Here is a 57,671-nt window from a genome sequence, read left to right as displayed (position 1 = left end):
GGCGTATACCGCACAGGTTCTGTCAAATGGGAACTGGAGTACCACGATCTCGGATACCGATATGGCGCTGCTGGTTAATGGCAGCCAGACCATTACCGTTAGCGTGAGTGATGCCTCCGGCAATACCGCCACTTCCAGCAGTACCGTCACAATTAATACGAATGCGAGCGGGCTGTCTATTGCGCCAATCACCGGGGATAACCAGCTGAATGTGCAGGAAGCGACAAACGGCATTACGATTAGCGGCGGTGCCGTCAACGTAGCACCAGGTACCGATGTCAACGTCATATTGAACGGAAAAACCTATATTGCACAGGTGCAACCAGACGGTACCTGGAGTGCAGGTATTCCCTCCATCGACCTGAAAGCGTTGGGCGATGGTGTCATCACGGTGAATGTCACCGCTGTCGATCAGGCGGGTAATGCGCTCTCAGGTACTCAGCAGTTAGGTGTCAGTATCAATAACCCCCCAGTCGCATCGCTGAATATGCCATTTAGTAACGGCTACCTGAATCTGAGTGACGCGCAGGCAGGACAGACGCTTTCCGGCAGTACCGGTCTTCGCGGAACGGGCCAAACCGTCAGCATTACCGTTGGCAGCACGGTCTATTCCGGTACGGTTGACGGCAACGGTAACTGGAGCCTTCAACTGGCACCATCCATGCTGACGACGCAAGCAGACGGCATACTCAACATTTCCGTTACCGTTAGTGATGCGGCGGGCAATACCTCTACCGTTCAGGGCAGCGCATTCGTGGATTTGACGCCTCCGGTGTTGACCATCAACCCAATTGGCATCGACGATATCATCAACATCGCGGAAAGCCTGCTGCCGCTGCAAATCACGGGGACATCCCCCATCAACGACAGCGGTCGTCCCATCATTGTCAACGTGACCATCAATGGGCAGATCTACCAGGGGCTGGCACAGGCCGATGGCACCTGGAGTGTCACCGTGCCGGCAGGTGACCTGCAAAACATGCCGAACGGCATCACTGCTATCACCGCCACCTTGACCGATGCCGCAGGCAATACTGGCACCGTCAGCCATTCGATTACGCTGGATACCGATCCGGCCAAAGCGCCGACCCTGACGATAGCCACACTCTCGACCGATGACTACCTCAACCTGGCAGAATCAGGCCAGCCGTTAACCATCAGCGGCAGCAGCCAGAATGTCGAGCAGGGCCAGCAGGTCACTATCACCCTCAACAGTCAAACCTACCTCGCCACCGTGGGGGCAGATGGCAGTTGGAGCACCACGGTTCCCGCCACGGACGTCGGCAACGTGCCTGACGGCAAGCAAACCGTGGGCGCCAGCGTGACCGACGTAAGCGGCAACCCCGCTTCGACAACACATAACATCACCGTCATCACCGACCCTGCTAATCTGCCTGGTATCACCATTGCGACGCTATCTGGCGATGATGTCGTCAGCGCGCAGGATACCCAATCCGATCTGCTCATCTCTGGCTCAACGACGAATGTTCAGGTGGGACAGCGCGTCACCGTGACGTTGAATAACAAAACCTATCTGGCGACCGTTGGCGCTGACGGTAACTGGAGCACAACCGTTCCTGCCAGCGATGTGCAAAATCTGCCGCAGGGCAGTCAGAATGTGACGGCAACCGTCAGTGATATCGCACAGAACCCGGCCACGGCAACCCATCCGTTGACAGTCGATACCCTCCCACCGCTGCTGTCCATCGATATGCTGGTTGATACCAGCGATATCGGGCTGGCAGATGCGCTGGCAGGACTACCGCTGAGCGGCAAGGCCGAAGCCGGTCTTCAAGTCACCATAACAGTCGGTACTGCTACCTATAGCGCGGTTGCCGACAACAACGGTATCTGGCAAATCACCATTGCGGCAAACGACCTGCTGGCACTGGGCGACGGCGTGAAAACGCTGCAAGCCAGCGTGACCGACGGCGCAGGGAATGCCAGCACGACCAGCATTGATATCACGTTAAAAACACAGGCGCTGCCGACGCTGACGCTGGATTCGCTCTATGACAACAATGTCCTGACTAGTGCAGAACTGGCAACGGAAACCACCGTTGGCGGCAGTTATACCAACCTGCCCGTCGGGACAGCGATTCAGGTTACGATAGGGGCTTACACCGTAACAGGCGTGACCCTCGCGGGCGGCTTGTGGAGTGCCACCATTCCAGCCAATGCGCTTAACATTCTGGCGGATGGCAATGTGCAGGTCAGTGCAACGGTAACCGATAGCGCAGGCAATACCGGCAGCGCGGGCGGTACGTTGGATGTCGTCATCCACACCAATTTCAACATCAGCATCGCGACCCCGTTTGTTGATGGCGTACTCAATCAGGTAGAAAGCACGGCGGATCAGTTGCTAACCGGGACAACGGGGCTCCTCGATCCAGGCCAGAGCGTGTCTGTCTCGATCACCAACGGCACGCTAACCCACACCTACAGCGCGACCGTTGCCGCCAATGGTCAGTGGAATGTGACACTGCTGGCTGCCGATTTGGTTTCACTCGGCGACGGCACACACACCATCAACGTCACCGTTACGGATCATGCGGGCAACACGGGCGCAGGAAACGGAACCTTCACCAGCGTCATTGTGGGTGTTCCCGTCGCCTCGCTGGATACGCCGTTCGGCGATGGCAAACTGAGTCTGGCCGATGCGCAGCCGGGCGCTACGCTATCCGGGCAAACAGGGCTAACCAGCAATGTGGGGCAAACCGTGTCGGTCAGCATCAACGGCACAAGCCTCCCTGCCACCGTGAATGCCGATGGCAGTTGGTCGTTATCGTTGGATCGCCAGACGCTGATCGACCTGCCGGATGGCACGGTGAATTTCACCGTCACCGTGACCGACTCTGCGGGCAACACCAGCACCACCGCGGCTACGGCAAATGTTCTGACCACCACCATGCCGGTGGCAACGCTGGATCTGCCGTTTGGCGACGGAATCCTTAACACCACCGAAATTCAGGCCATCCAGACCTTAACCGGTAAAACCGGTATTACCAGCGCAGGCCAGGAAGTCACGATTACCGTGACCAACAAAACCACGCAGGTAGACACCACCTTTACGGCCACCGCAGACGGGCTAGGCGGATGGTCCAGAGAGTTGAGTCCTGCCGATTTGGCGATCTTCGCCGAAGGCAATTACAGCATTAGCGTCAAGGTCACCGACTGGGTGGGCAATACTCACACCAGTACGGCGCTCGATGTCAGTTCGGCGCAAACACTGCCCGCCCCGCTTGTCGATGTAAACCCATTTGGGGTCGACAATATCCTGAGCAGCGCCGAAGCCGCGTCCGCGCTGACCTTCTCTGGCCGCACCCAGATTGGCGGCAATGGGCAAAACGTGAAACTGGAGATCGACCTCAACGGGATTCGCTACACGGCGACGGTGGATAGCAACGGCAACTGGTCGGTTACGCTTCCTCCTAATGCATTGAACTCGCTGACCGATGGCCAACATACCATCACCGTCACCGCCATCGATGCCGCTGGCAACGTCGGTTCGACTCCCATCACCTTTATCAGCGATTTAACGCCACCGGCACTCACCTTAGATATCCCGTTTGAAGACGGCTACCTGAATATTGCGGAAGCGGGCACCCTGCTGGGCAGAACGCTTAGCGGTAACGCGGGGGATGCCGTGAGCGTGACCGTGAAGTTTGGTGAAGAATCACTCGTTACACAGCTTAGCGGAGGCGTCTGGACAGCTACGCTGACGCCAACGCAGCTCAGCCAGCTTGCTGACGGAACGCACAATATCGTTATCACCGCAACGGATGATGCAGGTAACACAGCCACGCTGAATTCTCAGGCGACTATCGCGCAAACCGCACCGACACTTACGATTAACGACTTTGGCGGAGCGGATAAAACTCTCGACTATGCGGAAAGCCGCACCACACAGATCGTCAGCGGCACCTCCACGGGCTTGGAAGTGGGTCAAAATGTGACCGTCAAGCTGAATAATGTCGAGTACACGGCAAAAATTCTCGCCGATGGTATCTGGAGCGTAAGCATCCCTCCCGCCGCGCTGCAAGATCTAACGAATCCGGCGTACACCATCACAGCCGATGCGATGGATAAAGCGGGTAATCCGGCCATACAAGCCGACAAAGTATTCACCGCCGACCTGACACCTCCCAGCACTATTATCGAAATTAATGCGATAGCCGACGATAACATCATCAATGCGGCTGAAGCTGAAGGAAGTATTACTATCTCTGGCCGTTCTATCGGTTTGTTTCCTATATCAGTACCTATCACACTTCAAATTGGTTTGATTCCCGTGCTTCCAAGCCCCATAACCGATCTAAATGGTGTCTGGAGTGTCACTATTCCTACACAATCCTCATTCTTTGCCTCTGAAGGCCCAGTTACTATCACGGCCTCATCTATACATGGCTCCACGACAACCACCGTGCTGGTCGATACCATCGCGCCGACATTAAATATCGAGACGTTTGCTGGTGATAACATACTGAACGGTAAGGAAGTCAGTACCGCACAGACGATTACGGGGACAGCCTCCACATCAGAGGCTGGGCAACTCGTCAGCGTGGTGCTGAATGGCAAAACCTACAGCGCTCAGGTTCAGTCCGACGGAAACTGGAATGTGAGTGTACCCGCCGCCGATCTGGCACAGTTGACCGATGGCTCCTACACCATTAGGGCAACGCTCGCGGACACAGCAGGAAATCCCGCCTGGGATACGCAGGTCGTTACCGTTGATACGGGTATTCCACTGCTCAGCGTGACGTTGTTCGATGACAATATTCTGACGCTGGCTGAGGCGCTGGCTGGCGGAGTGATTAAAGGGACAGGCGAAATAGGTGCCACCGTTACGCTAACCGCAGGGCCGTTAGTCGGCACGACCACCGTCGGCCCTGACGGAACCTGGACGATTCCGGTGTTGTCCGCCAATTTGCAGAACCTGTTCGACGGGCCGCAGGTCATCGGCGTGACGCTGACCGATACTTCCGACAATAGCACACACCTTGATGTCACGCTCGATGTCGCACTGAACAAGACGCTCGGCGCAGGTATTACCGATATCTTCGGTAATGATGGCATCCTCAATCTGGCCGAATCACTGATCACGCAGGTCATCAGCGGTAACGCAACGGGCAACTACCTGGGTGCGAAAGTACAGGTCACCGTGTTGGGCAATACGGTGGAAGGCACCGTGGGAGCCAACGGAGCCTGGAGCGTCGCCCTTGCCCCGAACCTGTTCACCGGCCTGAGCAATGGCGTGCTGGCGGTTAATGTCGACATCGTCGATTCACACGGCAACGTGAAGAATCAGTTGGTCAACATTGACGTGTTGAAAACCCTGCCGGTCATTGATTCCGTGGTAGCCTTCGCGGATGGCGCGCTAAATGCGGCGGATGTCGCGACCAGCCAGATTATCAGCGGCATCGTCAGCAATGTGAATATCGGCGCTGGCGCAACGGTTGCCGTGACGTTGGGCACCAAAGTTTACACCGGGATTACCGTCGGTGCAGGCGGTGCCTGGAGCCTGTCCGTTCCTGCGCTTGATTTACAAGCCTTGCAAGATGGAACGTTAGCGCTGGGCGTCGCGGTCACCGATCACGCAGGCAATACCGCCAGCCAGATCGTGAACGTTCCAACCGTCATCAAGAATCTGCCGAGTATTACGCTGAATCCGGTCTTTGGCGATAGCCTGCTGAATCTGGGCGACCTGCTGGTCAACCAAACGCTCAGCGGCACGGCCACCGGACTGGCTGGCAGAACCATTACGCTCAGTATTTCGGGTTCACAAATCGCCACGGCCACCGTCGGCTCAGATGGCAAGTGGAGCGCAGCCGTCACACCGAGCGTATTGGGTATTCTGCAAGGGCTGGGCAGCGGTGATTTCACGGTGAGCGCCACCGCGACAGACAGCGTAGGTAATAGCACCAGCGGCAGTGCTGGCATCAAGTTCGATTTTTCTCAGCCAGTGATTACGCTGAACCCGGTATTTGGCGGCGATGGCTTCCTCAATGCCGCAGAAGCCGTGGTAGCACAAATAATCGGCGGTACCGTCACTAATGCCGGTGTGGGATCGCAGGTTGCCGTTACCCTTGGCAGTAAAACATTCCTGTCGACCGTCGGCGCAGGTGGCGTGTTCAGCCTGACGCTGCAACCGTCCGATCTTAGCGCACTGGTAGATGGCAGCGCGACGCTTGGCGTCTCCGTCACCAATGCCTCCGGCAACATTGGCACGGTCAATAGTGCCATCAGCATCATTGCCAAAAACTTGCCAACGATCAGTCTTGGTTCGTTGTTTGGTGGCGATGGCTTCCTCAATGCCGCAGAGGCCGCGCTGACGCAGACGATTAGCGGTACCACCACCAATGCGATAGCAGGATCGTCGGTGGTGATACGCATCGGATCGCTGACGTTGAACGCCACCGTTGGTAATGACGGCACCTGGAGCACCAGCGTAACGCCGCTGCAACTGTCCGGTCTGACCAACGGCAATCTCACCGTCAGTGCGACGGTGACCGATCCAGCAGGCAACAGCAACGGCATCAGTACGGGACTCAATGTCTCCATATTGCCGCCAACCATCACCCTTAATCCGTTGTTCAACGGCGGCGTACTGGATCTCACCAGCCTGTTGAGCGCACAAACCATCAGTGGGACAACGGCCAATGTGGCAGCCGGTACAGCGATCAACGTCACGCTAGGCAGCAAAACCTACACCACGACGATTGGCGCGAACGGCAGTTGGAGCCTGCCGGTCCCTAGCCTCGACCTGAAAGCCCTCACAGATGGCGCAACTAACGTTAGCGTCCGCCTGGTGGATGCAGCGGGTAACGTGGGAGAAACCACCAGCGCCTTGAATGTCATTATCAATGCGTTGCCAACCATTGCGATTAACCCACTGTTTGGCGGTGACGGCCTGCTGAATGCGGTCGAAGCCGCTGCGGGTCAGATTATCAGCGGCACCAGTACCAACGCGATAGGTTCCACTATTCAGGTTTCTCTGGGTACGAAGACCTACTCTGCCGTGGTGCAAAGCAACGGAGCCTGGTCAGTCAGCCTGCCGTCACTCGATCTCAACAATCTGACTGACGGCACGTTATCCCTCAGTGCCTCTCTGACCAACTCCGCAGGCAAAACCACCAGCGCGGGAGCTTCGATCGGCGTAGGCGTTCACACGCTGCCAACGGTCAACCTCGGCTCCCTGTTTGGCGGGGATGGTTACCTGAATCTGGCCGAAGCGGGTATAAACCAGCTCATCAGCGGAACCACAACCAATGCGGCAGGCGGTAGCATCACGCTGACCGTAGGCGGGTTCTCGACCACGGTTGCCGTCGCCAACAACGGCACCTGGAGCGTCACTGTACCCAGTGCCAACCTAACCAGCATTCTTGACGGTAACTTGTCCGTCGGTGTCACCGTCACTGACCGCTATGGCAATACCAACAACACCAACAGTAACGTCATCGTGAAAACGCACCAGTTGCCGCAGTTGGGTATTGATGCAGTCGGGTCACTGATTGGTAACACCGTCGGCCTGCTGGCAAATGGCATCACCGTCAGCGGGACATCACGCTATGTGCAACAAGGTGCCAAGGTGACCGTCACCCTGCTCGGCCAAACGCTACAGGGTACTGTCGGTGCCGATGGCAAGTGGAACGCGCATTTCAGCAGTTCCCTGCTAGGCATCAACGTTTTCAACGTGGGTGCAATTTTAACTGCGCTGTTGGGAACGGCAGTAGAAGCTTCCGTTACCGATCAGGCAGGTAACTTCACCGGGGTATCCGCCGGATTAACTTCCGGTATCTCACTCGGCTTACCGCTGATGAGCATGATGGCGCTGGATACGGACGATAGCAGCCTTGCTCAGGTGTCCTCGCTGTCCAGTGAACAGCTTGATACTGGGGAAAGTACCGATGTGCAATCCCTCCATGTCAGCTCGAAAATGGCTGCGGCCACGCTCAGCGAGACACAAACCATCGACAATCACGCCAGCACTGACGTTGAGAACAGCGTGTATGCCATTGGCGGCGTTGTCATCAATCTGGCTGACGGTAGCGTACAGACGGGGGCAGAGATCACAGGCAGCGAGGGCGATGACCTTATCACTCTCTCAAATCTCGATTTCACACACATCGACGGCGGTGACGGCATCGATACCCTGCTTCTCGATGGCACCTCGCTCAATCTGGATCTCACCGCGCTGGGACTGAAAATCGACAACGTGGAGATCTTCGATTTAGGCAAAAACGGCACCAACAGCATCACACTGGATCTTGACCGCGCCCTGAATGTCACCGACCGACCAGAAGATGACCTGCTGATCGTCGGGGGAGAAGGCAGCAAGGTGAACCTGATCCCAGGTGACGGTGCCTGGAGCGCGGTAGGACAGCGTGACATTGACGGCCAACACTTCGATGTCTACCACCATTCATCGCTGGATAGCGCCAACAGCCTGGGGGACGTACTGGTGCAGCAAGGGCTGCTCGTCAATATGGTGTAACGGTGTTTTAAGTGCCAGCCCTACGAAGGACTGCTGCTTATACACAAATACGGGGATCAACGCGATTTTGTCGTTATCCGGCGTAAAAATTATGCTGAGGAGATAGCAGGCTTAGGATGAGCCGCATGGAAATATGACGAAGAGGGAGAGCGGAAGGGGTATTAACGCATTTTGCCAGCGCCCCTCTCCCTCCTTTAAAGGAACTAAAACAAAGAGTAATGAAAACAGGGGCAATTGATGCACAAACCATTGTTTATCAGCTTTTTTATCAGGGACATGTTTTTTCTACGCCAGCGCGCTTTTCAGGCTCACACACCGCGCTACATGCTGGCGCTCGGGCTCGTCTGCGGTAGCCTCGCAACCGTCTATAGCCCACCGACATTCGCTCAGGCCGTCGCGTTTGACTGGTCCGCTGCACCGACAGAACAACAGGTCAACAGTCTGGATCTCAAACAGGCCATTCTCCGTGCATTTGCCCGCAACCCGCAAATCGCCCAGGCCGCCGCGCAAATTCGCGTCGGCGATGCCGATCTGCGCGTGGCGCAAAGCGCCTGGTTCCCGCAAATCGGCCTAAGTGGCAATGTCGGCCAGTCAGATCAGAGTGATACCAGCGGCACAATGAGCAACAACTCCACCGCCGGCATCACCCTAAAACAGCTCCTGTATGATTTCGGTAAGACGGGCGGCAGCATTGATGAGCAGCACAGCCTGTCCGATGCCTATCGCTACCAGCTCTACGGCGTCATGACCACGGTCGGCCAGCAAACCCTGCTTACCTATCTGAAAGTCAAACGCTATCAGGAACTGAATCAGGCAGCAGAGCGCAACATCACGTCACTCAGCGCGGTAAAAGATATCGCAACGCTCCGCTCCGAAGCCGGTCTCAGTACACAATCCGACATCCTGCAAGCGGAAACCCGCATCGCAGGCATGAGGGCGACGCTGGAACAATATCGTGCGCTGGAGCGCTCCTCGCTGGCGCAGCTCAGCGTGTTGACCGGCGTTCTCCCCACCACCCTGCCCGATCTGCCACGGGCGCTGCTGCAACAAAAAATTACGCTCAAAGCGCTGCCCTACCAGCAGAGTAATGCGGTGCTGAGCGCCCAGTCCAAACAGGAAGCCTCGCGCCACCGCATTCGTCAGGCGGAAGCCCAGCACTGGCCGACTATTGCCGTGCAGGCAGGACGTACCCGCTATGAAACCGACCGACGTAATTACTGGGACGATCAGCTACAGCTGGTTGTGGAAGCCCCGTTGTATCAGGGTGGTGCCGTCAGCGCACGCGTTGATGCCGCATCAGGCACGCGTGAAGCTGCGCAGGCCGAAGTCGAAGCGGCAAAGCTGGATATGAATCAGAAAGCGGCAACGGCCTACGCCGATCTCATCGGTGCACAGCAGCGTGAAAAAGCCAGCCAGCAGCAAATCACCAGCGCGACCTACACCCGCAACGTTTATCAGGATGAATACAAGCTCAGCAAACGCAGCCTGAATGACCTGCTCAGCGTTGAACAAGACGTATTGCAGGCCGAAACCTCACGCATCGGTGCGTTATACGACGGCTGGGAGGCGGCGGTTAACTACGCCGCTGCCGTCGATAATCTGCTGGATATGCTGGGCATTGAACGTTATCAAGCCAGTGGCGAGACGCTACCGTCGCTGTAAGCCGGCTCGCCTGTCGGGTAAGAACATGCAGGAATATCAATGACACAAGTAACCAACACTGAGGTCTGGATTGCCGCCATGGCGCGTGCCGCTGCCCACTATGGACAGGTGGTCGATATCCCATCAGTACGCCAGCAGATGCGCTGGTACGAACAGCTTCCCATCGCCCGCCAGTTAGAGCAGATCAGCCATCTGATGGGATTAACCATCAGCCTGCGGCACACGGAGAAACTCCGCTGGCGCAACCAGATCTTACCGGTATTAGCGGAAACCGATGACGGCGGCGTCATCGTCATCGAATCATTGAATGGCGAGGGGCTCGCCACCTACTGGTTGAATGACGGCGGTGACCTTCAGCGTGAAGCCGAACTGGCGGAACTGATTAAACACAGCCAGGGCATTATCGTGCTGGTCGGCATCGCCGAGCGTGGCCGCGATACCCGCATTGATGATTTCGTCAAACCGTACCGCAAGCACTGGTTCTGGCAGCACTTTCGCGGCGCAAAACGGCAGATCGGGGAAATCTCTCTCGCGTCTATCGTGGGTAACGTTCTGGCGCTGGCGGGGATTTTGTTCTCCATGCAGGTGTATGACCGCGTCATTCCGGCACAGTCGATCCCCACGCTGTGGGTACTGTTTTTCGGCGTGCTGCTGGCTGCCGCATTAGAATATGCTATCCGCTTGTCACGCACCGTCGTCTCCGATTTGATGGGCAAGAGCATCGATCTGCACGTGTCGGGGATGCTATTTGCCCGCGCGCTGGCGATCAAAAATGAGGCCAGACCGAAATCCACCGGATCGTTTATTTCGCAGCTGCGGGAAATCGATCAGGTGCGTGAATTGCTGACCTCGACGACCGTCGGCGCAGCAGCCGACATGCCGTTCGTCTTTCTGTTTCTCGGCATCATGGCGATGATCGGCGGCCCACTGGTGCTGATCCCGATGCTAGCGATCCCGCTGATTGTGATCCCCGGTCTGATGCTGCAATGGCCGATGGCGAAGCTCGCCAAGGAGGGGATGCGCGAAAGTGCCTTGCGTAATGCGGTGCTGGTCGAGTCTATCGAAGGGATCGAAGATATCAAAGCGTTACAGGCTGAACCCTACTTCCAGCGCCAGTGGGAGCAGACGCACGACGTCAGCGCAGCTATCGGGATGAAGCAACGCGTCTGGGGCGCTCGGCTCAGCGGCTGGGCATCGACCGTCCAGCAGTTAACCTATGCCGGGATGCTGGTATTCGGAAGCTATCTGGTGCTCGCGGGCGATATCACCACTGGTACGCTCGTAGCCTGTAGCTTACTGTCTTCACGTACCATCGCCCCGCTCATGCAGCTCACGATGGTCTTTTCCCGCTGGCAGCACGCCAAAACCGCGATGACCGGGCTGGATGACATCCTGCAAAAACCGCTGGATCGGCCAGAAGACGGCAAAATGGCGCACTGCCCAATCCTTCAAGGGCATTTCCAGCTCCACAACGTGCAGTACAGCTACGATCCTGAACAGGGCGATACGGCCTTGCAGATCGGGAAGCTGGACATCAAGCCGGGTGAAAAAGTGGCGCTGCTGGGTAAGGTCGGTGCGGGTAAATCCACCCTGCTCAAGCTACTTGCTAGCCAGGCAACCGCGACGCGTGGCAAGGTCATCATTGATGGCGTCGACATCAGCCAGATCGATCCGGCAGACGTTCGCCGCCAGTTGGGTTTTCTGTCCCAGGACTCCCGCCTGTTCTTCGGCAGCCTGCGGCAAAATCTGATGCTCGGCAACCCACATGCCACCGAACAGGAGCTGTTGCAGGCGCTGCGCATTAGCGGCGCGCTTAGCCTGATCCAACACGACGCCGCCAGTCTGGATCGCATTATTCATGAAGGCGGGCGCGGTTTATCCGGTGGGCAGCGGCAGATGATCCTGCTCAGCCGGATGCTGCTGCGCAATCCTCAGATTGTGCTGCTCGATGAACCTACCGCGTCTATGGACGAACAGTTGGAAGGCCACGTTATTCACCAGTTAAGCAGTTGGCTCACGGGTCGCACGCTGGTGCTGGTGACGCACCGCCCGGCGTTGCTCAGGCTGGCTGACCGCGTAATCGTCATGGATGGCGGGCGCATCGTGGCAGACGGCCCGCGTGACCAAATTTTGAAGGCCATCAGCAAACCGGCAGAGAACGCACAGAGCGTGGCGTAAGGAGAAACACAATGAGCAGCATCACCCTCCATGATGACCTGAAACGCCAGGGTCGACGCGTTTCCGTCATTATCTGGCTCAGTCTGCTGGGGCTAGTCGTCTTTTTTGTCTGGGCCACCTTTGCCGTGTTGGATGAAGTGTCAGTCGGAACCGGCAAGGTGACGCCCTCGACTCGTGCCCAGGTGATTGAAAGTCTGGACGGCGGGATCATCGGTCAACTGTATGTACAACAGGGCAATGTTGTCGAAAAGGGGCAGGTGCTGGCGCAGTTGGACATCAACCGCTTTCAGTCTGTCTACGGCGAAGCCTTCTCCCGCGTACAGACGTTGCGGGCGTCCGCTGAACGTCTGCACGCCGAACTCAGCGGCGCACCGCTAAAGTTCAGCGCGGAAACCCTAAAGGAGCCCGCGCTGGCCGCACGCGAACGACAGCTTTATGAGTCACGCCTGCGCAATCGCGATGAAACCATCGCCAACCTGCAACAGTCGATGCGACTGGTGGAGCAGGAGCTACGTATGACGGAGCCGCTGGTGCAGCGCGGTGCCGCCAGCGCCGTCGAAGTGATCCGGTTACGCCGCCAGATTAGCGAAATCCGCGGCAAAATCGACGAAGCCAGCAACCAGTACGCGGTGCGGGCGCGGGAAGAACAGGTTAAAAACAACGCCGATCTGGAAGCACAAAGGGAAGTGGTCAGCGGAAAAGCCGACCAGCTCAAACGTGCTACCATCACATCACCGGTGCGCGGAATCGTGAAAGACATTCAGGTCACGACCGTCGGCGGCGTGCTGCAACCGGGCGGCAAGCTGATGGAGATCGTACCGCTGGAAGATCAGTTGCTGATCGAAACGCGCATCAACCCACGCGATATTGCCTATATCCGACCGGGCTTACCCGCCACGGTAAAAATCACCGCCTATGATTCGTCCATCTACGGCAACTTAACGGGCGAAGTCGAAAGCGTATCGCCGGATACCCTTCAGGACGAAGTCAGGCGCGACCAGTTTTATTATCGGGTCTATGTGCGTACCACGCAGGCGGAGTTGGCCAACAAAGCCGGGGAAAAATTCCCTATCGTTCCCGGTATGGTCGCCAGCGTGGAGATAAAAACGGGCCAGAAAAGCGTGCTGGACTATCTGATTAAACCGCTGAACAAGGTCAATGAAGCACTGCGAGAACGCTAAACTTGCGCACGGTGGAACGAGCGTAATGAAAAAACAAGCAGCGCCGACGGTTTCCCGAGCGGCGCTGTTATGACCAAACAACGTAAATCGAACTACTTCTTAACGTTGACGTTCTTGATTTGCCATGTGCTGTCGCTGGTCAGTTTGACATTCTTCATCGTCACTTCTATCGGCTTTTTGGCATTCTCACCGTTCAGTACCACGACTCCCTTGGTTTCAGACGTCACATCCTTAAACGTGATGTCGCTCCAGTCTGGGACATTACTGCCTTCCTTTTTCTCGTACACCGTATCAATCACGATCGGTTTCGCCACATTTTTCATCACGACATTGCTATACCGAACACCATTGACCACCCCGGCAGCCGATTTGTCGCTTTTGATACGTAAGCCGTTGGTCGTGCCGTTCATCTTCAAATCATCAACCGTGACGTTATAAACGCCCATGGTTTCACTGCCGATCGACATACCATGCCCAGTGCCAAAGTCGTTATGAAGGATGGAGATATTGCGTGTCTCCGCCCTACCTTTATAGGCTTTGATCGCGACGTTATCGTCACCCGTCGAAATATTACTGTAGGCAATAGTGATATTTTTTGACGACATCGGATCGATACCGTCGGTATTTCTGGCGGTAGATGGCGTTTTGATTGTGGTTTTCCACGCGGTGAAACCATCACCATCGCTGAACACCACATGGAAATTCGGGGAATTAATGAGAGAAATGTTATACAGCGTAAAATTCTTACTCTTATTAATCTGAATCAGACGAGGGGTATTCTGTTTTAACTTTTTCACTTTGGCATCGGCAGCCAGTTCCCACCAGCTCACCTTTTTGTCCTGAAGTTTCACGCCCCCTTGCCCATCAATGGTGCCCGGACCATAGATGCCGCTGTTTGTCGTACTGACTGCGGTAATAAAGGCATCACAGCCTTTACCGTTTTTATCCACCACGCCACAGGACGACGGCGCGTTCTCAAAAGACTTAGCGTTATTCACAGCCCGTAGGGTCACCCCTTTGTCGATGACTAAGCTGACGCCCGAAGGTAGGGAAAGTGGACCGCTGAGAAAGACGGAAGTACTTCCTGCGCTCAATCTTACCGCTTTTCCCTGTTCGCAGGTATTCAGTGCTTTTTGAATGACGCTAGTGGCCGTACTGCCGTCCGCTTTAAGCGCCGTGCATGAGGCTGGAACTTTCGGTTCATTTACCGTTCGGGAATCAGAAGCAAATGCTGATGCACTGAACAGACCGATAAGTCCTAGTGATAATGATAAAACGCGTTTTCCTGATTGATATTCCATGTCAAACCTTATAGATATCCGCAATTTTGTTGTCACCTAAAAAAATAATTCCATTCTCTTTTTATTAATAAGAAAAATAAAACGATTTTATAGAAACTAAAAATTGTCGCACATGAATATGTAGATTAATAAAAGTCCATTTACATAAAAAATTTCAATGCTTATTTAGCAAAGCATTCAATTTTACGCATGATTAAATTATCACCAGAAAAGTAAATGGCGCATCAACGAAACGTAGAAACAAACCGAATCCAGTCATGTCTAGCCGTGAGCGAGTGGTAAGATTTTTTCTCTCTTCACGACATTCATTTTTCTTATTCTTTAATAAGAACCTTCCTAATATCTATTAATTTATCGAAAATAATTAAATTAAATATAATAAACAAAGTATAAAAATAAATATAAAATAATAACAGACTAAATTAAATAAACTGACTAACCTCAACAATTTCGACGAATTATTATTCATTTCATATTCCCTGCTATATAATCCTCTCGATGCGCTAGGACTCCCTCTTTATTTATTCTAAATAAAGAGAAAAAATATCCGTTTAATTTACAAGGAAAAACACATGTTTAAGTATTTAACACCGATATTTTTATGTACGGCTGCTTTTTCTTTTCAGGCTCAGGCTGATGACACCATGCTGATGCTGCTGAAAAAAGACAATGCCACCTATTTAAGCTGGTCTACCGATGCAGGCAATGTGGTTCGCCAGGATGTGTATCGCAGCACCAGTAATAATCAGGCTGGCAGCGAAAAAATTGCAGAGCTTAATTCCACCGACAGAACGTTTACGGATTTAACGGCTAATCCGCAGTCGGACTATTGGTATTGGGTGGATACGGTTAGCGGCAACAATAGCATCCTGAAATCTAACGCTGCACAGACGGCTCCTGCACCATTGCGCGCCGCGTCACTGAAAGCAGCCAGTTCAGAATGTAAAGCCGGGGCGGTGATCAAAGATAAAACTGTCGACTGCGGCGGTATTACTTTGGGTCTGAGCTGTAGCGGCGACAGTGATAAACAGCCTCCTGTTATCACACTGGAAAATGCCACCATCAAGAACCTGCGCATCGCTGAAAAAGGCGGTTCTGACGGTATCCACTGTAAATCAGGCAACTGCCGTATTGAAAACGTGATCTGGGAAGACGTTTGTGAAGATGCAGCAACCAACAACGGCAAAACCATGACCATCGTCGGCGGTGTGGCACATAACACCACCAATGGCCCTGGCGGCAAGCCGGACAAAGTGCTGCAACAGAATGCCAAAAACAGCCACACGATCGTACAGGGCAACTTCACCCTGACGGGTCAACACGGCAAACTGTGGCGTTCTTGCGGTGACTGCACTAACAACGGTGGCCCGCGCAACCTCACCATCATCAGCGCTACCGTTAACGGCACCATCGACAGCATCGCGGGTGTAAACCGTAACTTTGGCGATGTCGCTGAAATTCGCGATCTGCGTATTAAAGGCTACAAAGCAGGTAAACCTAAAGTGTGTGAAGAGTTTACTGGCGTACAAAAAGGTCAGGGCGAATCACCTAAACACGGCGAACAGTGGGATACCAAGAACTGCAAAGTCAGCCGCTCAAACGTTAAAGCCCTGTAATTCTGCCAGCAGAATTCACAGCTAACGTAATATTCCCTTTGGGGTTCTGACGCATCTACCTCCAACAGACCGTGCACGATGCGCGGTCTGTTTCATTGCTTCAGCCTTGCTGCAATTCGGTAAAACGTGTGCGCTTCACGGCGCCGCACGTTGAGCGCCATGCTTGCCAAATAATTTCAGATATAGTGTTGTCGAACCGCCAGATCCCGTTCGCTATCAAGTTGATGTTGCCAGCAGGCAAGGAGAATAAATGACAATAAACGTATTCCAGTTCGTTTCGTTGCCAATCTGGAAACGGGTGATGGTAGGCTTATTCGCCCTCACGGGCGTGCTTTTCACCGTGGGATGCAACAGCAATCCACGTGATATTACGCCATTAGGACAACCGTCATTCGAGCGCTATCAGCAGGAAACAACACGCTGGGTAGAGCAGCATCGCGCCTTCCAAACCACCGATAAACAGCTGGAATTACGCTGGAATACGCCCAGTGAAACCCGTCCTGCGGGTCAACCACGTAAGGCGATTTTACTGGTGCACGGACTGGGAGATTCACCCGGTTCGTTCATTGACATCACGCCGAAATTGGTCGAACAGGGATTTCTCGTCAGAACCGTTTTGCTACCAGGGCACGGCACGCGCCCCTCCGATCTACTGCACGTCACCGTTGATGACTGGCGCAACGTCGTTGCCGAGCAGGCTGAAATCCTCAGCAAAGACGTTGATGAAGTCTATTTGGGCGGTTTTTCCACTGGCGGCAATTTGGTGCTGGAATACGCGTCACAACACCCTGAAATCAAAGGGCTGGTGCTGTTTTCACCCGCGATTAAATCCAACGAAAAATACGATTTCATGACGCCGCTGCTGTCCGTGTTTACCGACTGGCTGATGCCACCGCGTCCCGGCTACCCGGAGCAACTGGCGACCCGCTATATGCGCGTGCCAACCAACGGTTTCGCCCAATATTACTATTCCAGCAGCGGTGTTCGTTCACAGCTCGCCAAAAAACCTTATGACAAGCCAGTGTTAATCGTGCTGGCGGAGCATGATTCCGTCGTCGATACGACTTATATTGCCAACATGTTCGATACCCAGTTTACCCACCCGCGCAGTCGTCTAATCTGGTATGGCGATCGCCCTGCGGGTATCCATTCCTCACGCGTGTTAGTGCGTACTGGCTCCTTGCCTGAATGGCGTATCAGCCAACTCTCACATATGTCGCTCCTATTTTCACCAGAAAATACGGAATACGGCAAAACAGGCTCAATCATTATTTGCGCCAACGGACAAACCAATAACGACCTGACAGCCTGCGCGGATCGCAGCACGCTGTGGTATTCCGACTGGGGATACGTGGAAAACGGCAAAACCCACGTGCGCCTGACCTTCAACCCCTATTTTGACTGGCAAAACCAGATCATGCTCAACGTATTGGATACGCAATAAAGCGAGTGTCTCCCTAAATAATTCGAGTTGCAGGACAAAACGTTAACGCTTTGGATAACGCGAAGCGTTAGCCCGTCAGGGCGAGGCTCAGATATGAGTCGAGTATCGCCAACGCACCTGCGGCTTGAAGTATGACGGGAGCTGTCATCATTTGGTCATCAAGGGCAGGTATTTTGACGCAAAGATAAATCTGCCCAAAGATTAACCATGATCGCCATGCCCGTTCCTTGCGCCCGACCGCTCCTCCGGGGTACACCGGTGGCGCGAGATCTTTGTATTCCTCTGCCGGATGTTTCTCCTGACACCGACAATGCCACCGTATTGCAGTTGTTCAGTAAAAATAAAGAGTGGGTCAGTCTGCCTGTCGTCGAGGATGGACGTCCTTTTGGCTTAATCAACCGCCACATTTTTCTCTCGCAAATGTCCCGTCCTTTTTATCGCGAACTGTATGACAAAAAGAGCTGCATCGCGTTTATGGATAAAAACCCGCTGATTATCGATGCGCTGGCGTCGTTAAACGACGTCGCCGATCAAACGGTGATCACCGGTGACAAATCGCTGACGGACGGCTTTATGATCACCGAAAACGGACGTTATATCGGTATCGGACTCGGCATTGATCTGATCAAGGCCGTATCGGATATGCACCTACGCCAACATCAGCAAATTATGCAAAGCATCGAATATGCCAGCGTGATTCAGGCCGCAATGCTGACAACTTCAACACAGGCAATGTCTCGAACGCTTGCCGACTGGTGCTTAGCCTGGGAACCACGGGACTGTGTCGGTGGTGACTGTTATGCCTTTAAAACCTATCAAAACGGCTGGCTTGCCGCCGTGGCAGACTGTACCGGACACGGCGTACCCGGCGCATTTATGACCTTAATTTTCGCTTCTGCATTGGAACAGGCGCTGACCCAGCACGGTCCAATGCTGCCCGCGCAGCTATTGCAGGCGATCAATCGCCATATCAAAGACACGCTGGGACAACGTGACGAAGCTCGCCAGCTTTCTACCTCTAATGACGGCTGCGACGCGATGCTAGTGTTCTGCGACATGACGCGCAACACGCTGACATTTTCCGGCGCACGGATGCCTGCATTTATGCTGCAAAACCAGACCGGGCAACTGACGCCGCTCCAGTGCGATCGAATGGGTATCGGCTATACCGAAACCCCTTATGACTACCAGTGGTCAAGCTACGAACTGTCGCTGCATGACAATGATATGTTTTTCACCACCACGGATGGATTGACGGATCAAATTGGCGGAGAACGCAGGATTATGTTTGGGAAACGGCGGTTACAAGAGCATCTCCAGCACTATCAAAACCAGCCAATGCGTGAGCTGGCTAACCAGCTGCTATCAACACACAAGATCTACCAGGGCGATCAGACCCGACGAGATGATTTAACTTTTTGGGGCTTCCGACATTGTTCGACTTTTGTTTAATCAGGTAGGCAGAATGATGCCAGACATCAAATACACCGAGTTCTTTTCGCCCTCTCATCAGCATGACATCACGCTGTATTACGTGGGCTATTTTTCACAAAACATCATCAGTTCACTGGCTGAAACCATGAGGCTACAACTGGAGAAAAAGCAGCTTCCTGCCGGTATCCGTCGCCGACTATTCTCTACATTCGTGGAAATGGTACAAAACATCACTCGCTATTCCGCTGCACAGTTAACCGCGTTCGACCACCCCATTGAGGTACGTCATGGCTCCGTGTGCCTGGGTTACGAAAATGGGAAATACTTCCTGTTATGCGCCAACCCGGTAAGCCCCGACGATGTAGAGAAACTACGGGGGCGTCTTGAACCGCTGCGCGGTATGACGCTTGATGAAATCCGACTCGCCTACAAAGTCTCTCTGCGCGATGAAACCCCGTCATCAAGTAAAGGCGCGGATATGGGTCTGTTGACCGTAGCACGTGATGCCAGTGAGCCACTCCAGTTTACGTTTCGGGCCGACGCATCAACGGGGCTATCTACGTTTTATCTGAAGGCAATCATTTGACATGAAAAATATAACGACCCTAAGCAACCTCCATATTTCGGGGACATCCTGTACCCCGACTGTTGATTTTCATTTTGACACACACCGTCTTTATCTTTCCGGCGAATCTTATCCTGAGAATGCAGCGGCGTTTTATCGCCCGCTGCTCACTGAGATTCAGGCATATCTACACAGACTGACGGCCTATGCGGAAACCATGCCACCTGATGAAGTACTGCCGAGCATCGAAATACATGTCTCCCTGATTTACTTCAACAGCTCCAGCACCAAGATGCTGTTCAGTTTGTTCAACCTGCTGAATCAGGCAGCGGAACAAACATTATCGATTGCGCTGTATTGGTATTACGACAAAGACGACGATATTGCAGAAGAATTTGGTGAAGAACTCCACATCGATTTCCCTGCCCTGATCTTTCACAGCACGATTTTGAGTGATAACCATGAGCACAATTGACTTGTTTACACCGGAATACGACATTTTGCTCGCCGCACGCAACATCGCTAACCAGCAGGAGAGGCCTGCTGAAGTCTATCGCGATACGCTGCTGGCATTAACCGACCATTACCAGCGGCTGGTACGCGAGTCGCACCGCCTCATTTCACGCAGCGATAGGGCGGAGAAAGAGCTGAATCGCCTAAATGCACAGCTCAACAAGTTGGCGGTCGAGCTGGAATACAAAGCCAGCCACGATCCGCTGACCAGCGTGTATAACCGCGGTGCGATTATTGAACGCATCAACCACGCGCTGGAACGCAACCAGGCGGCGCTCATCGTGTTGGATATCGATCACTTCAAGCAGGTGAATGATACCTATGGCCATCCGACCGGCGATGCCGTGATTTGCGATCTGGTGTCACGTGTGCAACACGTCCTGAGTACCACAAACAGTATTGGTCGCGTGGGTGGCGAAGAGTTCACCATTCTACTGGAAGGGCATACGCTCATGCAGGCCGTCGCCCTCGCCAGCCAACTCCATCACGACCTCAACAGGATGCCGCTCAGCGTACTGCCACAACAGCGCGTCACTGCCAGTTTTGGCGTCAGTTGGGCACCGCAGAAGACCAGCTTCGATGCGCTATACGGCGCAGCGGACGCCGCGCTCTATCAGGCCAAAGAAAAAGGAAGAAACAGAGTGGAGTGTCAATAAGTCGCAGTCTGAGCGATTGCCGTCGCTCTGGCTCACGGCCATAATAGTGGGTATCGGCTCACCCGAGACAGACTCCCCCTATGCGATTCGATTTAACCGATCTCCGACTGTTTCTCAATATTCAGAAAGCAGGCAGCATTACCGGTGGCGCAGCGGCGTCCTGCCTGACCGTACAAGCGGCCAGCGAGCGAGTCCGGGGGATGGAAGAGGAACTGGGTGTAGCGCTATTGCTGCGATCAAAGGCAGGCGTTTCGCTCACCGACGCAGGGTTTTCGCTGGCGCACCATGCCCACATTATCCTGCGTCAGGTAGAACATATGCGCAGCGAACTACACCAATATGGCAAAGGGCTACGCGGCCATATACCGCTATTGTGCAATTCTGCGGCGCTGAATGAATATTTACCTACTCTGCTGGGCCGCTATCTGATGGTCTGTCCGCAAATATCCGTCGCGGTGGATGAAAAACTCAGCCGCGATATCGTCGATGCCATCCGCAACCGAACCGCCGATCTCGGCATTGTCGCCGATTCCGTGCCGCTCGACGGGCTAGAAACTCGATCATTTCGCAGGGACGAACTGGTCGTCGTCGTTCCCAAAAATAGCGCATGGACTGGGAAAAAACGACTAAACCTTTCTGACATCGCTGACGCCGAATTTATCGGGCTTAGCGAAGGCGCGGCCTTGCAGGAACACATCGATGAACATGCCAGAAAGCTGGGGAAACGCCTGAATTATCGCGTGCGTCTTGCCAGTTTCGATGCCGTCACGCAGGTGATTCACAGCGGTATTGGCATTGGCATTCTTCCACGACATGCCGCACAGCGCATGATGGAGCGGCTAGAGATTCGCACCATCCCGCTGTCAGACGACTGGGCGACACGCAATCTGGTCATTTGCGCCCGCCAGTTTTCCGCGCTGCCCGGCTATGTTCAGGATTTCGTGGCTTTTATTACAGAAGAGAATGCGGATTAAAGCAGCCCGCGCGCGGCCATATATCCACCTAGCGCCACCAGCCCGACGAAGAAACAGCGCCGGAAAATCGGCTCGCTAATCGCGTGGCGCAAACGTTGCCCTATCATCATGCCCAGCAGCGCGGGAATCAGCGCCAGCAAAGACTGCCAGAGATCGATGCCCTGTAGCCCGATGCCCTGAATCAGCTGTAGCGCCAGCCCCAACGTGGAAACGGTAAACGCCAGCCCCAACGCCTGCACCAGATCGTTTTTATTGAGCCTCAGGCATTGCAGATAAGGCACAGCGGGAATCACGAAGACGCCCGTTGCCGCCGTGATGGCACCCGTGAGGTAGCCCACCAGCGGTGACAGCCAGATTTCATGACGCCCCGGCTGCGGCAAGGTGGTCGCCAGAATCCCCCACAGACCGTAAACCACCAAAATGCCGCCGAGCGCCGCACTCGTCCATGACGATGACGAGGTGAGCGCTGGCAGACCATTCCAGAACGTCCCGATAATGATTCCGGCAAACAGCGTCCAAAACCGTTTAATCAGGCTGAGAAAAGCGGGGCCGCAGGCGAGCTGCCAGATGTTGGTTACCAGCGACGGAACAATCAACAACCCCGCCGCGCTGGCCGCAGGCATCACCAGCGTTAACAGACCCATCGCGATCGTCGGTAATCCCAGGCCAATCACGCCTTTCACCACACCGGCCAGCAGGAACACCACCATCATCGTCGTCATTCATCGCCTCGGTTTGCTGCACCATAGGAAAACCCCTATGCAGGAATAGTCCAATGAGGTCTCTGCTGGTGTCTATGCGGATTGTATTGAGGGTGATTCAGGGAAAATTGGAGGCAAAGGGAGGGTTGGGAAGAGTGAGATTTCGCATCGCATGCGATGCGGCGACTGCTAATGGGATTGTCGTTATCTGGCGTAAAAAATTATGCAGCGGTGGGCGTGACCGCCGAGTGAGCGACAGGACGTCGCGAAAGCCAGTGCCGCGTAGGGAACGCGTCACTGGCGGCTCGGTTAGCGGTCACGAATGCCGATGGCACCGCGCAGCGGCATAATTTATGCCAGAAGCCTGGGTTCGCAGGGCGGCGGCGACTGAGCGCCCTGCGTCGGGCGCGTATTCGGTATAGCATATGAATAGCAGCGTTATGGCGCACGAAACTGTCTCTGCGTCTGCATTGAAAATATGACGAAGAGACAGCCTGTAAAGGGAAGAGCTTAGTAACTCTGATTCTGTCGAGCGCGACCTACAGCCTCACCCAGTTGCCATACAGCCATCGCGTAGTGCGTGCTGTGGTTGTAGCGCGTGATGGCGTAGAAGTTTGGTAATCCATACCAGTATTGATATCCCGTGCCGATATCCAGCCGCAGCAGGCTCGCTTCACTGTATCCTGCCAGCGAATGCTGTGGCGTCAGACCCGCGGCCTGTAATTCAGTGAGCGAGTAACGGGTATTAAAACCGTTCGCAAGCAGCGGCGCCTGACCGTTTGCCTGCACCGCGACAGGCGCGCCCTTCACCCATCCGTGTGCTTTGAAATAATTGGCTACGCTGCCAATTGCGTCCACCGGGTCCCACAGATTGGTATGCCCGTTGCCATCAAAATCCACAGCGTAATTCTTGAAGGATGAAGGCATAAACTGCCCGTAGCCCATTGCGCCAGCATAAGAACCGCGCAGGCTGAGCGGATCGTTGCCTTCCTTACGCGCCATCAGCAGGAAGGTTTCCAGCTCGCCCGCAAAGTAATCAGCCCGTCGCGGGTAATCAAACGCCAACGTAGCCAATGCATCAATGATGCGCGTTTTCCCCATCACTCTGCCCCAGCGAGTTTCCACGCCAATAATGCCGACGATGATCTCAGGCGGAACGCCGTAAATGGTCTGGGCACGCTGTAGCGCATCCTGATACTGATTCCAGAACGCTACGCCGTTCTGCACGTTGTCTGGCGTAATAAACTGATTACGGTAGCGGTTCCAGGCACCGTTCGGCCCAGAAGGCGGGCGCAATGTCGGGGCTTGCTTATCCATCAGGCGGATCACCCAGTCCAGACTTTTCGCCTGAACCAGCACATCGTGCAGCTGCTGGCGATTAAAACCGTGCTCCAGCACCATTTTATCGACAAACCGTGCAGTAGCTGGATTGGTCGCGAAATCGCCACCTAGCGGATGCACATTGTGCGCAGGTTCAAGTAGAAAACCACCGCTGAAAGGATTACCCGAAGGTGCTTCTGCCGGAGGGGAGGACGGCTGACTGCTACAGGCCGAGAGCAAAACAAGCAGAGGGAGAAAACGAACCAGATGACGCATCAGATATCCGTATAGCCAGGTAAGAAATCAATACAGGCTATGGTAAAGGATTGTCTGATGTGAAAAAACCAGCCAGAGGTGAAAAAATGCCGCGCGCCAACCAGAGAGGAGACTGACGCGCGCGTCATCACGTCAGGATCAGTTTTTCTTCACAAACTCAGATTTCAGCTTCATCGGTCCAAACCCATCGATCTTACAATCAATATTGTGATCGCCTTCCACCAAGCGAATCCCTTTCACACGAGTGCCCATCTTCAACGGCGTCGAACTGCCTTTAACTTTCAGGTCTTTAATGACCGTGACCGTATCGCCGTCCGCCAGCAGGTTGCCGTTGGCATCTTTTACCACTAAAACGTCATCCTGCGCCGCTGCATCACCCGCCGCTGACCACTCATTTCCACATTCAGGGCAGTTAAGCATTTCGCCTTCTTGCCAGGTGTATTCAGAACTGCATTTTGGACAATGAGGTAACTGTTGCATGATAAACTCCTGAAAAATTCACAATAAAAAAGCAATAAATATCATTAGTTAACTACCCTATTCTCGATATTTTACCCTTTCATGCACATTTTTGGTAGTGAAGCAGCGTTTATCGTGACTTTACTGCCCGTCTGGCGCGGTTTCTCGCCTTGCCGCCAGAAACGCGATTAACGCCTCTTGCGTGAGCGCTTTGGAATACAGCCAGCCCTGCACATAGGCAACACCAAGGCTTTTCAGGTAGGCTTCCTGAATCGGGGTTTCGACGCCTTCGGCAACAATTTGTTGGTTAAGGCAATGTGCCATGCTGACAATGTGGGACAACACAATGTCAGTGGGTGAATGGTTATTAATATTCCAGACAAAAGACTTATCGATTTTGAGCGTATTGGCTTTGACGCGTTCAAGATACGACAGCCCGGCATAGCCAGTACCAAAATCATCAATAGCGACATCAATGCCTTTCTGTTGATACAGCTCCACCATCAGCCCAGCTTTTTGTGGTTCGATCATGGATGACTCGGTTAATTCGACATTAATATTTTTCCCTTCAAGATCGTGTGTAGCAATGCGCTCCACGAGATAATTGAAAATGGAAATATCCTCGAATTCTGCCGCCTCAAGATTAATGGAGACAAACATCTCAGGGTAAGTTTTCTTCAATACGCAGGCCGTTTGGATCGCCTCATCAATGACGTAGAGCGTCAGTGCTTTCATCAATCCCATCTGACGAAGCATCGGGATAAACGAGTCCGGCATAATTACGCGTCCGTCTGAATGATGCCAGCGAATCAGCGCTTCGCACCCCACAACCTGAGCGCTCTTCAATTCAATAATCGGCTGATAATGTAATTCAAACTCTTTTTGTTTCAGCGCCTGATTAAGCACATAGCGCGGGCTCTGAATAGTCAGCGTTCGTCGGGAGATCAACGCGGAAAGCAGCAGGGAAAGGAGAAGAAAGATAGGCAGCGCAGAGAAGAAAATCGTCAAATAGCGTGCGGTACTCACAGGTTTATCGGCACTCACCGCCAGAGCAAGATCGCTGTTTGATAACGGTTTCAGGACATAATATTTATTATCAATATAAAATCTATCGGTTCGATTTTCTCCCGTAATCAGGCGGGGGAAAATGACGTCATGGATCGAATCCGACAGGATAACCTGCCCATCCTGTTTTTTTCTCTCCAGCAATGCACACTGGATATTATGGCTGTAGGAGGGAACATCCAGAAATGAACGCGGATTTAACACCACAAGATGATGTGCTGCGCCAACATAAATCATTCGCTTATTGCGGTTCAGTGGGCTTTCAACGTTGTACCACACTGCATAGGCCGTTTTATAGAAAAAATCAGGGGCGGGAAGAAACATCGTATTAATGTCGTTCAGCATCGAAGAACAGCGGGGCCGATTCCCGTCGATATAGACCACGTCCTGAATATAATCATTGTCGTACGCGGCCTTGCGAAGTGCATTCAGGTGCGGATTATCACAATAAGGCAGGCTATATTCTTCTAACCTATCCAGCGCAGAGATCGCCTGTACCATTATTTCGTCAGCATGCTCAATCGTGACGTTAGAAAAACTCTCCACATCCCCTTCAAACTGTTTAAGCGTGAAAGCCGAATGAACCGTAAGCGCTAACGCAAAAAGCGATGCCAGAATAAAAAACAGGCCGGAAGATAATAAGAAAAAACCTTTCTTAAAATAGAGTGTTTGAAAATAGGCTAGCAGGCTTTTTTTCATAGGGCCGATGCATCATTATCACGAGAAACTCAACATAGCACACAACCCTTCCCTGCAATGGCTCAATATCCGAAATAATTCGGATTTTCAGACGCGGGTAGAGACGTGGATCAGTAACGCCCCAACGGTTCGAAAACGATATATTTATCTTCTTTAAAAACAGCCAGTTGCTTTCTGGTACGGTTATCGTGTCGGTATCGCTCTGTGATTCAATTGTAATGAGAACCATTATCATATTAACATAGCGTCTATTATTTACCGTCGATACACGTTTCTACTTCTGACCATGATGTCTGACCACGCCACCCCCTCTGCTGAACTGACGCTCGAATCGCTCTACGGTTCGCACCACGGCTGGCTGAAGCACTGGCTAACGGGCAAGCTCCAATCCTCTTTTGACGCCGATGATATTGCTCAGGACACCTTCCTGCGCGTGATGAACGGCGAGTCCCTCACCGCAATCCGCGATCCCAAATCCTTCCTGTGCACCGTTGCCAAGCGCGTGATGGTCGATCTCTTTCGCCGCAATGCGCTGGAAAAAGCTTATCTGGATAGGCTGGCACAGTTGCCGGAGGCGCTTGTACCCTCGCCGGAGATCCAGCAACAGCAGCTTGAGACGCTCCAGCAGGTAGATCTCATGCTCGATGGTCTGAGCCACAAAGCGCGACAGGCGTTTTTGCTTTCTCAGCTTGATGGCATGGCCTACGGTGAGATCGCCACGCGGCTGAAGGTCTCCGTCAGTTCAGTCAAAAAGTACGTGGCCAAGGCCACGGAGCATTGCCTGCTGTTTCGTCTGGAGCATGGGCTGTGAGCCTCCCGCTAACCGACTCACAGCGTCAAGCCCTGCGCTCCGCCTCGCATTGGTATGCGGTACTGAGCGACGAACGCGCTAGCCCGCAGCAAACCGAGAAATGGCAGCAGTGGTACGAGCAAAATCGGGATCACCAGTGGGCCTGGTCGCAGGTAGAAAACCTGCGCAGCCAGATGAACGTCGTGCCTAGCAACGTCGCCCACCGCGCCCTTCAGGATACCCAGCTTACCCGTCGCAGAGTGATGAAAGGTCTGTTACTGCTGTTAGGCGTGGGTGGCGGATGGCAGCTTTGGCGTTCTGACGCCGGAACAGGCCTGCGGGCGGACTATACTACGGCGAAAGGCGCGATCCGCCAGCAGCGTCTGGAAGACGGCACGTTGCTCTCGCTTAACACCGACAGCGCCGTTGACGTTCGCTTCGATCCACAGCAGCGGCGCATTCACCTCTGGTACGGCGAAATTGCGATTACCACCGGACAGGATGCCAGCAATCGCCCTTTCTACGTGCAAACACGACACGGGCAGTTGACCGCACTCGGCACTGAATTTACGGTACGTCAGGAAGCAGGCAGCACGGTGCTGAGCGTGCAACACCATGCGGTGAAAGTCGTACTGGCAGAAGACCCAACCCAAGAGCGCATCGTGCGTCAGGGCGAAAGCCTGCGTTTCAGCGCTCGAGAACTGGGTGAAACCCAATCCGCAGATGAGGAAGATAGCAACTGGGCGCAGGGCATTCTCAGTTTCAGCAATAAGCCGCTCGCCGAGGTGATGGAAACCCTGTCGCGCTATCGTCACGGCGTGCTGCGCTGTAGCCCGGAGGTCGCGACGCTGCGGTTAAGCGGCACCTTCCCGCTGAAAAATACCGACACAGTGTTGCAAGTCATCGAGAAAACGCTTCCCGTTAAGATTCAGTACATTACGCGCTACTGGGTCAACATCCTTCCCGCAAACTAAACGATAACGAAAAAAATTATCATTCTTGATTGTCCTTTTTCTCCCTCTCGTTCGACTTAGGTATACAACAAAAATGATGATGGAGATGTTATGACGCTCTTACGCGCTTTTCGTAAAGCAACCCCTTTAGCCATGGCGATACAGCTCAGCCTGCTCTCAACAGTCGGTATCACGACAGGGATGGCCTACGCAGCCATTACACCCGCCACTGCACGCTACGATATTGCGGCTGGCGAGTTAGACAAAGCACTCAACCACTATGCCGCCCGCAGCGGCATTACGCTGTCAGTAGATGCCAGCCTGACGCAGGGAAAACGCAGCAACGGCCTGCACGGCGACTACACCGTTGACGGCGGTTTGAAAGCCCTACTCGCAGGTAGCGGTCTGCAACTGAAAGCGCTGGGCGATAACGCCTGGACGCTGGAGCCGATCCCGACAGCAGCGGAAGAAACGCTGACGGTCGTCGGCGACTGGCTGGGTGAAGCGCGTGGAAATGACGTCTTTGAACATGCAGGCGCGCGTGATGTGATCCGCCGTGAGGATTTCGCCAAAACCGGCGCCACCACCATGCGCGATGTCTTAAATCGCATGCCGGGCGTGTATGCGCCAGAAAATAACGGGACGGGTAGTCACGATCTGGCGATGAATTTCGGTATTCGTGGCCTCAGCCCGCGTCTGGCCAGCCGCTCCACCGTTCTAATGGACGGTATTCCGGTGCCGTTTGCACCTTACGGCCAGCCGCAGCTTTCCCTCGCCCCCATCTCCCTGGGCAATATGGATGCCGTTGACGTGGTACGCGGTGGCGGTGCAGTGCGCTACGGGCCGCAGAGCGTCGGCGGCGTCGTGAACTTCGTCACCCGGGCGATCCCGAAAGAGTTTGGCATTCATGCTGGCGTAGAAGGCCAACACAGCCCGACCTCCTCACAGCACAACCCGAAAGAAACCCACAACCTGTTGGTTGGCGGCACGGCTGATAACGGTTTCGGTTCGGCGTTGCTTTATTCCGGCACTCGCGGCAGCGACTGGCGCGAACACAGCGCGACGCGCATTGACGACGTAATGCTGAAAAGCCGCTACGCGCCAAACGACGTGCACACCTTTAACAGCCTGCTGCAATATTATGATGGCAGCGCCGATATGCCAGGCGGCCTGTCCCGTGCCGATTATAATGCCGACCGCTGGCAGTCAACACGTCCGTACGATCGCTTCTGGGGGCGTCGTCAGCTTGCCAATTTAGGCTACCAATATCAGCCGGATCAGCAGCACAAATTCAATATTCAGGGGTTCTACACCCGCACACTGCGCAGCGGTTATCTGGAGCAGAATTCGATCCTTACCTTGTCTCCACGCGAATATTGGGTACGCGGCATCGAGCCCCGCTACAGCCAAAGTTTTACCCTCGGCTCCTCAGCGCATGAAGTCGGCGTAGGCTACCGCTATGTCAGTGAATCCACCCATGAGGTGCGCTACTTTACCAATACCGCCAGCAAGACGCTGCCAAGTACCAACAGCCCCATTGATCGCGAAACTCGGGCAGGTACAGAGGCGCACGCCTGGTACATTGACGATCGCGTAGATATTGGCAACTGGACGATTACGCCGGGAATGCGTTTCGAGCACATCAAATCTCATCAGGACAATACGCTGAAAGGCACAGGCGAAGCGGTCAGCTACAACGCGCCGCTGCCTGCCCTGAACGTGCTCTACCACGTTAACGAAAGCTGGAATCTTTATGCGAATACGGAAGGATCATTCGGCACCGTACAGTACAGCCGAATTGGCAAGGCGGCTCAAAGCGGCAAAGTGGAGCCAGAAAAAGCACGGACCTGGGAAGTGGGCACCCGCTACGACGATGGCGCGCTGACCGCAGAAATGGGCGTCTTTCTGGTTAACTTTAATAACCAGTATGACTCCAATCAGACCAACAACACCGTCACCACACGGGGAAAAACTCGCCATTCCGGGCTGGAAACACAGGCACGCTATAGTCTCGCCGAGCTGTCGCCCCGCTTAGAGGCGGTGTCGGTTTATGCGCGCTATGCCTACGTGAATGCTGAAATTCGCGAAGCAGGTGATACCTACGGTAATCAGGTGCCCTTCTCTTCAAAACATCGGGGTGGATTCGGTGTCGATTACCAACCGGGCAACTGGACGTTCAACCTGAACAGTGAGTTCCAGTCCAGCCAGTTCGCCAATAACGCTAACACCATTGCCGAAAGCGCCGATGGCAGCGCCGGGCGTATCCCTGGCTTTATGCTGTGGGGCGCGCGTGCGGCCTATGACTTTGGCCCACAGTTCTCCGATCTCAATCTGGCCTTTGGTGTGAAAAACCTGTTCGACCATGATTACTACACGCGCTCGAACAGCGATGACAACAACAAAGGGATTTATGCCGGCCAGCCCCGCACCTTCTACATGCAGGGCTCGCTGAAATTCTGACTGCCACGTTATCACTCGCCGGGCAGATGCCCGGCCTGACTAACAATCATGACCTCTAACGGAGTTACACTATGTTTGCTCTACTTCGCGTCGTACTGATTACCGCGCTTTGTCTGTTCGGACTAGGCCGCGCCAATGCCGTCACGGTGCAAGATGAACAGGGTTCCTTTACCCTCGACACGCCGCCTCAGCGTATTGTGGTGCTGGAACTTTCTTTTGCCGATGCGCTGGCTGCAATAGATGTCAGCCCAGTCGGTATCGCCGATGACAACGATCCTGACCGAATTCTGGCGGAAGTCCGTGAACACCTAAAACCCTGGCACTCCGTGGGAACGCGCGCACAGCCGAGTCTGGAAGCCATCAGCGCACTGAAGCCTGATTTGATTATCGCCGACAGCAGCCGCCATAGCGGTATTTACACAGCGCTGAAGGCGATTGCACCGGTACTGCTGCTGAAATCACGTAACGAAACCTATGAAGAGAACCTGCATTCGGCGGAGATCATCGGCAAGGTATTGGGGAAAGACAGCGCGATGCAGACCCGTCTCGCCCAGCATCGCGAGACAATGAAAGCCTACGCCGACCAGCTTCCCAAAGGAACGCGCGTCGCCTTTGGCACCTCGCGCGAGCAGCAGTTTAACCTGTATTCCAGCGAGGCCTACACCGGCAGCGTGCTGGCTGCCCTCGGTCTGAGCGTGCCGCCCCCCATCAATAATGCCCCGATGGCCTCCATCAATTTGGAACAACTGCTGGCGATTAACCCACAGTGGCTCATTGTGACGCACTATCGCGAAGAAAGTATTGTGAAACGCTGGCAGCAGGATGCGCTCTGGAACCTGCTGGAAGCCCAGCAAAAACAGCAAATTGCCGCCGTCGACAGCAATGCCTGGGCGCGGATGCGCGGCATTTTTGCCGCGGAACGCATCGGCAGCGATACGGTGAAAATATTTAAACATCAGCCTGTTAGCATCAGCAGCGAGCAATGAAGGAAAATTTCCATCCGCTCTGGCGTTGGGGATTGCCGATAGCGGCACTGCTGGGCGTGTTCTGGCTCAGCCTGTTCTGTTATTCCGCAATCCCCATTCCCGCACTCAGTGCCATCAAGGCGCTGATTACAGGATCGCCGTCTTCACTCCCAGAAGCGTTGGTGCTCAACCTGCGCCTGCCACGCAGTCTGGTTGCCATCTTGATCGGTGCCAGCCTGGCGCTGTCCGGTTCACTGCTTCAAACCCTGACCCATAATCCGCTAGCGTCTCCTTCCCTACTCGGCATCAACAGCGGCGCGGCACTGGCGATGGCGCTGACCAGCGCCTTCACGTCTTCGCTCTCCGGTTACCCTATCGCCTTTGTTGCCGCTATCGGCGGTGGGCTCTGCTGGCTAATGGTGATGGCGGCGGGCGGCGGCTGGCGACAAACGCTTGACCGCAATCGACTGATTCTGGCTGGCGTCGCGCTATCCGCGCTGTGCATGGCGTTAACCCGCATCACGTTGCTACTGGCGGAAGATCACGCCTATGGCATTTTTTACTGGCTGGCGGGCGGTGTCTCCCACGCGCGCTGGGTGGAGTTCTGGCAACTCTTCCCGTTTGTCATCATCGTCTGCCCCGTTGTACTGCTGATGGCAAACCAGCTTAACCTGCTGAACATCGGTGACGCGAGCGCCCATACGCTGGGCGTCAACTTAGGCCGTCTGCGCCTGCTCCTCAATCTGGCGGTGCTAATACTCGTGGGAGCCTGCGTGAGCGTAGCGGGCCCGGTAGCGTTTATCGGCCTGTTAATACCGCATCTGGCACGTTTCTGGATCGGCTACGATCAGAGAAAAATGCTCCCGATGAGCATATTGCTGGGTGCAGTATTTATGCTATTGGCCGATCTGCTTGCCCGCGCGCTCGCCTGGCCGGGTGAACTCCCTGCAGGGGCGGTGCTGGCGCTCATCGGTGCGCCCTGTTTTGTCTGGCTCGCAAGGAAACGAGGATAATGCGCCCCGTCATTGTGTTTATCTCGATTACGCTACTCTTACTGACGACCCTCATTCTGTCGCTGCGTATGGGGGCGATTCCGCTGCCGTGGTCGGCGTTGATGAGCGGCTGGCACAACGCCAATGAACATCATTATGTCCTGACGCAGTATCGCCTGCCCCGCGTACTGCTGGCGCTGTTCGTCGGCGCGGCGCTGGCGATTTCCGGCGTGCTGGTGCAAGGGATTGTGCGTAATCCACTGGCCTCACCGGATATTCTCGGCGTGAATCATGCCGCGAGTCTGGCGACTGTCGGCGCGCTAATGTTGGTGCCAGCTCTCCCAGTGCTCTGGCTGCCGCTTCTCGCGTTCATCGGCGGTATCGCCGGACTGCTGCTGCTTCGGTTTATCGCGGGAGCGTCATCCCCGATGCGGCTGGCGCTCATCGGCGTGGCGCTGTCCGCCGCCTGGGCAAGCGTCACTGATTATCTGATCCTCTCCAGACCGCAGGATATCAATAATGCGCTGCTGTGGTTGACGGGTAGCCTATGGGGACGTGACTGGTCATTCGTCATGGTCGCCCTGCCCGTCCTCTGTGTGCTGATTCCGCTCAGCCTGCGCTTTTGCCGCGATCTGGATTTATTGGCGCTGGGCGATGACCGCGCCAGCACGCTGGGTGTCAATATCAGGCGTATCCAATTCTGGGGACTGGCGCTCGCCGTGGCACTCGCCGCGACCAGCGTTGCCGTGTGCGGCCCCATCGGCTTTATCAGCCTCGTGGTGCCGCATCTGATCCGCCATCTGGTGGGAGGACGGCACCGCTGGCTGCTTCCTACTTCTGCCGTTGCTGGTGCGCTGGTGCTACTGCTTGCCGATCTGCTGGCACGCACGCTGAACCCGCCGATGGAATTACCCGCTGGGGTACTCACCGCAATTATTGGTGCACCTTGGTTTTTCTGGCTTCTTATGAGAATGCGCTAAATGGAACTGACAACACAAAACCTGACGGCGGGCTATGGCGACAAACGTATTCTTGATAGCCTGTCGTTATCGCTCCCCAGCGGAAAAGTCACCGCCCTGATCGGCCCTAACGGCTGCGGTAAGTCAACGCTGCTAAAGTGTTTCGCCAGGCTGCTTACCCCGAAGTCCGGCGCTATCCTGCTCGCTGGCAAACCGCTCTCTGCGTTCTCCGCCCGTCAGCTCTCGCGCCATCTGGCGCTGTTACCGCAGCATCACCTCACGCCAGAGGGGATCACCGTACGTGATATGGTGGCCTACGGGCGCAGCCCTTGGCTATCGCTGTGGGGACGGTTATCACCAGACGATCGTCAGCGCGTGCAGCTCGCGATGGAGAAAACGCACATTGTCGATCTGGCAGACAGACGGCTGACCGATTTGTCCGGCGGACAGCGTCAACGGGCGTTTCTGGCAATGCTGGTGGCGCAGGATACCCCCGTCGTCCTGCTCGATGAACCCACCACCTATCTCGACATCAATCATCAGGTCGAATTAATGAAACTACTGCGCGAACTGAATCAGGCCGACAAAACGGTCGTGACCGTCCTGCACGATTTGAATCAGGCCAGCCGCTACTGCGATCATTTGGTAATGCTGGCAGGCGGACGCGTAATAGCACAGGGGTCACCGCATGAGGTGATGAAACCGGAGCTACTGCAACAGGTGTTCAGCATCGATGCGGAGATCCACGCCGAGCCGGTATCAGGCCAACCGATGTGTGTGGTGCGGTAATCGCAGGTCATGTTCTTATCCACCAGAGCAGATACAACAGCCTTATAAAAATATTTATGCCCCTACAAAAATAGCCTTGTTAGCCGTGAATCATCGGAATCGCTACCCTACGTGTATTACCCGAAATCAATACACGTAGTAGCACAACATCATGGCGATTAGCTCAAATCATCAGAATTTAAGGAAGCGTAATATGGGATTAACATTACACCATCTTAATGATTCTCGGTCTGTTCGTATCCTCTGGTTACTTGAAGAAGCCGGGATACCTTATGAACTTGTCAGATATCAGCGGGATGAGAAAACGCACCTGGCACCAGCGTCATTGAAAGCGATACATCCCTTAGGTAAATCACCATTGATTGAAGAAGATGGCAAAGTCATCGCAGAATCCGGCGCGATTGTTGAATACCTGATCAATCGCCACGCAAAACACTTAGCCCCAGAGGCAAGCTCAGCCGAATATATTGATTATCTTCAGTGGGTACACTTTGCAGAAAGCTCCGCCATGTTGCCGGTTTTATTGAAGATCTTTGGCGAATTTGAAAAGAACACTGGCACCACACTGAATTTCCTTGAGCGTTACGCTGACAACGAATTCGATAAAGTCTTTTCATTTTTAGACGACACACTGTCCTCAAGAGAATTTATCGTGGGCGATACGCTAACCGGCGCGGATATTATGCTCGGTTTCGTTATCAATACCGTCGTGGAGCGGCTCGTTCCAGCCGATCGTTTCCCCAATATTCAACGCTATTCACAGCGGCTGAAAAATCTGCCTAGCTGGCGAAAAACCCAGGATATTGAAGCAAACGCAGAATAACGAATAAGCGCGAGGCATAACACCGATGTCGGGAAAACTTGCGAGCCGCCTCGCGCACTCCAACAATAGTAGAAAAATCAGATACGCATCCTTGTCTCAGTCTGGTAACGTCGCGTTGACGTCAAATAACGGCTATCAATGCTAAGATAGCGCACTCGCAGGTGATGTTTTTCATCTGCCAGCCAGTATACTTCTGGCATTCCATCTCGATGCTCAGGTGACGAGCCGTCAGTAAGGTTGACCATCCAACCCTGCGCTATCATCCGAACGAACAAAAGCGTTAAGACTGAGTAAAATCAATATGAATGAAGCCACAGAGAAGGACTTCACCGCCCCCCATGATGCAGCAGTATTGATTTTTATATATTACTCATTGATAAATATATAATAAATTTTTAATTACCGATTTTTAGTATACCTATGGTCTACATTTTCGATGTATGCCTCACTAAAAACAAACCCATGAATATATAATTTATACGATAATTATAATCAAAATAACCATTTTAAATCATACACATCGCACGATAACCGCTATTGACTCATTAACTAAAAAATGCAGAAATTACTCATCCCAAGGAAAAAGGATTTATGGGGCAGGATTATGGACAACGTTAAGGAATAAATAATGGCAAATTTGATCTATCTGAAACTCACCGGCATCAAACAAGGTCTGATCTCTGCGGGCTGTTCAAGTGCAGATTCCATAGGCAATAAATATCAGGCTTCCCATGAAGATGAAATTTTTGTTTATGAGTTAATGAACCAGATAACAAGACAAGATAACGTTTCACTCTCCCCTGTCGAAATCAGAAAACCAATAGATAAAACCACCCCGCTTCTGGCACAGGCATTGAATGGTAATGAAAAACTAACCTGTGAGTTCTTTTTTTACAGAACTTCTCAATCAGGTGGTAATGAACTCTATTTTAAACTGGTGTTAAGAGATGCGGTTATCAATGATATCCGTTTTTTCGCCCCAAACTCATTAACGCATAACGAATTACAGCCACAAGAGAACATTTCATTTAAGTTCGCATCGATTGAATGGGAGCATGTGGTCGCTCGGACAAGCTCTTATATCTTATGGAAAGATGTGGAGTATTAACATGAGTATTGATTCATCCCATCAATTTCACTTTTTAGAGGAAAGCAACCGCCTGAGGAGGGTTGCTCTGTTGGCTTCCTCTTTTTTCATTCAAGATAAAACATTAAGAATGCGTTATCTTCGTGAAATTGAGGATTTCATCAATGAAACAGAGATGAAACTCAGGTCATCAACAATTAGTTTTTTTGATAAAAATCATATCCTGCATGAATTGGTAACCGAGCGTGAAGAAACAGAAAGAGACTACCAAAAACTACGAACCGGTGATTATGTAAAATATATCGTTACGGATATATTTGAAGACCAGGGTGTTTTAAAATACACCAAAATTGCATCTGGTGTTGTTTCGGGTGGTTTTCAGGCATTTATGGGAGTTCAATTCTATCGATTGGGAAAATATCTCAGTGTAAAGCATTTTAAATCATTCGGGGTTTTATTAGTTTCTCATGGCGGCAATAACATCTATGAATCATTAAGTCCTATTATCCATGATGGGGAATATAGTTCGGGAACAGTCAGAGACATATACAGAGGCCTTGCATCTTTAGCCGGGTATAATAAAGATATCGGGGATGCTCTGTATAGTGTTGGTGATTTGTCACTCACCATTTACGCATCTTTAAGGACACCAGTCTTAGTAGACAGTCCTACCCGATTAGCTTCACGAGGTTTTATGGATAAACCAGGAACAACAAAACTATTCAAATATGCTCATGCCGACTTTAAACCAAAATATACTGCGGCAAGCAGCATAATGAAGGTTTATATGGTAGGGGGTTCTGCCTACAAAATATATGCTGAATTTACAGATGAAAATTACCGCTTAGGCGATAAATGATTCTTTAGCCTAAAGACATTAGGCTCATCACTTCTCTGTAGCAATGACAAATGTCATTGCTAACTCCACAAGTACAAAAATCACATATCATTTAAAACCTGACTAAATAATTAAATGAATTTAAAACCCGCAGAGGGATTAATTTAATCATCATAATCATTGTGATTTTGTAGTTTTCACTTTTAGCTTTCATAAAACTGACAAACGCAATTCCATAAATTAATAAAAATATTTTTATACTATTTATTGCAACACCATGCTCATAGTAACCATAAATAGCAAACCCCAGAGACATAAGAAAAAGCATCAGCATTTCATTCCAGCACAGATATGCAATGAAATAAATATAATCAGAAAAAGACTCAATGTCTTTTATTTTTATATTTTTCCCATAAGCCCTATTTTTTGTATCTACATAGTTATTTTTCAGGCGAAGTAATTCCCTGACACTCAATCCTGATTTCAAGATTAGCGCTCTTTTATTCATATGCACTCCCTCGCACAAACCATTTCCAATAACCAATCTCGAATTTGAATAAGGTTGAAATAAAATTAGTTAGTAAAAAAAATTACCATTCTAAATTTAATTAATTTTACAACCGTGATTATGCGGATATTATAAAAATCACTCTCAACCTTTAATACGCAAAAAACAATTACAGAAAAAAGAATTAAAAACACTGTTATACTTGCAACTACATTCCCATTTTTATAAAAATCATAAATAGAAAAAAATAGACTCATGAAGACAGGAAGATACATTGATTTCCAGCATAAACGAGTAACGATAAAAACATAGTCTGTAAAGGACTCGGCTTTCTTCGTTGGGGTATTAAATTTAAAATTATCGTTTGTGACATAGACGTAATTATTTTTCAGGCGAAGTAGCTCCCTGACTGTCAGCCCTGATTTTAAGAGTAGTGCTCTTTTATCCATCATCCATTCCCTTGATTGTTTGTTCTTTTACTACTGCAATCTTACCCTATGATTGACTGCGGCATTAGGCAAAAATGTCACCCATTATAAGCTCAACAACATTGATTGCTTCCCGGTTGTATTCATCTTCATTTTATTGACCTTATATACCCCAAATAATTCGAGTTGCAGGAAGGCGGCAAGAGAAGGAGTCCCGATGAGCTTACTCAGGTAAGTGATTCGGGTGAGTGAACGCAGCCAACGCACCTGCGGCTTGAAGTATTACGGGTATACCTCTTCAGAGCAAACTTGCGAGCCGCCTCGCGCACCCCAACAATAGTAGAAAAATCAGATACGCATCCTTGTCTCAGTCTGGTAACGTCGCGTTGACGTCAAATAACGGCTATCAATGCTAAGATAGCGCACTCGCAGGTGATGTTTTTCATCTGCCAGCCAGTATACTTCTGGCATTCCATTTCGATGCTCAGGTGACGAGCCGTCAGTAAGGTTGACCATCCAACCCTGCGCTATCATCTGAACGAACAAAAGCGTTAAGACTGAGTAAAATCAATATGAATGAAGCCACAGAGAAGGACTTCACCGCCCATACGCCGATGATGCAGCAGTACTTTAGGCTAAAGGCTGAGCATCCAGAAATCCTGCTGTTTTACCGCATGGGCGATTTTTACGAGCTGTTCTATGACGATGCCAAACGGGCTTCTCAACTGCTGGATATTTCGCTGACGAAACGCGGCGCTTCCGCAGGGGAACCGATCCCGATGGCGGGCGTTCCTCATCATGCCGTCGAGAACTACCTTGCCAGACTGGTGCAAATGGGCGAATCCGTCGCTATCTGCGAACAGATTGGCGATCCCGCCACCAGCAAAGGTCCCGTTGAGCGCAAAGTCGTACGCATCGTTACACCAGGCACCATCAGCGACGAAGCACTGTTGCAGGAAAAGCAGGACAACCTGCTGGCAGCGCTCTGGCAGGACAGCCGGGGATTTGGCTACGCCACGCTGGACATCAGCTCTGGACGTTTTCGCGTGAGCGAGCCAGCAGACCGGGAAACCATGGCGGCCGAGTTACAGCGCACCAATCCAGCAGAATTACTCTACCCAGAATCCTTTGAGTCCATGGATTTGATCGAAAATCGTCATGGACTCCGCCGCCGTCCGCTGTGGGAATTTGAACCCGATACCGCGCGCCAGCAGCTTAACCTGCAATTTGGTACTCGCGATCTAACCGGCTTTGGCGTCGAGCAGGCAAAGCTCGCGCTGCGGGCAGCAGGATGCCTGCTGCAATACGCGAAAGACACCCAGCGTACTTCGCTACCGCATATTCGTGGCATTACCATGGAGCGCCAGCAGGACGGCATCATCATGGATGCGGCAACGCGCCGTAACCTTGAACTGACGCAAAATCTGTCCGGCGGTGTGGAAAATACGCTGGCTGCCGTACTAGATTGCACTGTGACGGCAATGGGCAGCCGGATGCTGAAGCGCTGGATTCATATGCCTAGCCGCGATGTTGATGCGCTCAAACAACGCCAACAGGCCATCAGCGCGTTGCAGGAGATCACGCCAGATCTACAACCCTATTTGCGGCAGGTCGGCGATCTGGAACGTATTCTGGCACGCCTTGCTTTACGCACGGCACGCCCACGCGATCTCGCGCGTATGCGCCATGCTTTCCAGCAGTTTCCCGATATTCGCGAACAGCTTGCGCCGTTGGAGACCGACTCTGTTCGCCGTTTGGTCAGCCTGATTGGCCAATTTGATGAACTGCGTGATTTGCTGGAACGCGCCGTTGTCGAAGCACCGCCGGTGCTGGTACGCGACGGTGGGGTCATCGCACCGGGCTACCATGCAGAATTAGATGAGTGGCGTGCGTTGGCTGACGGTGCCAGCGATTATCTGGATCGTCTGGAAATTCGCGAGCGTGAAAAACTGGGGCTTGATACGCTGAAAGTCGGCTTCAATGGTGTGCACGGCTACTACATTCAAGTTAGCCGAGGCCAGAGCCATCTGGTGCCGATCCACTATGTCCGTCGCCAGACGCTGAAAAATGCCGAGCGCTATATCATTCCCGAGCTGAAAGAATACGAAGACAAGGTTCTGACCTCAAAGGGCAAGGCACTGGCACTGGAAAAAGCGCTCTACGATGAACTTTTTGATTTGCTGTTGCCTCATTTAGCGGAGCTCCAGCAAAGTGCAGCAGCACTGGCCGAGTTGGATGTGCTAGCAAACCTAGCCGAGCGAGCCGATACGCTGAATTACGTCTGCCCGACGCTGAGTGACAAACCCGGCATCAAAATTACAGGCGGTCGTCACCCCGTCGTCGAGCAGGTACTGCGCGAGCCGTTTATTTCGAATCCCCTATCGCTATCGCCACAGCGTCGTATGCTGATCATTACTGGTCCCAACATGGGGGGTAAAAGTACCTATATGCGTCAGACTGCACTGATTGTGCTGATGGCGCATATCGGCTGCTTTGTGCCAGCGGATCAGGCGATCATTGGCCCCGTCGACCGTATTTTCACCCGCGTAGGTGCAGCAGACGATCTGGCCTCTGGCCGCTCTACCTTCATGGTAGAAATGACGGAAACGGCGAATATCCTGCACAACGCAACGGAAAATAGTCTGGTACTGATGGACGAAATCGGCCGTGGCACCTCAACCTATGACGGCCTGTCGCTGGCATGGGCCTGCGCCGAGAATCTGGCGAACCGCATCAAAGCCATGACGCTGTTTGCAACGCACTACTTTGAACTAACCACCTTACCGGAAAAAATGGAAGGCGTGGTGAATGTCCATTTAGATGCCCGCGAACACGGCGATACCATCGCCTTTATGCACAGCGTACAAGACGGCGCAGCCAGCAAAAGTTACGGTCTAGCCGTCGCCGCACTGGCGGGTGTTCCGAAAGAAGTGATTAAGCGCGCCCGCCAGAAGTTGAAAGAGCTGGAAACGCTATCGAATAATGCGTCATCCAGTCATATTGACGGCGCGCAGCTAGCGCTGTTGAGTAATGATGAGCCGTCACCGGCCATTGAAGCGCTGGAGGCCATCGATCCTGATGCGCTCACGCCACGTCAGGCGTTAGATTGGCTTTATCAGCTAAAGAAAATGCTCTAACGCGAGTTAGCGCGAGACAAATCGATAGCAAAAAGGCACTGAAATCAGTGCCTTTTCTTTTCACCATCACGTTAGTCTATGAATCGCAGTTTAGCTCCGCATTCATCAAGGCTTTATTGCTACCATCAGGTACTATGGCCTTAATCATTTTGCCCTCTTCCATCGACGGAATGACGGCAAAATGAGCAGGGAGAAGAAGCAGTACCTGCTGACCGGCTGTATTTCTTATGCGAAAATATTGTCTTTCCAGCTCGGCGCTATCTTCCATCACGAAGGTTTTTCCCGTCGCACAATCGGAAAACGTCGCGACATCCGCCATATAGCGGTACATCCCCTTCATCAGCATAGGCGTTTTGGGCAGCGGTTGTTCGGACACCGTTAATTGACGAGGAAGCGGCGAATTGATGGGCAGCCCCTGTTCATCCAACAGCTCCAGCCCTTTATTAACGGGGCGGAAGTAATGTTTTTCTCCTGACCGCTCCGTCAACACCAGCTTATCTGCCGTGCGACGCCACTGGCCATAGGAAGCGAAAACGGTCTCTCCTGGTCTGGTCGTCTTATATTGCTTGTGCAGAATAAACGTCCCGTCTTTTTCCAAAAATAGTGACGTATCAATCCCTTCGCAGTCCGCACAGGGTAAAACGCCACGATAGCTTTGCGCCATTGGTTTAAGGGGCTCTTCCTGAACTTGTGAACGGGTATGACACCCGATCAACCCAGAAATCCCCGCAATCAACAGCACACCGATAGCCAGTTTTTTCATCATTATTTTTCTGTCCCTCTGTCCTGTTTTCCCGTTCTTACTCAATACGCTGTAACGTCCCCAACTTGTCATCATCCCTGAGTCTGAGGAATTTTCCACTCAGAAAATGTTATTTCAAGACTATTCTTATCGTCAGACAACCAGATCGTGCCGTCCTGTATCGTTGCCTGTAGTGACATGGTGCGCTGGACTAGTCCGGCAAGCTGAGTCAGTTGATTGTCATCTAAAAAGCGGACAGCCAGATTCTTGTATCCAGAAACCTTGCCCGATATTGCACTCCACCAAACCTGTGCCGCACGCTCGCTGTAGGCATACAGCACCACGGCACGGGACTGGTTGCAGGCTTTCTTCAGACGCTTTTCATCTGGCAGGCCTAACTCAATCCACAATTCCAGCTCCATCGTATCATTACGTCGCCAGATTTCCGGTTCGTCATCTGCGCTAAGCCCTTTGGTAAAGCGCAGATTTTCATCAGCGTGGCAGATCCACGCTAAAAGCCGCAGCATCATGCGTTGCTCAGTTTCAGACGGATGCTGCGCTATTGTCAGGTTCGCATCGTGGAAAAAATTCCGATCCATATCGGCAATATTGATTGCTGCTTTGTAAACCGTTGCTTTTAATGCCATCAGTGACCTCGTCTTTATTCCCTCCTAGTTTACTTGAGTTAGCGCCATCCTCACAGTAAAGGTGATATCTGCCACGTATCCGATAGATTAGGCATCTAAGGACTACTGATATCCTGTTAATCCCTATGCTATAGTCGGTTTGATAAATAGAGTTTATCTTCGTAGGCTTACAACATCGCGCACCACAGCAAGTGATGATGCATGAATATCTACCGAGCTAAGCTTTTAAGGGAGGATATAGTGCAAGAATACTGTGAATTAGTACGTCGCTTATACGCAGAGATCGCCAGTGGCGATCTGGGCTATATACCCGATTCGCTGGGTTGTGTTTTGAAAACCCTGGATGGCATTGCCGCAAATGAGGCGTTGCCATCCTCCGTCAGGGAACAGGCTGCTTTTGCCGCCGCTAACTTATTGGTGAGTGATTATGTCAATGAGTAATGAATATCAACCCATCAACTGTGATGATTACGACAGCCTGGAAGCCACCTGTCAGCAGAATCTGACGCTGACGCTGGAACTACGTGATGGTGAAGTTGTGACTGGTAAAGCCAGTGATATGATCTCACGTAAGCAGATCGAATATCTGGTGATTGAAGCCTCCGGCACAACACGCGAACTGCGTCTCGATCACATCGTCAGTTTCAGTCATCCTGAAATCGGGAAAGTCGTTGTCAGCGAATCCTGACAGGCTTCTCCTTTCATTTAGCGGCAAACGCTGAATAAATGCTTCCAAAACGGACAACGCAGGTTGTCCGTTTTTATTCTGAGCCTGCCAACTTCAGTTTTTCCCTCAGGCTTTCTTTTCCCAAGATCTCTTTTCCCAAGCTTTCTTCTCCCAAAGAATGTGCCACACTGGCTGGTTCTCTTTCGTCTGCCCTTCTCGCGTGACAAATCGCCCCACCGCCGCAATCAGTTGCTCGTTATAAAACACCAGCGGTGTACGGTCGCGCCACCAGGGCGGAACACCCAATTCCTGCCAGAGTTTTTTGATTTGCCGCCCGTGCGCCCTGCCGACAATATGCACGGTTCCACTGGTCGAAAAGCGAATACTCACCGACTCACCGTTTTCCGGTGCACGAATCGCCACACCGCTATCGGCCAACGACAACGTGCCCAGATTATCGGGTAGCGACAACGGGCATGACGGCGATTGCCACGGGATAATGCGGTCTTTGAGTGACGACATCAGCGGTAGCAGGTAGAGATGTTGGCGAAAACGGCGGATCTGCATCTGATTCAGTTGCAATACCGGTTCCGCATCCTGACGGCTTGTCGCAACCTCATCCCAGAGCCGTTGTAGCTGTTCACGCGCAGGCATCGTTGATCCTTGCTGCGCCAGCCAGCGCCGCAGGAGTGCAAAACGACGCACTGGGCTCAGCGGTATCAGACCGTCAATGCTCAGCGCGCCATCCGGCTGGCATAGCGCCTGCAATGATTCCTCTAGTAGCTCATCGAGCAGTTGTTCCTGTTCGGCACAAAGCTGGGCGCTACGTGCCACGGCGGAGGGAAAATGCGGCCAGCGCTGCGTCAATCGCGGTAAGATTTGGCGACGTAGAAAATTGCGGTCGAAACGTTCATCCTGATTGCTGTCGTCTTCAATCCAGCCAAGCTGATGCCGCTGTGCATACGCTTCCAGTTGGAGGCGAGAAATGCCTAACAGCGGGCGCACAAGACGATGCTGACCGAGCGTTGTATTGTCACCGAGAAGAGTACTGTCACCGAGAAGGGTGCTAGCCGCCATCGCAGATAATCCGGCAGGCCCGCTGCCGCGTTTAAGCGCCAGTAAAAAAGTTTCGCTTTGATCATCAAGATGCTGCGCCGTCAGCAAGGTTTCCCCGTCTTGTAGATGCGCTTGCAGCGCCTGATAGCGCGCCGCTCTGGCTGCGGCTTCAATGCCGCCGTTCTGCGCCTCAACCTTCACCGGCAGCGAGGCAAACGGCACCTGCCAGCGTTCACACTGCTGGCGACAATGTTCAGCCCAGCTATCGGCCAGCGGATTTAGACCATGATGAATATAAGCCGCGCGAATAGGCAATCCAGAACGCTGACGCACAGCCACCAGCAGATGCAATAGCACGCTAGAGTCCAGGCCACCGCTGTAAGCCAGCAGGATCGATCGACATCCAACCGTTTGCGTCACAATCGTCTGGAGCAATCCATCATCAGGTTCAGTGCAATCCACAGTATCAGATCTCATACAGTTCTAAGGGCAAGCCGTCAGGATCGGAGAAAAACGTGAAACGTCGCTGCGTTTCAGGATCGATCCGTACAGGCTCACAAATAACGCCAGCCTGCACCAACGAGGCAATGGCCTGTTCAACGTCCGCCACGGCAAAGGCCAGATGACGTAAACCGCACGCTTCCGGCCGACTGACTCGCGATGGGGGATGCGGGAAAGAAAATAGCTCAATGGTGTAACGCCCATTCAGCGAGAGATCCCCTTTCCACGACTGCCGCGCTTCACGGTAGACCTCGTTGTTCAACGTAAACCCCAGCACATCACAGTAAAACGCCTTGCTGCGTTCATAGTCAGAGGCAATCACCGCAATGTGGTGGACATCAAGCAGCTTCAGCATGCTTCAAACCCTCATAGCAAAAAATCCGCTGTCATTTCTGACAACGGATTTTCAGAGTAACGCCAGAATCGACTGATTGATAACACATCAATCAGACAATCACCTTATCAGCAATAGCCATAATTCATCAAACGCTGATAACGGCGGTTCAACAGTTCTTCTTCTGTCAGGCCGTCGAGGTCGAGCAAATCGGCCAGCAGCTGTGCTTTCAGAGACTCTGCCATCGCTGGAACGTTACGGTGCGCCGAACCCAACGGCTCAGGGATCACGGTATCGATCAGTTTCAGCTCTTTCAGGCGCGGCGCAATGATGCCCATCGCTTCCGCCGCCAGCGGCGCTTTATCGGCACTCTTCCACAGGATAGACGCACAGCCTTCCGGCGAAATAACCGAGTAGGTGCTGTACTGCAGCATGTTGACCTTGTCACCCACGCCGATAGCCAACGCACCACCGGAACCACCCTCGCCGATAACGGTACAGATGATTGGCACACGCAGCGTCGACATTTCACGCAAGTTGCGCGCGATAGCCTCAGACTGACCGCGTTCTTCTGCGCCAACGCCCGGATAAGCGCCCGGCGTGTCGATGAAGGTAACGATCGGCATCTTGAAGCGATCGGCCATTTCCATCAGGCGCAGCGCTTTGCGATAGCCTTCCGGTGCAGGCATGCCGAAATTACGGCGAATCTTTTCTTTGGTTTCACGTCCTTTCTGATGACCAATGATCATCACCGGACGCCCATCCAAACGGGCAATCCCGCCGACAATGGCTTTATCATCGGCATAGGCACGATCGCCAGCCAATTCATCAAAGTCGGTAAAGATATGCTTAATATAATCAAGCGTATAAGGACGTTGTGGATGGCGCGCTAATTGCGCAACCTGCCAGGCACCCAAATCGGCGAAGATTTTGCGCGTCAGTTCAACGCTCTTCTCACGCAGGCGCTGGACTTCTTCGTCCAGATTAATATCTAATTTTTCGTCTTGACGGCTGACTGCGGTCAGCGAGTCAATTTTCGCTTCCAACTCTGCAATCGGCTGCTCAAAATCAAGAAAATTCAGACTCATAGTATTCCTATATTAGTCAAATTCCAGTTCCACCTGCTCATTACCCACTAATGTGCGCAGCTCGTTCAGTAGCGCATCGGCAGGCGTTACACGCCATGCTGCGCCGAAACGTAGTCGGGCGCGCGCATCTTCACGCTGGTAATAGAGATGCACTGGGATCGTCCCCGATCGATGGGGTTCCAACGATTGGCGGAGACGGTTTAATAGCTGGTCATCAATTTGCCTGTCAGTCAGCGAGATAGCAAGCCCGCGCGCGTATTTTTCCCGCGCTTCACTGATATCCATTAACTCTCGGACGGTCATTTTAAGCCCGCCGCTGAAGTCATCAAAGCTGACCTGTCCACTGGCGATAAGGATACGGTCTTTCTCAAGTAAATGCTGATATTTTTCCAATGCATCGGTAAACAGCATAATCTCGAGCCGACCGGAACGATCGTCCAATGTACAGACACCAATACGGTTACCCCGTTTGGTGACCATGACGCGAGCCGCCAACACCAGCCCAACGGCAGTGGTCATTTTACCCCGATCCGTCGGGTGCATATCTTTCAAACGCACGCCACCGGCATAGCGTTCAATTTCCTTAATATATTGCGTGATCGGGTGACCGGTCAGATACAGCCCCAGCGTCTCACGCTCGCCATCCAACACCACCTGTTCCGGCCACGGTGGCACGGTGCTGTAAGATTGCTCAACCTGCTCTGGCGCATCGGCCAGCACGCCGAACATATCCACCTGACCAATGGCTTCCGCTTTCGCGTGCTGATCGGCGGCCTTCAGCGCATCAGGCAATGAATTCATCAGCGCGGCGCGATGCGGCCCCAGACGGTCGAACGCCCCAGACATAATCAGCTTTTCCAGCACGCGGCGGTTCAGCTTTTTAATGTCGGTACGCGCGCAGAGGTCAAACAGCTCTCTAAAATAGCCGCCCTGATTACGCGCTTCGATAATCGCCTCAATCGGACCTTCCCCCACACCTTTAATCGCGCCGATGCCGTAAACAATCTCGCCATCGTCGTTAACGTGGAAGTGATACAGCCCGCTGTTGATGTCTGGGGGCAGGATTTTTAACCCCATCCGCCAGCATTCATCAACCAGACCGACTACTTTATCCGTGTTGTCCATATCGGCCGTCATCACCGCCGCCATGAATTCTGCCGGATAATGCGCTTTCAGCCACAGCGTTTGGTAAGACACCAACGCATAAGCCGCGGAGTGAGATTTATTAAAGCCGTAACCGGCGAATTTTTCCACCAGGTCGAAAATCTTAACCGCCAGTTCGCCGTTCACGCCGCGAGATTTAGCACCGTCTTCGAAGCCACCACGCTGCTTCGCCATTTCGACCGGGTTCTTTTTCCCCATCGCACGACGCAGCATGTCCGCGCCGCCCAGCGTATAGCCCGCCAGAACCTGTGCGATCTGCATGACCTGTTCCTGATACAGGATAATGCCGTAGGTCGGCTCCAGCACGGGCTTGAGTGACTCGTGCTGCCATTCGATATCAGGATACGAGATCGCTTCACGACCATGCTTACGGTCAATAAAGTTATCTACCATGCCGGATTGCAGCGGGCCGGGGCGGAACAGCGCCACCAGTGCGATCATATCTTCAAAGCAGTCGGGCTTAAGACGTTTGATCAGGTCTTTCATGCCGCGCGATTCAAGCTGGAATACCGCGGTGGTTTCCGAGCGTTGCAGCATATCGAAGCTTTTCTTATCTTCGAGCGGAATCGCGGCAATATCAATCGGCTCCAGCCCTTGCTTCGCGCGACGGGCGTTAATCATCCCCAGCGCCCAGTCGATGATGGTCAGCGTACGCAGGCCGAGGAAGTCGAACTTCACCAGCCCGGCATATTCCACGTCGTTCTTATCGAACTGGGTAACCGGATGGTTCCCTTCCGCATCGCAATACAGCGGCGCGAAATCGGTAATCTTGGTGGGGGATATCACCACCCCACCCGCATGTTTACCGGCGTTACGCGTGACCCCTTCGAGCTTGCGCGCCATATCGATGAGGGCCTTAACTTCCTCATCAGCTTCATAAATTTCCGGCAATTGCGGTTCGGCGGCAAACGCTTTTTCCAGCGTCATGCCCGGATCGGGCGGCACCAGTTTTGAAATGCGATCGACAAAGCCATAAGGGTGTCCAAGCACGCGCCCGACGTCACGAATCACCGCTTTCGCCGCCATCGTACCGAAGGTGATAATCTGCGATACCGCATCACGCCCGTACATTTCCGCGACGTGATCGATGACCTTGTCGCGTTTTTCCATGCAGAAATCGACGTCGAAGTCAGGCATGGAGACACGTTCAGGGTTGAGGAAACGTTCGAACAGCAGGTCGAATTCCAGCGGGTCCAGATCGGTGATTTTCAGCGCGTAGGCGACCAATGAGCCCGCACCGGAACCACGTCCTGGGCCAACAGGCACATCGTTATCCTTCGACCACTGGATAAATTCCATGACGATCAGGAAGTAACCGGGGAACCCCATCTGGTTGATAACGCCCAGTTCAATATCCAGACGCTCATCATATTCAGGCCGACGCTCAGCGCGCACTTCCGGGTCGGGGAACAGGAATTCGAGGCGATCCTCCAGCCCTTTTTTCGAGCACTCAACCAGAAAATCTTCCGTGGTCATGTCGCCCGTCGGGAACTGCGGCAGGAAATATTCGCCCAGACGAATCGTCACGTTACAGCGCTTGGCAATTTCAACGCTGTTCGCCAGCGCTTCAGGGATATCCGCAAACAGCTCGCACATTTCCTCTTCGGAACGCATGTACTGCTGCGGGCTGTAATTACGCGGGCGTTTGGGGTCATCAAGCGTGTAGCCGTCGTGAATCGCTACGCGGATTTCGTGAGCGTCAAAATCATCGGTGCTGATAAAACACACTTCATTGGTCGCCACCACGGGTATCCCGTGCTTCGTCGCCAGCTCGACGGCCGCGTGCAAATAGCTTTCTTCATCGGGGCGGGACGTGCGGATCAGTTCCAGATAGTAACGCTGGGGGAAGTGTTCCTGATAGAAGGCCAGACACTGTTCGGCCTGCGTCTGGTTACCGCGCAGCAAAAATCGACCGACATCACCACGGCGACCACCCGACAAAAGAATCAGACCTTCCTGATGCTCAATCAGCCAATCACGGTCAATTGTCGGCCCGGCAGCACCATAGCCTCGTTGATAAGCATGGGAAATCAGCAGCGTGAGATTCTGGTAGCCTTCATTGTTCATGGCTAGCACAGTGAGATGCGCCAGTTCATCCCCTAATTCATCGCTTTCGACATAGAAGTCCGCGCCGATGATAGGTTTGACCCCAGCGCCATGTGCGCCGCCATAGAATTTAACCAGTCCACACAGGTTGGTAAAATCGGTAATCGCCAGCGCGGGCATACCGAGCGCCGCCGCTTTTTTTACCAGCGGACCGACTTTGGCCAGCCCATCGATCATGGAATAGTCACTGTGAACACGCAGGTGAACAAAACGTGGTTCGGCCATATCCAGATCCCAGAATTTATCGATTAGTCAGCGTTGCAATAGTCATATCACAACACAGAGAGTGAATGATGATGTTTTACGCCAGCCCTAATGCACGCTTGACCGGCGCGAAGCTCCGACGGTGAAACTCAGTGGCACCCAGTGCAGCCAGTTTCTCCAGATGAAAAGCCGTTGGATACCCTTTGTGTTGGGCAAAGCCATAAGCGGGGAAGCGTTGATCCAATTCAACCATCTCACGATCGCGGGTGACTTTCGCCATGATCGAAGCCGCGCTGATTTCTGCCACGCGGCTGTCCCCTTTAACCACTGCCTGAGCAGGCATCGGCAATGCCGGGCAACGGTTACCGTCAATGAGAACAAAATCTGGCACGATAGACAACCCGGCCACCGCACGCTGCATCGCTAGCATCGTAGCATGCAGAATATTCAGTTGGTCAATTTCTTCCGGTTCCGCACGACCAAGGCTCCACGCCAACGCTTTCTCTTTAATTTCATCATAGAGCGCCAGCCGACGTTTTTCACTCAGCTGTTTGGAGTCCGCCAGCCCGACAATAGGCCGAGTTGGGTCAAGAATCACCGCCGCCGTCACGACTGCGCCAACCAAAGGGCCACGGCCCACTTCATCAACGCCAGCGATACAGGTCGCCTGCGGGTAAATAAATATTTCGCTCATGGTTTTATTAACATGCTTTTATTAACAAGGCTTTACTAATTCCAGCACCGCCTGAGCCGCTTGCTCATCGGCGTTACAGCGGATTTGCTGATGCAAATCCACAAATGTTGTGCGTAGCTCAGCCATTTTGTCCGTATCGGAAAACAGCGGCAACAGTGCGGCGGCGAGCTTATCCGGAGTACAGTCAGTCTGTAGCAACTCTGCCACCAGCTCACGCCCTGCCAGCAAATTAGGTAACGACACCCATGGCGTTTTGACCAAGCGCTGTGCCAGCCAGAAGGTAAAAGGCTTCATGCGATAACCGACAACCATCGGGCATTTAGCCAGCATACACTCCAGCGCCGCCGTACCGGATGCCAATAGTGCTGCATCACTGGCAATCATGGCTTCACGCGCCTGCCCATCCAGCAGGTGCACGCGCAGATCGGGCGCAACGCTACTTTTTATCCGCTCAAACTGTTCACGCCGCTTGCTGTTGACCAGCGGAACCACGATTTCCAGATCGGGAAAATGCTGGCGCAGTAGCACAGCCGTATTGAGGAAATCCGCGCTAAGCATTTCAACTTCAGCGCCACGGCTGCCCGGCAGCAGCGCCAGACAATGCACATCGGGCGCAATACCCAACGTCGCGCGCGCTGCCAGCTTATCAGGATGCAACGGCATCGCATCAGCCATCGTATGGCCGATAAAGCGACAAGGTACATTGAAACGATCGTAAAACGCTTTTTCAAAAGGCAAGAAAGCCAGCACCAGATTGGTCGCTTTACCTATTTTGAAAACACGTTTTTGACGCCACGCCCACACGGATGGGCTGACATAGTGAATAGTATTGATACCACGCTGTTTGAGGTTGCCCTCCAGCGTGATATTGAAATCAGGTGCATCAATGCCCACGAAGACATCGGGCTGGAGATCGCTAAAGCGCTGGGTTAAATCTCGCCGAATTTTCAGCAGGCGAGGAAGACGTCCGAGAACTTCAACAATCCCCATGACGGCCAGCTCTTCCATTTCATACCAGGCTTCACAGCCTTCAGCTTGCATACGCGGCCCGGCTACACCAACAAACCGTGCATTCGGCACCTTTTCTTTTAGCGCCCGGATCAGGCCCGCGCCAAGGATGTCGCCGGAAGTTTCTCCGGCGACCAGCCCAATAGTCAAAGGACGTGATGTCATGGATTAACGAATGATGCCGCGAGTAGAACGGGCAAAGAAATCGGTAAATGCCTGCACCGCTGGGTATTCAGCCGCCAGCGCTTCGATTTCCGGTTTTACCTCATCCAGCGTTTTACCGCTACGGTAGAGGAGTTTGTATGCGTTACGGATCGCATGCAGCGTTTCTTTTTCGAATCCACGACGTTTCAGCCCTTCAATGTTCAGACCAAATGGCGTCGCGTGGTTACCCTGCGCAATCACATACGGCGGTACGTCTTGCGCCACACCAGAGCACCCACCCACCATAACGTGAGCACCGATAATGCAGAACTGGTGCACAGCCGTCATCCCACCAATAATTGCAAAATCATCGACGGAAACGTGGCCGCCCAGCGTCGCGTTATTCGCCAGAATACAACGATTACCCACTACGCAGTCGTGTGCGATATGCGTGTTGATCATCAACAGGTTATCGCTACCGACTTTAGTCAACCCACCGCCCTGCGTCGTACCACGATGAATCGTGACGCTTTCACGGATGCGGTTACGATCGCCAATCTCAACGCGGGTCGGTTCCCCGGCATATTTGAGATCCTGATTCACTTCACCAATTGACGTGAACTGATAGATTTCGTTGTCGCGACCAATTTTAGTGACACCATTGACGACGACATGCGATTTCAGCACCGTCCCTGCACCGATCTCAACCTGAGAACCGATATAGCAGAACGGGCCAATATGAACGCCAGCACCAATAATGGCACCGTCTTCAACAATCGAACTAGGGTGAATAAAGGCGGTTTGATCAATCACGTTATCAGGACTCCCGACGACGAGCACACATCATTGACGCTTCACAGGCCACTTCGCCATCAACTTTGGCAACACCTTTAAAGCGCGCAACGCCGCGACGCTCTTTAATGAATTCAACTTCAAGGATCATTTGATCGCCTGGCTGTACCGGGCGCTTAAAACGCGCTTCGTCAACAGCTGCGAAGTAATACAGCTCACCCGGCTCCAGTTTACCCACGCTTTTAAACGCCAGAATACCGGTGGCCTGAGCCATGGCTTCCAGAATCAACACGCCGGGGAAAATCGGTTTGCCCGGGAAATGCCCCTGAAAGAAGGGTTCGTTGAAAGAGACGTTTTTCACCGCCCGCAGAAACTTCCCTTCTTCAAAATCCAGTACCCGATCAACCAGCAAAAATGGGAAACGGTGCGGTAATAATTCTAAAATCTCTTCAATATTCAGAGTATGAGTGTCAGTAGTCAAAATACTCTTCCTGTCCATAAAAAACTGATGCCATCAACAACACGGCCTGCGCAGACCCTAAATTAGGTGTCTTCAGGCAGGCCGCAAATAAAACGCGAGTGATTAAACGTTATCGACTTTTCGTTCAACGGCTTTTAACCGTTTGCTTATCTCATCAATATTCATCACCAGCGCTGCAGTTTTGCGCCATACTTTATTGGGTTGCAAAGGAATACCCGAAGAGTATACCCCAGGTTCAGTGATTGGTCGCATGACCATCCCCATTCCCGTTACCGTCACTTTATCGCAGATCTCCATGTGCCCGTTAATCACGCTGGCACCGCCGATCATGCAATAACGACCAATTTTCAAGCTCCCCGCCATAATGACGCCACCCGCTACCGCGGTATTGTCGCCAATCACGACGTTGTGCGCAATCTGACATTGGTTATCAATGATAACACCATTGCCAATGACGGTATCATCCAACGCACCACGATCGATGGTTGTACTCGCGCCAATCTCAACCCGATCGCCAATTCTGACCGTTCCCAACTGCGGGATCTTCACCCAGTTGCCACGATCGTTAGCATAGCCAAAGCCGTCAGAACCGATCACGGTCCCAGACTGGATCAAACAGTGCTCACCCAGCTCAACGCGGTGATAAATTGTGACATTTGCCCACAAACGGGTACCGGCACCAATGCGGGCATCTTTACCGATAAAACAGCCAGGGCCAATAACAACACCATCACCCAACTGTGCGCCAGATTCGATGACGGCATTGGCACCGACACACACCTGTTGACCCAGCGTCGCATCGGGAGCAATAACTGCACTCGGGGCAATATCGGTTGCCGGCTGCGGTGTTGTATCCAGCAACTGAGCCATGCGAGCATAGGTCAGATAAGGATTTTTCACTACCAGCGCAGCAACCTGACAGTAAGGTAAATCCGCTTCCGTCAGCACGACCGCAGATGCTTGCGTCCCGGCCAGTTGCTCACGGTAACGACTGTCGGAAAGAAACGTAATTTGCCCAGTTTTTGCAGAATGCATAGAAGCAACACCGGTGATGACGATATCGCCATCACCGTGCAATTGTGCATCCAACTGTTGAGCTAACGCGTCCAGTCGAATTGAATACATGTATTATTTAACCTGTTTCAGCACATCAGCAGTAATGTCTTTAGCATTGGCGACATACGCAACGGCGTTAGCGTCAATCACGACATCATAACCTTCTTTGGTTGCAACGGCTTTCACAGCATCCTGAATACGGCTCAGGATTTTGTTGCGTTCTTCAGTCTGACGACGACGGTTGTCCTGCTCAAAAGCCTGTGCTTTCGTTGAGAACTGCTCGCGCTGTGCCATGACGTCTTTTTCCATTTTGCTGCGATCGCTCGCTTTCATGGTAGAGCCATCACGCTGCAACTTCTGCATCTTGGTCTGTAAGTCGTTTTCCATCGATTGCAGTTCAGAAGCACGGCCTTTGAACTCGTTTTCCAACTGCTTGCCAACGGTTTCACGCTGCGGCAATTGTTGGAAGATGCTGGAAACGTTAACAACGGCAATCTTGTCAGCAGCCTGAACGCTGGCTGAAGCAGCCAATGCTAAACCGAGGCCTGCGGCACATAACCACTTTTTCACTATAAACTCCTCAACCTAACCTAATTTGTGTCTTAACACTTTAATGATGGGCATCGCGCTATGGCGTGAACGGTATTTCTAGCATTCACACCAGTGAACAGCGATGCAACATTCCCTGCATACGACCTATGGACGTCACACTACCAGGTTTTGCCAATGTTAAACTGGAATTGTTCCGACTTGTCTCCATCGTACTTTTTAACCGGCTGGGCATAGGAGAAGACCAATGGCCCAAGCGGAGACATCCATTGCAACGCGATACCGCTGGAAACACGGAAGTTGCTCGCCTTGCTATAATCCGGCACGCCTGCATCAATCGTTGCTTGCGTATTTTTCCAGTTGGTATCCCATACCGTACCGCCGTCCACAAAGAAGGAAGTACGCACGGAGCTCGCGTATTTATCACTGATAAACGGCGTCGGCACGATCAGCTCCGCACTCAGCACCGCCATCGCGTTACCGCCCACGGCATCATCCAGATTGGTTTTATCAATCGGACAACCGGAATACGACGTTGCCCCCACAGCACAGTTGTAATATGCCGCTTTAGGACCAATCGTATTCGACTGGAAGCCACGCACCGTGCTCGACCCACCGGCATAGAAGTTGTCGTAGAACGGCACTTCTTTACTCCCGATGCCATCGGCAAAACCTGCACGCGTACGGCCCATTACCACCCATTTACCGCTGTCGGTTAACGGATAGTAACTCGCCGAATCAAACGTCAGTTTGTAGTATTCATTGTCCGAACCCGGCACGGCGATCTTGGCATTCGCAGACGCACGCGTTCCTTTGGTTGGGAAGTAACCACGGTCCAGATTGTTATACGACCATCCAGTATTCAGGAAGAAATCGTTCGCTTTGAAATCTGCACTCGATTTATTGTTAGTACCAGCAACAACCTCTGGATTGACCCCCACGGAATCCAGATAACGCCACATCGCTACCTGCGGTCTCATATCCGACAGGTCGTTATGCACATAATCCAGACCGACACGCAGTGAGTTATTCTCGTTAATCGGGAAGCCCAAGGTGCTGCCAACGCCATAGCTCACGTTGGTGTAGTCAGACAGATCGGCGTCAGACGCCTCAAACTTGTTATAGAAGACACGGCCACCGAGGCTAACGCCATCAACGGTAAAGTACGGGTCGGTCAGTGACAGTTCGACATACGTCTGGTAGTCGTTTTTAGTCCCGCTGATGCCAACGGAGTTACCCGTTCCCAGCCAGTTGTCCTGCTGAACCCCAGCCTGGAAGCTCACGCCGCTTTCCGTACCGAAGCCGACACCAAAGTTAAATGTACCCGTATTACGCTCTTTGACTTTATACGTCACATCAACCTGATCGGCCACACCGGGAACACGCTGCGTTTCTACATCAACGCTTTCAAAGTATCCCAGTCGGTTTAGACGTTCTTTACCCTGCTCAACCAGATCGTTACCTAACCAGGCACCTTCCATCTGGCGCATTTCCCGGCGCAGAACAGAATCTTTAGACGTGTCGTTGCCGTCAAAGCGCACATGACGCACATAGAAGCGGTTACCTGCATCAACGTTGATGTTTAATCTCACCGTCTTGTCTGAGTCATTAATTTCCGGCTGTGTTACTACACGCGGATAGGCATAGCCATAACGACCCAGCAGCTTCTTGATGTCCTCTTCCATGCGGGTCACTTTTGTCCCGTTGTAGAGTTCACCCGGTTCGATTTTCGTCAGCCCTTCGATTTCCGCAGAGTGACCAGCCAGATTACCTTTCACCGAGACACCAGACAGCTTGTACTGCTCGCCTTCTGTCATATTGACGGTGATATAGATACCTTTTTTATCTGGCGTCAAACTTACCTGAGTGGAGTCAATGTTGAAACGTGCATAGCCGCGATCCAGATAGAAACTGCGCAGGGTTTCGAGATCGCCAGACAGTTTTTGTTTCTGGTATTTACGATCGCCCACCACGTTCCACCACGGCACTTCATCACGCAGTTGGAAACGAGAGATCAATTCGTCGGAACTGAACGCTTTGTTACCGACAATATTAATCTGTTGAATTTGGGCTGACACGCCTTCAGTGAAGACCAGCTTCAGGTCTACGCGGTTACGCGGCAGTGGCGTAACAACGGCTTTCACCGACGCACTGTACTTACCCACGCTGTAGTAGAAATCTTCCAGTCCCTTCTCGATGCTGGTGAGCGCGGTGCGGTCTAACGCTTCACCAACGCGAACGCCCGACGCTTCCAGGTTTTCTTTCAGCATGTCGTCTTTGACTGACTTATTGCCGGAAAACGTGACGCTGGCGATTGTCGGACGTTCTTTCACCTGCACAATCAGCGTTTCGCCATCGCGCAGGACGCGAACATCTTCAAAATTTCCGGTCGCAAACAAGGCACGGATGGTGTTACCGATATCATCGTCACCGATGGTATCGCCAACGCGGACAGGCATACTGAGTAGTGCCGCCCCGACGGCAACCCTTTGCAGGCCCTCGAAATGAATGTCCTTCACTACGAACCCGTCTGCACCGTATACGGTTGCGCTGCTAAACAGCAGCGACGCTATGAGCAACTTTTTGATCGCCATCGTTGTTATGCGTTTTTCCTAACCTAATCCCGCGCCTAGAGACGAGAGAAATCATTGAAAAGTGCGAGTCCCATTAACAACATCAGCAATACTGTGCCAATACGATAGCTAATGTCCTGCACACGCTCAGAAACCGGCCTACCCTTCAGCTTTTCAACCGCAAGAAAGAGCAGGTGTCCACCATCCAATACCGGCAGAGGAAACAGATTGATGATCCCTAAATTGACGCTGATTAAGGCCAAAAACATCAGGTAATAAATCAATCCATAATCTGCTGACATTCCTGCACCCTGAGCAATCGAAATGGGACCACTCAGGTTGTTCAGCTTAACATCACCCATAACCAGTTTGCCTAACATACTGACGGTCAACTTCATCAGTTGCCAGGTTTTATCTGTTGCCTGATAGACAGCGCTGAACGGCCCATACTGGCGCACAGTCCTGTATTCTTCGGGCAGCGGCGTCACGCTGGGCATAACACCGGCCAACCCTTCAACTTTGCCATTTCCCACAGACTTGCTGTCTGGCGTTAACGTTAACGGCACTATTGCGCCATTTCGTTCCACCTCCAGCGCGA

44 protein-coding genes (2 of these 44 running past the window's edge) are annotated in these 57,671 nt (G+C 52.8%); 24 read left to right on the top strand and 20 right to left on the bottom strand.

Annotated elements, in window-relative coordinates; translation table 11 throughout:
* From EDI29_RS00770 to EDI29_RS00755, 4 genes are all read left to right on the top strand, one after another.
* Positions 1–8,494 carry the 3' portion of an Ig-like domain-containing protein gene (locus EDI29_RS00770; RefSeq protein ID WP_137739326.1) on the top strand. Its footprint begins 6,110 nt before the window's first position, so the window shows 8,494 of its 14,604 coding nt (coding positions 6,111–14,604); its start codon lies off the left edge, out of view; its stop codon occupies positions 8,492–8,494.
* A gap of 237 nt (positions 8,495–8,731) precedes the next feature.
* Entirely contained in the window at positions 8,732–10,156 is a 1,425-nt protein-coding gene (locus EDI29_RS00765) for a TolC family outer membrane protein (protein ID WP_137739325.1), read from the top strand.
* Between the two features lie 39 nt (positions 10,157–10,195).
* Positions 10,196–12,334 (top strand): type I secretion system permease/ATPase, encoded by a 2,139-nt coding sequence (locus EDI29_RS00760; RefSeq protein WP_137739324.1) that lies wholly within the window; start codon positions 10,196–10,198, stop codon positions 12,332–12,334.
* Positions 12,335–12,345: 11 nt separating this feature from the next.
* Entirely contained in the window at positions 12,346–13,515 is a 1,170-nt protein-coding gene (locus tag EDI29_RS00755; RefSeq protein WP_137739323.1) for an HlyD family type I secretion periplasmic adaptor subunit, read from the top strand.
* 92 nt (positions 13,516–13,607) lie between these two features.
* Here EDI29_RS00755 and EDI29_RS00750 read toward each other — a convergent pair whose 3' ends face one another.
* Positions 13,608–14,816, bottom strand: coding sequence for a glycoside hydrolase family 28 protein (locus EDI29_RS00750; protein ID WP_137739322.1), 1,209 nt, complete (start codon positions 14,814–14,816; stop codon positions 13,608–13,610).
* A 572-nt stretch (positions 14,817–15,388) separates the two neighbouring features.
* Between EDI29_RS00750 and pelI the strand changes: the two genes are divergently transcribed.
* From pelI to EDI29_RS00715, 7 genes are all read left to right on the top strand, one after another.
* Positions 15,389–16,432 (top strand): pectate lyase PelI, encoded by a 1,044-nt coding sequence (gene pelI, locus EDI29_RS00745; RefSeq protein ID WP_137739321.1) that lies wholly within the window; start codon positions 15,389–15,391, stop codon positions 16,430–16,432.
* Positions 16,433–16,682: 250 nt separating this feature from the next.
* A complete protein-coding gene (locus tag EDI29_RS00740) occupies positions 16,683–17,876 on the top strand; it encodes an alpha/beta hydrolase (RefSeq protein ID WP_137739320.1) in 1,194 nt (397 codons plus the stop codon).
* A 207-nt stretch (positions 17,877–18,083) separates the two neighbouring features.
* Positions 18,084–19,328 (top strand): SpoIIE family protein phosphatase, encoded by a 1,245-nt coding sequence (locus tag EDI29_RS00735; protein WP_137739319.1) that lies wholly within the window; start codon positions 18,084–18,086, stop codon positions 19,326–19,328.
* 13 nt (positions 19,329–19,341) lie between these two features.
* Positions 19,342–19,896: a SiaB family protein kinase gene (locus EDI29_RS00730; RefSeq protein ID WP_137739318.1), complete on the top strand. Its 555-nt coding sequence runs from the start codon at positions 19,342–19,344 to the stop codon at positions 19,894–19,896.
* Between the two features lies 1 nt (position 19,897).
* Entirely contained in the window at positions 19,898–20,350 is a 453-nt protein-coding gene (locus EDI29_RS00725; protein ID WP_137739317.1) for a DUF1987 domain-containing protein, read from the top strand.
* Entirely contained in the window at positions 20,337–21,044 is a 708-nt protein-coding gene (locus EDI29_RS00720) for a GGDEF domain-containing protein (protein WP_137739316.1), read from the top strand. The genes EDI29_RS00725 and EDI29_RS00720 overlap by 14 nt, the downstream gene beginning before the upstream one ends.
* 80 nt (positions 21,045–21,124) lie before the next feature.
* The gene (locus tag EDI29_RS00715) at positions 21,125–22,018 is read left to right on the top strand and encodes a LysR family transcriptional regulator (RefSeq protein WP_137739315.1); all 894 of its coding nucleotides are present in this window, start codon (positions 21,125–21,127) and stop codon (positions 22,016–22,018) included.
* Here EDI29_RS00715 and EDI29_RS00710 read toward each other — a convergent pair.
* From EDI29_RS00710 to EDI29_RS00695, 4 genes are all read right to left on the bottom strand, one after another.
* Positions 22,015–22,740 (bottom strand): sulfite exporter TauE/SafE family protein, encoded by a 726-nt coding sequence (locus tag EDI29_RS00710; protein ID WP_206664352.1) that lies wholly within the window; start codon positions 22,738–22,740, stop codon positions 22,015–22,017. The two genes, EDI29_RS00715 and EDI29_RS00710, sit on opposite strands and share 4 nt — an antisense overlap.
* 489 nt (positions 22,741–23,229) lie before the next feature.
* Positions 23,230–24,315, bottom strand: coding sequence for a lytic murein transglycosylase B (gene mltB, locus EDI29_RS00705; RefSeq protein ID WP_137739314.1), 1,086 nt, complete (start codon positions 24,313–24,315; stop codon positions 23,230–23,232).
* 138 nt (positions 24,316–24,453) lie between these two features.
* Positions 24,454–24,795 carry a zinc ribbon domain-containing protein YjdM gene (locus EDI29_RS00700; RefSeq protein WP_137739313.1) on the bottom strand — a complete coding sequence of 114 codons (342 nt, stop codon included), beginning with the start codon at positions 24,793–24,795 and terminating at the stop codon, positions 24,454–24,456.
* Between the two features lie 120 nt (positions 24,796–24,915).
* Complete coding sequence (locus tag EDI29_RS00695; protein WP_137739312.1) at positions 24,916–26,538, bottom strand: EAL domain-containing protein; 1,623 nt, start codon at positions 26,536–26,538, stop codon at positions 24,916–24,918.
* Between the two features lie 289 nt (positions 26,539–26,827).
* Here EDI29_RS00695 and fecI point away from each other — a divergent pair, with 289 nt between their 5' ends.
* From fecI to EDI29_RS00645, 10 genes are all read left to right on the top strand, one after another.
* Entirely contained in the window at positions 26,828–27,349 is a 522-nt protein-coding gene (gene fecI / locus EDI29_RS00690; protein ID WP_137739544.1) for a ferric citrate uptake sigma factor FecI, read from the top strand.
* Positions 27,346–28,302, top strand: a complete 957-nt coding sequence (gene fecR / locus EDI29_RS00685; RefSeq protein WP_137739311.1) for a ferric citrate uptake sigma factor regulator FecR — start codon at positions 27,346–27,348, stop codon at positions 28,300–28,302. The genes fecI and fecR overlap by 4 nt, the downstream gene beginning before the upstream one ends.
* 90 nt (positions 28,303–28,392) lie before the next feature.
* Positions 28,393–30,741 carry a TonB-dependent Fe(3+) dicitrate receptor FecA gene (gene fecA, locus EDI29_RS00680; RefSeq protein WP_137739310.1) on the top strand — a complete coding sequence of 783 codons (2,349 nt, stop codon included), beginning with the start codon at positions 28,393–28,395 and terminating at the stop codon, positions 30,739–30,741.
* 71 nt (positions 30,742–30,812) lie between these two features.
* Positions 30,813–31,727 (top strand): Fe(3+) dicitrate ABC transporter substrate-binding protein FecB, encoded by a 915-nt coding sequence (locus EDI29_RS00675; protein ID WP_137739309.1) that lies wholly within the window; start codon positions 30,813–30,815, stop codon positions 31,725–31,727.
* On the top strand, positions 31,724–32,719 hold the full coding sequence (fecC, locus tag EDI29_RS00670) for an iron-dicitrate ABC transporter permease FecC (protein WP_137739308.1): 996 nt from the start codon (positions 31,724–31,726) through the stop codon (positions 32,717–32,719). Before EDI29_RS00675 ends, fecC begins: the two co-directional genes overlap by 4 nt.
* The gene (gene fecD, locus EDI29_RS00665) at positions 32,719–33,678 is read left to right on the top strand and encodes a Fe(3+) dicitrate ABC transporter permease subunit FecD (protein ID WP_137739307.1); all 960 of its coding nucleotides are present in this window, start codon (positions 32,719–32,721) and stop codon (positions 33,676–33,678) included. The genes fecC and fecD overlap by 1 nt, the downstream gene beginning before the upstream one ends.
* Complete coding sequence (gene fecE / locus EDI29_RS00660; RefSeq protein WP_137739306.1) at positions 33,679–34,446, top strand: Fe(3+) dicitrate ABC transporter ATP-binding protein FecE; 768 nt, start codon at positions 33,679–33,681, stop codon at positions 34,444–34,446.
* A gap of 193 nt (positions 34,447–34,639) precedes the next feature.
* Positions 34,640–35,269 carry a glutathione S-transferase family protein gene (locus EDI29_RS00655; protein ID WP_137739305.1) on the top strand — a complete coding sequence of 210 codons (630 nt, stop codon included), beginning with the start codon at positions 34,640–34,642 and terminating at the stop codon, positions 35,267–35,269.
* A 628-nt stretch (positions 35,270–35,897) separates the two neighbouring features.
* Positions 35,898–36,377, top strand: coding sequence for an Hcp family type VI secretion system effector (locus EDI29_RS00650; protein WP_137739304.1), 480 nt, complete (start codon positions 35,898–35,900; stop codon positions 36,375–36,377).
* Between the two features lies 1 nt (position 36,378).
* On the top strand, positions 36,379–37,215 hold the full coding sequence (locus EDI29_RS00645) for a DUF4225 domain-containing protein (RefSeq protein ID WP_167494464.1): 837 nt from the start codon (positions 36,379–36,381) through the stop codon (positions 37,213–37,215).
* 91 nt (positions 37,216–37,306) lie between these two features.
* Here the strand turns inward: EDI29_RS00645 and EDI29_RS00640 are convergent, their stop codons facing one another.
* Entirely contained in the window at positions 37,307–37,702 is a 396-nt protein-coding gene (locus EDI29_RS00640; protein WP_137739302.1) for a hypothetical protein, read from the bottom strand.
* 1,000 nt (positions 37,703–38,702) lie between these two features.
* Between EDI29_RS00640 and mutS the strand changes: the two genes are divergently transcribed.
* Complete coding sequence (mutS, locus tag EDI29_RS00635; RefSeq protein WP_193555627.1) at positions 38,703–41,267, top strand: DNA mismatch repair protein MutS; 2,565 nt, start codon at positions 38,703–38,705, stop codon at positions 41,265–41,267.
* Positions 41,268–41,343: 76 nt separating this feature from the next.
* Here mutS and nlpE read toward each other — a convergent pair whose 3' ends face one another.
* Entirely contained in the window at positions 41,344–42,033 is a 690-nt protein-coding gene (gene nlpE / locus EDI29_RS00630; protein WP_137739301.1) for an envelope stress response activation lipoprotein NlpE, read from the bottom strand.
* Between the two features lie 68 nt (positions 42,034–42,101).
* Entirely contained in the window at positions 42,102–42,656 is a 555-nt protein-coding gene (locus EDI29_RS00625) for a YaeQ family protein (RefSeq protein ID WP_137739300.1), read from the bottom strand.
* Positions 42,657–42,896: 240 nt separating this feature from the next.
* Between EDI29_RS00625 and EDI29_RS00620 the strand changes: the two genes are divergently transcribed.
* Both EDI29_RS00620 and rof read left to right on the top strand, forming a co-directional pair.
* Positions 42,897–43,097, top strand: a complete 201-nt coding sequence (locus EDI29_RS00620; protein ID WP_015731006.1) for a YaeP family protein — start codon at positions 42,897–42,899, stop codon at positions 43,095–43,097.
* Positions 43,084–43,344 carry a Rho-binding antiterminator gene (rof, locus tag EDI29_RS00615; RefSeq protein WP_137739299.1) on the top strand — a complete coding sequence of 87 codons (261 nt, stop codon included), beginning with the start codon at positions 43,084–43,086 and terminating at the stop codon, positions 43,342–43,344. The genes EDI29_RS00620 and rof overlap by 14 nt, the downstream gene beginning before the upstream one ends.
* Before the next feature lie 105 nt (positions 43,345–43,449).
* Here rof and tilS read toward each other — a convergent pair whose 3' ends face one another.
* From tilS to rseP, 12 genes are all read right to left on the bottom strand, one after another.
* Complete coding sequence (tilS, locus tag EDI29_RS00610; protein WP_137739298.1) at positions 43,450–44,856, bottom strand: tRNA lysidine(34) synthetase TilS; 1,407 nt, start codon at positions 44,854–44,856, stop codon at positions 43,450–43,452.
* On the bottom strand, positions 44,846–45,235 hold the full coding sequence (locus EDI29_RS00605) for a VOC family protein (RefSeq protein ID WP_137739297.1): 390 nt from the start codon (positions 45,233–45,235) through the stop codon (positions 44,846–44,848). Before EDI29_RS00605 ends, tilS begins: the two co-directional genes overlap by 11 nt.
* 107 nt (positions 45,236–45,342) lie before the next feature.
* Positions 45,343–46,302 carry an acetyl-CoA carboxylase carboxyl transferase subunit alpha gene (gene accA / locus EDI29_RS00600; RefSeq protein ID WP_107168776.1) on the bottom strand — a complete coding sequence of 320 codons (960 nt, stop codon included), beginning with the start codon at positions 46,300–46,302 and terminating at the stop codon, positions 45,343–45,345.
* Positions 46,303–46,314: 12 nt separating this feature from the next.
* Positions 46,315–49,797, bottom strand: a complete 3,483-nt coding sequence (gene dnaE / locus EDI29_RS00595) for a DNA polymerase III subunit alpha (protein ID WP_137739296.1) — start codon at positions 49,795–49,797, stop codon at positions 46,315–46,317.
* A gap of 76 nt (positions 49,798–49,873) precedes the next feature.
* On the bottom strand, positions 49,874–50,470 hold the full coding sequence (rnhB, locus tag EDI29_RS00590; protein WP_137739295.1) for a ribonuclease HII: 597 nt from the start codon (positions 50,468–50,470) through the stop codon (positions 49,874–49,876).
* 21 nt (positions 50,471–50,491) lie between these two features.
* A complete protein-coding gene (gene lpxB / locus EDI29_RS00585; protein WP_137739294.1) occupies positions 50,492–51,643 on the bottom strand; it encodes a lipid-A-disaccharide synthase in 1,152 nt (383 codons plus the stop codon).
* A gap of 3 nt (positions 51,644–51,646) precedes the next feature.
* Positions 51,647–52,435, bottom strand: a complete 789-nt coding sequence (gene lpxA / locus EDI29_RS00580) for an acyl-ACP--UDP-N-acetylglucosamine O-acyltransferase (RefSeq protein ID WP_107168772.1) — start codon at positions 52,433–52,435, stop codon at positions 51,647–51,649.
* 4 nt (positions 52,436–52,439) lie between these two features.
* Complete coding sequence (gene fabZ, locus EDI29_RS00575; protein WP_170309992.1) at positions 52,440–52,913, bottom strand: 3-hydroxyacyl-ACP dehydratase FabZ; 474 nt, start codon at positions 52,911–52,913, stop codon at positions 52,440–52,442.
* A gap of 84 nt (positions 52,914–52,997) precedes the next feature.
* Positions 52,998–54,020, bottom strand: a complete 1,023-nt coding sequence (gene lpxD / locus EDI29_RS00570) for a UDP-3-O-(3-hydroxymyristoyl)glucosamine N-acyltransferase (protein WP_137739293.1) — start codon at positions 54,018–54,020, stop codon at positions 52,998–53,000.
* Positions 54,021–54,023: 3 nt separating this feature from the next.
* Positions 54,024–54,521: a molecular chaperone Skp gene (gene skp, locus EDI29_RS00565; protein WP_010296419.1), complete on the bottom strand. Its 498-nt coding sequence runs from the start codon at positions 54,519–54,521 to the stop codon at positions 54,024–54,026.
* A 140-nt stretch (positions 54,522–54,661) separates the two neighbouring features.
* Complete coding sequence (gene bamA, locus EDI29_RS00560; RefSeq protein ID WP_137739292.1) at positions 54,662–57,094, bottom strand: outer membrane protein assembly factor BamA; 2,433 nt, start codon at positions 57,092–57,094, stop codon at positions 54,662–54,664.
* A gap of 35 nt (positions 57,095–57,129) precedes the next feature.
* A protein-coding gene (gene rseP, locus EDI29_RS00555) for a sigma E protease regulator RseP (protein ID WP_137739291.1) crosses the window boundary here: on the bottom strand, positions 57,130–57,671 show its 3' portion. The gene runs 814 nt beyond the window's last position; 542 of the gene's 1,356 nt are visible here — the last part of the coding sequence; the start codon falls outside the window, past its right edge; its stop codon occupies positions 57,130–57,132.

It is taken from the genome of Pectobacterium polonicum (assembly GCF_005497185.1).
In the GTDB taxonomy this organism is placed as follows: Bacteria; Pseudomonadota; Gammaproteobacteria; order Enterobacterales; family Enterobacteriaceae; genus Pectobacterium; species Pectobacterium polonicum.
The sequence above is the reverse complement of the archived record's forward strand: the minus strand, read 5'-3'. Positions and strand labels throughout refer to the sequence as shown.

Excerpts from the sequence above, each read along its gene's own strand:
- EDI29_RS00765 (WP_137739325.1), top strand. The coding sequence starts at position 8,732 with ATGCACAAACCATTGTTTATCAGCTTTTTTATCAGGGACATGTTTTTT.
- EDI29_RS00760 (WP_137739324.1), top strand. The coding sequence starts at position 10,196 with ATGACACAAGTAACCAACACTGAGGTCTGGATTGCCGCCATGGCGCGT.
- EDI29_RS00755 (WP_137739323.1), top strand. The coding sequence starts at position 12,346 with ATGAGCAGCATCACCCTCCATGATGACCTGAAACGCCAGGGTCGACGC.
- EDI29_RS00750 (WP_137739322.1), bottom strand. The coding sequence starts at position 14,816 with ATGGAATATCAATCAGGAAAACGCGTTTTATCATTATCACTAGGACTT.
- pelI (WP_137739321.1), top strand. The coding sequence starts at position 15,389 with ATGTTTAAGTATTTAACACCGATATTTTTATGTACGGCTGCTTTTTCT.
- EDI29_RS00740 (WP_137739320.1), top strand. The coding sequence starts at position 16,683 with ATGACAATAAACGTATTCCAGTTCGTTTCGTTGCCAATCTGGAAACGG.
- EDI29_RS00735 (WP_137739319.1), top strand. The coding sequence starts at position 18,084 with ATGATCGCCATGCCCGTTCCTTGCGCCCGACCGCTCCTCCGGGGTACA.
- EDI29_RS00730 (WP_137739318.1), top strand. The coding sequence starts at position 19,342 with ATGATGCCAGACATCAAATACACCGAGTTCTTTTCGCCCTCTCATCAG.
- EDI29_RS00725 (WP_137739317.1), top strand. The coding sequence starts at position 19,898 with ATGAAAAATATAACGACCCTAAGCAACCTCCATATTTCGGGGACATCC.
- EDI29_RS00720 (WP_137739316.1), top strand. The coding sequence starts at position 20,337 with ATGAGCACAATTGACTTGTTTACACCGGAATACGACATTTTGCTCGCC.
- EDI29_RS00715 (WP_137739315.1), top strand. The coding sequence starts at position 21,125 with ATGCGATTCGATTTAACCGATCTCCGACTGTTTCTCAATATTCAGAAA.
- EDI29_RS00710 (WP_206664352.1), bottom strand. The coding sequence starts at position 22,740 with ATGACGACGATGATGGTGGTGTTCCTGCTGGCCGGTGTGGTGAAAGGC.
- mltB (WP_137739314.1), bottom strand. The coding sequence starts at position 24,315 with ATGCGTCATCTGGTTCGTTTTCTCCCTCTGCTTGTTTTGCTCTCGGCC.
- EDI29_RS00700 (WP_137739313.1), bottom strand. The coding sequence starts at position 24,795 with ATGCAACAGTTACCTCATTGTCCAAAATGCAGTTCTGAATACACCTGG.
- EDI29_RS00695 (WP_137739312.1), bottom strand. The coding sequence starts at position 26,538 with ATGAAAAAAAGCCTGCTAGCCTATTTTCAAACACTCTATTTTAAGAAA.
- fecI (WP_137739544.1), top strand. The coding sequence starts at position 26,828 with ATGTCTGACCACGCCACCCCCTCTGCTGAACTGACGCTCGAATCGCTC.
- fecA (WP_137739310.1), top strand. The coding sequence starts at position 28,393 with ATGACGCTCTTACGCGCTTTTCGTAAAGCAACCCCTTTAGCCATGGCG.
- EDI29_RS00675 (WP_137739309.1), top strand. The coding sequence starts at position 30,813 with ATGTTTGCTCTACTTCGCGTCGTACTGATTACCGCGCTTTGTCTGTTC.
- fecC (WP_137739308.1), top strand. The coding sequence starts at position 31,724 with ATGAAGGAAAATTTCCATCCGCTCTGGCGTTGGGGATTGCCGATAGCG.
- fecD (WP_137739307.1), top strand. The coding sequence starts at position 32,719 with ATGCGCCCCGTCATTGTGTTTATCTCGATTACGCTACTCTTACTGACG.
- fecE (WP_137739306.1), top strand. The coding sequence starts at position 33,679 with ATGGAACTGACAACACAAAACCTGACGGCGGGCTATGGCGACAAACGT.
- EDI29_RS00655 (WP_137739305.1), top strand. The coding sequence starts at position 34,640 with ATGGGATTAACATTACACCATCTTAATGATTCTCGGTCTGTTCGTATC.
- EDI29_RS00650 (WP_137739304.1), top strand. The coding sequence starts at position 35,898 with ATGGCAAATTTGATCTATCTGAAACTCACCGGCATCAAACAAGGTCTG.
- EDI29_RS00645 (WP_167494464.1), top strand. The coding sequence starts at position 36,379 with ATGAGTATTGATTCATCCCATCAATTTCACTTTTTAGAGGAAAGCAAC.
- EDI29_RS00640 (WP_137739302.1), bottom strand. The coding sequence starts at position 37,702 with ATGAATAAAAGAGCGCTAATCTTGAAATCAGGATTGAGTGTCAGGGAA.
- mutS (WP_193555627.1), top strand. The coding sequence starts at position 38,703 with ATGAATGAAGCCACAGAGAAGGACTTCACCGCCCATACGCCGATGATG.
- nlpE (WP_137739301.1), bottom strand. The coding sequence starts at position 42,033 with ATGATGAAAAAACTGGCTATCGGTGTGCTGTTGATTGCGGGGATTTCT.
- EDI29_RS00625 (WP_137739300.1), bottom strand. The coding sequence starts at position 42,656 with ATGGCATTAAAAGCAACGGTTTACAAAGCAGCAATCAATATTGCCGAT.
- rof (WP_137739299.1), top strand. The coding sequence starts at position 43,084 with ATGTCAATGAGTAATGAATATCAACCCATCAACTGTGATGATTACGAC.
- tilS (WP_137739298.1), bottom strand. The coding sequence starts at position 44,856 with ATGAGATCTGATACTGTGGATTGCACTGAACCTGATGATGGATTGCTC.
- EDI29_RS00605 (WP_137739297.1), bottom strand. The coding sequence starts at position 45,235 with ATGCTGAAGCTGCTTGATGTCCACCACATTGCGGTGATTGCCTCTGAC.
- accA (WP_107168776.1), bottom strand. The coding sequence starts at position 46,302 with ATGAGTCTGAATTTTCTTGATTTTGAGCAGCCGATTGCAGAGTTGGAA.
- dnaE (WP_137739296.1), bottom strand. The coding sequence starts at position 49,797 with ATGGCCGAACCACGTTTTGTTCACCTGCGTGTTCACAGTGACTATTCC.
- rnhB (WP_137739295.1), bottom strand. The coding sequence starts at position 50,470 with ATGAGCGAAATATTTATTTACCCGCAGGCGACCTGTATCGCTGGCGTT.
- lpxB (WP_137739294.1), bottom strand. The coding sequence starts at position 51,643 with ATGACATCACGTCCTTTGACTATTGGGCTGGTCGCCGGAGAAACTTCC.
- fabZ (WP_170309992.1), bottom strand. The coding sequence starts at position 52,913 with ATGGACAGGAAGAGTATTTTGACTACTGACACTCATACTCTGAATATT.
- lpxD (WP_137739293.1), bottom strand. The coding sequence starts at position 54,020 with ATGTATTCAATTCGACTGGACGCGTTAGCTCAACAGTTGGATGCACAA.
- bamA (WP_137739292.1), bottom strand. The coding sequence starts at position 57,094 with ATGGCGATCAAAAAGTTGCTCATAGCGTCGCTGCTGTTTAGCAGCGCA.